General features: G+C 35.8%; 42 protein-coding genes (2 of these 42 running past the window's edge). 15 read left to right on the top strand and 27 right to left on the bottom strand.

The genetic code is table 11. The features are described 5' to 3' along the window. The 4 genes from P178_RS0117270 to P178_RS0117250 form a co-directional block, all read right to left on the bottom strand. On the bottom strand, window positions 1-67 hold the 5' end (the start) of the coding sequence (locus P178_RS0117270; RefSeq protein WP_027067410.1) for a DUF2490 domain-containing protein. 659 nt of this gene lie to the left of the window's left edge; 67 of the gene's 726 nt are visible here — the first part of the coding sequence; its start codon is at window positions 65-67; its stop codon lies off the left edge, out of view. A gap of 30 nt (window positions 68-97) precedes the next feature. After that, window positions 98-2,032 (bottom strand): alpha/beta hydrolase family protein, encoded by a 1,935-nt coding sequence (locus P178_RS0117265; RefSeq protein WP_027067409.1) that lies wholly within the window; start codon window positions 2,030-2,032, stop codon window positions 98-100. A 33-nt stretch (window positions 2,033-2,065) separates the two neighbouring features. Beyond that, the gene (locus P178_RS0117260; protein WP_027067408.1) at window positions 2,066-5,290 is read right to left on the bottom strand and encodes a VPS10 domain-containing protein; all 3,225 of its coding nucleotides are present in this window, start codon (window positions 5,288-5,290) and stop codon (window positions 2,066-2,068) included. A 300-nt stretch (window positions 5,291-5,590) separates the two neighbouring features. Further along, window positions 5,591-6,184 (bottom strand): class I SAM-dependent methyltransferase, encoded by a 594-nt coding sequence (locus tag P178_RS0117250; protein WP_036147069.1) that lies wholly within the window; start codon window positions 6,182-6,184, stop codon window positions 5,591-5,593. Between the two features lie 248 nt (window positions 6,185-6,432). Here P178_RS0117250 and P178_RS0117245 point away from each other — a divergent pair, with 248 nt between their 5' ends. The 3 genes from P178_RS0117245 to P178_RS0117235 all read left to right on the top strand — a co-directional run bounded on the left by P178_RS0117245 (window position 6,433) and on the right by P178_RS0117235 (window position 10,995). Then, entirely contained in the window at window positions 6,433-9,663 is a 3,231-nt protein-coding gene (locus P178_RS0117245) for a S41 family peptidase (protein ID WP_027067405.1), read from the top strand. A 98-nt stretch (window positions 9,664-9,761) separates the two neighbouring features. Beyond that, window positions 9,762-10,316 carry a hypothetical protein gene (locus tag P178_RS0117240; RefSeq protein WP_051638341.1) on the top strand — a complete coding sequence of 185 codons (555 nt, stop codon included), beginning with the start codon at window positions 9,762-9,764 and terminating at the stop codon, window positions 10,314-10,316. 223 nt (window positions 10,317-10,539) lie between these two features. Next, the gene (locus P178_RS0117235) at window positions 10,540-10,995 is read left to right on the top strand and encodes a GNAT family N-acetyltransferase (RefSeq protein ID WP_027067403.1); all 456 of its coding nucleotides are present in this window, start codon (window positions 10,540-10,542) and stop codon (window positions 10,993-10,995) included. An 89-nt stretch (window positions 10,996-11,084) separates the two neighbouring features. On the opposite strand, the gene P178_RS22265 is transcribed toward P178_RS0117235, so the two are convergent. After that, entirely contained in the window at window positions 11,085-12,656 is a 1,572-nt protein-coding gene (locus tag P178_RS22265) for an IS1182 family transposase (protein WP_036145646.1), read from the bottom strand. Window positions 12,657-12,924: 268 nt separating this feature from the next. Between P178_RS22265 and P178_RS0117225 the strand changes: the two genes are divergently transcribed. The 5 genes from P178_RS0117225 to P178_RS0117205 all read left to right on the top strand — a co-directional run bounded on the left by P178_RS0117225 (window position 12,925) and on the right by P178_RS0117205 (window position 16,462). After that, the gene (locus P178_RS0117225) at window positions 12,925-13,464 is read left to right on the top strand and encodes a DUF4269 domain-containing protein (protein ID WP_027067402.1); all 540 of its coding nucleotides are present in this window, start codon (window positions 12,925-12,927) and stop codon (window positions 13,462-13,464) included. Window positions 13,465-13,558: 94 nt separating this feature from the next. Beyond that, complete coding sequence (locus P178_RS0117220) at window positions 13,559-14,191, top strand: hypothetical protein (protein ID WP_027067401.1); 633 nt, start codon at window positions 13,559-13,561, stop codon at window positions 14,189-14,191. A gap of 250 nt (window positions 14,192-14,441) precedes the next feature. After that, window positions 14,442-15,041 (top strand): GNAT family N-acetyltransferase, encoded by a 600-nt coding sequence (locus P178_RS0117215; RefSeq protein ID WP_027067400.1) that lies wholly within the window; start codon window positions 14,442-14,444, stop codon window positions 15,039-15,041. A 337-nt stretch (window positions 15,042-15,378) separates the two neighbouring features. Next, window positions 15,379-15,864, top strand: coding sequence for a hypothetical protein (locus P178_RS0117210; RefSeq protein ID WP_027067399.1), 486 nt, complete (start codon window positions 15,379-15,381; stop codon window positions 15,862-15,864). A gap of 52 nt (window positions 15,865-15,916) precedes the next feature. Beyond that, window positions 15,917-16,462, top strand: a complete 546-nt coding sequence (locus P178_RS0117205; protein WP_027067398.1) for a pyridoxamine 5'-phosphate oxidase family protein — start codon at window positions 15,917-15,919, stop codon at window positions 16,460-16,462. 78 nt (window positions 16,463-16,540) lie between these two features. Here the strand turns inward: P178_RS0117205 and can are convergent, their stop codons facing one another. The 3 genes from can to P178_RS0117190 form a co-directional block, all read right to left on the bottom strand. Further along, window positions 16,541-17,182 carry a carbonate dehydratase gene (can, locus tag P178_RS0117200; protein WP_027067397.1) on the bottom strand — a complete coding sequence of 214 codons (642 nt, stop codon included), beginning with the start codon at window positions 17,180-17,182 and terminating at the stop codon, window positions 16,541-16,543. A gap of 13 nt (window positions 17,183-17,195) precedes the next feature. Beyond that, on the bottom strand, window positions 17,196-18,755 hold the full coding sequence (locus P178_RS0117195) for a SulP family inorganic anion transporter (RefSeq protein WP_027067396.1): 1,560 nt from the start codon (window positions 18,753-18,755) through the stop codon (window positions 17,196-17,198). A gap of 127 nt (window positions 18,756-18,882) precedes the next feature. Continuing rightward, on the bottom strand, window positions 18,883-19,197 hold the full coding sequence (locus tag P178_RS0117190) for a hypothetical protein (protein ID WP_027067395.1): 315 nt from the start codon (window positions 19,195-19,197) through the stop codon (window positions 18,883-18,885). A gap of 243 nt (window positions 19,198-19,440) precedes the next feature. Between P178_RS0117190 and P178_RS0117185 the strand changes: the two genes are divergently transcribed. From P178_RS0117185 to P178_RS0117170, 4 genes are all read left to right on the top strand, one after another. Beyond that, a complete protein-coding gene (locus P178_RS0117185) occupies window positions 19,441-19,839 on the top strand; it encodes a VOC family protein (protein WP_027067394.1) in 399 nt (132 codons plus the stop codon). A 25-nt stretch (window positions 19,840-19,864) separates the two neighbouring features. Continuing rightward, on the top strand, window positions 19,865-20,497 hold the full coding sequence (locus P178_RS0117180; RefSeq protein ID WP_027067393.1) for a hypothetical protein: 633 nt from the start codon (window positions 19,865-19,867) through the stop codon (window positions 20,495-20,497). 95 nt (window positions 20,498-20,592) lie between these two features. Then, window positions 20,593-21,492: a sterol desaturase family protein gene (locus P178_RS0117175; RefSeq protein ID WP_027067392.1), complete on the top strand. Its 900-nt coding sequence runs from the start codon at window positions 20,593-20,595 to the stop codon at window positions 21,490-21,492. A gap of 57 nt (window positions 21,493-21,549) precedes the next feature. After that, complete coding sequence (locus P178_RS0117170) at window positions 21,550-22,188, top strand: DUF998 domain-containing protein (protein WP_027067391.1); 639 nt, start codon at window positions 21,550-21,552, stop codon at window positions 22,186-22,188. Window positions 22,189-22,209: 21 nt separating this feature from the next. On the opposite strand, the gene P178_RS0117165 is transcribed toward P178_RS0117170, so the two are convergent. The 4 genes from P178_RS0117165 to P178_RS0117155 form a co-directional block, all read right to left on the bottom strand. Then, entirely contained in the window at window positions 22,210-23,454 is a 1,245-nt protein-coding gene (locus P178_RS0117165) for a metal-dependent hydrolase family protein (protein WP_027067390.1), read from the bottom strand. Between the two features lie 13 nt (window positions 23,455-23,467). Then, window positions 23,468-24,559 carry an amidohydrolase family protein gene (locus P178_RS22260; protein WP_231500562.1) on the bottom strand — a complete coding sequence of 364 codons (1,092 nt, stop codon included), beginning with the start codon at window positions 24,557-24,559 and terminating at the stop codon, window positions 23,468-23,470. A 6-nt stretch (window positions 24,560-24,565) separates the two neighbouring features. After that, entirely contained in the window at window positions 24,566-24,892 is a 327-nt protein-coding gene (locus P178_RS23595) for a hypothetical protein (protein WP_231500561.1), read from the bottom strand. Window positions 24,893-25,034: 142 nt separating this feature from the next. After that, the gene (locus P178_RS0117155) at window positions 25,035-25,631 is read right to left on the bottom strand and encodes a YdeI/OmpD-associated family protein (RefSeq protein ID WP_027067389.1); all 597 of its coding nucleotides are present in this window, start codon (window positions 25,629-25,631) and stop codon (window positions 25,035-25,037) included. 126 nt (window positions 25,632-25,757) lie between these two features. Here P178_RS0117155 and P178_RS0117150 point away from each other — a divergent pair, with 126 nt between their 5' ends. Next, window positions 25,758-29,153, top strand: a complete 3,396-nt coding sequence (locus P178_RS0117150; RefSeq protein ID WP_027067388.1) for a ThuA domain-containing protein — start codon at window positions 25,758-25,760, stop codon at window positions 29,151-29,153. Window positions 29,154-29,230: 77 nt separating this feature from the next. On the opposite strand, the gene P178_RS0117145 is transcribed toward P178_RS0117150, so the two are convergent. The 8 genes from P178_RS0117145 to P178_RS0117110 all read right to left on the bottom strand — a co-directional run bounded on the left by P178_RS0117145 (window position 29,231) and on the right by P178_RS0117110 (window position 39,833). Next, complete coding sequence (locus P178_RS0117145; protein ID WP_027067387.1) at window positions 29,231-29,698, bottom strand: GAF domain-containing protein; 468 nt, start codon at window positions 29,696-29,698, stop codon at window positions 29,231-29,233. 96 nt (window positions 29,699-29,794) lie between these two features. Then, window positions 29,795-30,400: a YkgJ family cysteine cluster protein gene (locus P178_RS0117140; RefSeq protein WP_027067386.1), complete on the bottom strand. Its 606-nt coding sequence runs from the start codon at window positions 30,398-30,400 to the stop codon at window positions 29,795-29,797. Window positions 30,401-30,544: 144 nt separating this feature from the next. Beyond that, window positions 30,545-31,660, bottom strand: coding sequence for a DUF2914 domain-containing protein (locus tag P178_RS0117135; protein ID WP_027067385.1), 1,116 nt, complete (start codon window positions 31,658-31,660; stop codon window positions 30,545-30,547). Window positions 31,661-31,764: 104 nt separating this feature from the next. Continuing rightward, the gene (locus P178_RS0117130; RefSeq protein WP_027067384.1) at window positions 31,765-33,372 is read right to left on the bottom strand and encodes a M1 family metallopeptidase; all 1,608 of its coding nucleotides are present in this window, start codon (window positions 33,370-33,372) and stop codon (window positions 31,765-31,767) included. Window positions 33,373-33,389: 17 nt separating this feature from the next. Then, window positions 33,390-34,721, bottom strand: coding sequence for a M28 family metallopeptidase (locus tag P178_RS0117125; RefSeq protein ID WP_027067383.1), 1,332 nt, complete (start codon window positions 34,719-34,721; stop codon window positions 33,390-33,392). 179 nt (window positions 34,722-34,900) lie between these two features. Then, complete coding sequence (locus P178_RS0117120; RefSeq protein ID WP_027067382.1) at window positions 34,901-36,067, bottom strand: MFS transporter; 1,167 nt, start codon at window positions 36,065-36,067, stop codon at window positions 34,901-34,903. A 4-nt stretch (window positions 36,068-36,071) separates the two neighbouring features. Further along, a complete protein-coding gene (locus P178_RS23300; RefSeq protein ID WP_027067381.1) occupies window positions 36,072-37,595 on the bottom strand; it encodes a nuclear transport factor 2 family protein in 1,524 nt (507 codons plus the stop codon). 24 nt (window positions 37,596-37,619) lie between these two features. Further along, on the bottom strand, window positions 37,620-39,833 hold the full coding sequence (locus P178_RS0117110) for a bifunctional alpha,alpha-trehalose-phosphate synthase (UDP-forming)/trehalose-phosphatase (protein WP_027067380.1): 2,214 nt from the start codon (window positions 39,831-39,833) through the stop codon (window positions 37,620-37,622). 103 nt (window positions 39,834-39,936) lie between these two features. Here P178_RS0117110 and P178_RS0117105 point away from each other — a divergent pair, with 103 nt between their 5' ends. Continuing rightward, window positions 39,937-41,739: a glycoside hydrolase family 15 protein gene (locus tag P178_RS0117105; RefSeq protein ID WP_027067379.1), complete on the top strand. Its 1,803-nt coding sequence runs from the start codon at window positions 39,937-39,939 to the stop codon at window positions 41,737-41,739. Here the strand turns inward: P178_RS0117105 and P178_RS0117100 are convergent, their stop codons facing one another. The 6 genes from P178_RS0117100 to P178_RS0117075 form a co-directional block, all read right to left on the bottom strand. Next, the gene (locus tag P178_RS0117100) at window positions 41,740-43,164 is read right to left on the bottom strand and encodes a pyridoxal phosphate-dependent decarboxylase family protein (RefSeq protein ID WP_027067378.1); all 1,425 of its coding nucleotides are present in this window, start codon (window positions 43,162-43,164) and stop codon (window positions 41,740-41,742) included. 102 nt (window positions 43,165-43,266) lie between these two features. After that, entirely contained in the window at window positions 43,267-45,078 is a 1,812-nt protein-coding gene (locus P178_RS0117095) for an acyl-CoA dehydrogenase family protein (RefSeq protein WP_027067377.1), read from the bottom strand. 72 nt (window positions 45,079-45,150) lie between these two features. After that, window positions 45,151-46,341, bottom strand: a complete 1,191-nt coding sequence (locus P178_RS0117090) for an acetyl-CoA C-acyltransferase (protein WP_027067376.1) — start codon at window positions 46,339-46,341, stop codon at window positions 45,151-45,153. 96 nt (window positions 46,342-46,437) lie between these two features. After that, entirely contained in the window at window positions 46,438-48,843 is a 2,406-nt protein-coding gene (locus P178_RS0117085; protein ID WP_027067375.1) for a 3-hydroxyacyl-CoA dehydrogenase/enoyl-CoA hydratase family protein, read from the bottom strand. A 33-nt stretch (window positions 48,844-48,876) separates the two neighbouring features. Continuing rightward, window positions 48,877-49,308, bottom strand: coding sequence for a MarR family winged helix-turn-helix transcriptional regulator (locus tag P178_RS0117080; protein ID WP_027067374.1), 432 nt, complete (start codon window positions 49,306-49,308; stop codon window positions 48,877-48,879). A 318-nt stretch (window positions 49,309-49,626) separates the two neighbouring features. Beyond that, on the bottom strand, window positions 49,627-51,399 hold the full coding sequence (locus tag P178_RS0117075) for an AMP-dependent synthetase/ligase (protein ID WP_027067373.1): 1,773 nt from the start codon (window positions 51,397-51,399) through the stop codon (window positions 49,627-49,629). Window positions 51,400-51,656: 257 nt separating this feature from the next. On the opposite strand from P178_RS0117075, the gene P178_RS0117070 reads away from it, so the two are divergent. Further along, window positions 51,657-54,254 carry a DUF6923 family protein gene (locus tag P178_RS0117070; RefSeq protein ID WP_027067372.1) on the top strand — a complete coding sequence of 866 codons (2,598 nt, stop codon included), beginning with the start codon at window positions 51,657-51,659 and terminating at the stop codon, window positions 54,252-54,254. 80 nt (window positions 54,255-54,334) lie between these two features. Here P178_RS0117070 and purL read toward each other — a convergent pair whose 3' ends face one another. Then, on the bottom strand, window positions 54,335-57,671 hold the 3' portion of the coding sequence (gene purL / locus P178_RS0117065; protein ID WP_027067371.1) for a phosphoribosylformylglycinamidine synthase. 386 nt of this gene lie beyond the right edge of the window; the window shows 3,337 of its 3,723 coding nt (coding positions 387-3,723); its start codon lies off the right edge, out of view — the gene reads right to left on this strand; it ends in the stop codon at window positions 54,335-54,337.

Raw genomic sequence — 57,671 nt, 5'->3', positions numbered from 1 at the left:
TTTCACTTTGAGCATTTGTACTAAAAATCGTTGTTGTTAATAATAGTAACGTAATAACTTTCCTCATTCTTCGTCTTCTTAATTTTCAATTTAATAATTATGGCTTACCCTTTATAGGTGTGTCATCTTCAATAGCTGTTCCTTTATCTTTTTTTAGATATACATCTAAAAATTGTAGAACTCTACTATAGGCTTCAATTTGATTTTCCTTTTTAACGAAACCATGTCCCTCATCTTCAAACAGCACATACTCTACAGGTACACCGTTCTTTTTTACTCCGGCAACAATCTCATCAGATTCTACTTGTAGTACTCTAGGGTCTTGTGATCCTTGCAGCACAATTAAGGGCTTGGTAACTTTATCTGTATGGAAAAGGGGTGATATCTCCTTTAAACGTACAGAATCTGCACTATAAGGATCACCTAACTCTAAGTAAAGCGCATCTTTAAAAGACTCCCACCATGGTGGAATACTCTTTAATGTTCTGATCCAATTGGTAACGCCAAAAAGATTTACTCCAACGGCAAACTCTTCTGGGGTGTAGGTCAATGCAGCCATGGTCATATACCCACCGTAAGAGCCTCCTATAATCCCTATTTTTTCTGCATCTATTTCTGGTTGAGAAGCAAGCCAATTTTTACCTTCTACACAGTCTTTCAAATCTTTGTCGCCATGGTTTAGGTCATCCATTTGATAAAAAGTTTTACCATAACCGCTACTACCTCTATTGTTCACGGCAAGTACAGCATACCCATGGTTGATTAAGTACTGTATAAAAGAACTGAAATTTTGACGACTCTGACCACCTGGCCCGCCATGAACCCAAACCAACGCAGGTACTTTGGTGTCCGCACTTGCTTGGTGAGGTTTGTAATAAATGGCAGGAATTTCAACCCCATCAAAAGACTTGTAACGAATTAACTCTGCATTCACCAAGTCTTCGCCGTTTATTTCGCTATTTAAAACATTGGTCAACTGAGTCTGTTCTTTGGTTTCTAAATTATAAACGAACAAATTAGAAGGGGTGTGTGACCCACCGGCGTAAAAACGCATTAGTTTTTCATCATCTGAGAAATCTACACTGGTTACGTCCAAACCATCTAAGGAAGGAAGAGCAACATTTTCACCGGTGTTAACATTCTTTATTTCGATGACATTCTTGGCATCTTCGTTAATATAGGTCACTTGATAGGTACCATTTTCTGTAAAATAGGCACCCCATATATCCCAATTTTTCTGCATCACCTTTTCTCTGTTGCCAGTGGCGATATCGTACTTCATTAAATAAGAGAATTCCTCGCCATCATCTGTTGTATAATACAAAGAAGAACCATCATTAGAAAATCCAGAACTACTGTTGGCGCTTTGATTTTCATTGATTTTGGTAAGCTTTTTATCCGATACGGTATAAATAAACAAGTCGGAATCATTGGTATTTATCGGCTTGCCCAAGGTTATATATTTCTTGTCTTCAGAAATTCCGTCAATACTATAACCTTCCGTATTTTCATAGATTAGGGTAGGCTGTAAAGTTTCTAGGTCCAATTCATAGATATCATCATTTCTAGGATTTCTCTCGTTAGAAGTATAGTAGAAACTCATATCATCTTCTGCCCATCCGTAGAACGATGCGCGGGCACCTTCTGCTGGTGTAAGGTCGGTCTGGGTACCGTCTAGATCTCTTAAGTAAATATGGAAAATCTCATCACCATTTCCATCCATTCTAAACAACATACGGTCATCTTTTGGAAAATAGGATATTGCAAATACAGAGGCACTGTCAGACATGGTAACGGGAGTCAATTCACCGCCACTCGTAGGCACTGTGTACATGTTATAAATACCAGATCTATTACTTGAGATAAGTAATTTAGAATTATCAGGGGAAAAACTACCGCCACCAATGGCTTCGTTATCCATCATTTGTTTGATGGTATAAGTCTTCATCGTTTCTGCAATAGAAGGTTTTTTAGGTTCTTCTTTACAGCTTAATATAAGCGTAAACACAAAGCAAGCCATTAGGTACTTCATAGTAGTAGTTTTTGATTGTTAGACTTTTACATATTAATTTAATTTATATACTTCTGTTTTTTTAAAAGGGGATAAATCTAAACTTTTCATATTATTCTGGTAATCTACCCATTCTTTGGCGAAGAAAGCATTTGTTTTTTGTAGTGCGCTCTGCAGATCATCTTTGGCAAATTGCATTAATTGTTTTTCCGTAGCTGTCATACCTGCTTTACGGGAACCAACATAACGACGTGCAATTTGTAAACGTTGCATTACCGTCATCTCTTTACTTCGAGTAATACCTTGTCGCTTATCTACCTTACCTAAATATATGGCGGTAACAGAATCTATTTGTTTAATGATATCTTTTGAGGAATCGATCTGCTCTTTATACTTTTTGTCATCATCCTTTTTCAAATCATTTTGAAACTGTTCTGCAGTTGCTTTGCTTTGTGCCAATTGCTGAACGGCATCTGCGGCTTTTTGCATGTAAGATTCTAACACTTTACCATTGGTATAAGCTTCAGTTATAGCTACTGCTGAAACATCTAAACGTGGGTCGGAAGCTACCGTAATTGTAGTTTCTTCTTCCATTTCACCATAAAGCATTTTTATAGTGTAAGTTCCGGGTTTAACATCTAATCCTCCAGATTCCTTTTTCTTGCTAATTACTTTTCTAGAGGGTCTATCAGCCCCTTTTTCATCCATTCCCCAGTAAATTCTGTGGAATCCGGCTTTTTCTGGAGTCTTATATTTTAAGGTACGAATTAATCTGTCGCCATCATAAAAATCGAACTGAACAGAATCTTTCTTTTGTACGCCAGTTAATTCAACTGCTTCTGATTTTTCCTCAGAATCACCCTCTTTTTCTTTTGAAGAAGGTTTCTCTTTTTTGGCTTCTTTTTTACCTTCTTTTAAATAATAGGTAATCATTGCGCCAGACTTTCTGTTTTCACCTTGGTAAAGGCCATCACCACCAAAACGACTTCCTGTTGGTTGTTGATATGAAGCTTGATATGCCGTTGGCGGAGTAAATATTTCTATTTCTTGGTTCAGGATAGATGTATCTGAAGCCAATGCACGCAAAGGACGAATATCATCTAATACCCATGCAGCACGACCAAAAGTACCTATAACCAAATCATGTTCTCTTGGGTGAATGGCTAAATCTTTAGTGGAAACCGTAGGGAAACCTTCGGTCCATTTTTGCCATTTATCTCCCGCATTGAAAGAAACATACAATCCATCATCGGTACCTAAAAACAGCAAGTTAGGATTCTCTGGATCTTCGATAATAGATAGCGCATAGCTTTCTACATCAGTAGCGTCCACAATTCTTGTCCAAGATTTACCGTAATCTTTTGTGCGGTATGCATATGGTGTGTAGTTGAATCTTCTGTAATCATTCGCAATTAATAGCGCTTCACCTTTATTTCGTGTAGATGCTTTTATTTGCGGAATCCAGCTTCCTTTAGGTAAGCCTTTTATATTGGCGGTAACATCGTTCCATGTCTCGCCACCATTTTGAGTGTAATGTACACGACCATCATCAGAACCTACCCAAAGCATATCTTTTTCAACTGTAGAAGGTTCAATAACCAATATGGTGGTGTGGTTTTCAGCACCGGTAGCATCCATTGACAATCCGCCACTTTCACTTTGCTTTTGTTTTTCTGGGTCGTTCGTAGTTAAATCTGGAGAAATCACCTTCCAGGTCAATGCCTTATCCGTACTCTTATGTACAAACTGACTACCAAAATAAACTGTACTGTTATCAAAAGGATCTTGGCTAATTGCCGAGTTCCAGTTAAAACGAAGTTCTGTTGTAGCATCTGGTGGAGTAGGGCGCACTATGTAATTATCTCCCGTAACATGATCAAAACGCTGTACGTTACCTTGCTGACTCATGGTATAGCCATATCTAGAATCTACAGGGTCGGGAACGACGTCAAACCCATCGCCAAAGCTAATTTCTTGCCAGTAGCTATTACGAATTCCTTGAGCTTTCCAAACATAAGCAGGACCTCTCCAAGAACCGTTGTCTTGCATACCACCGTATACATTATACGGATACTCGTTATCCGTTGCAATATGATAAAATTGCGCTACAGGTAGGTTACCTACAAAGCGCCAAGTTTTTCCTCCGTCTTTAGAAATATTTAATCCACCGTCATTACCATCCATCATAAACTGTCCGTTATCTGGGTGAATCCAAAATGCGTGGTGATCAGGATGTACTCCGTTATCTGCACGATATGCCGGCATTAATTGTTCAAAGTTTTTTCCACCGTCTTGTGAAACGTTCACGTAGGTAAATACTGAAAACACTCTATTTTCATTTTCAGGATCTACATAAATTTCAGAATAATAAAAAGGTCTATTTCCAATATCATCTTTTTCATTGATTTTTTTCCACTTAAATCCGCCATCCTCAGATTTGTATAGCGCATTCTTTTTAGCTTCTACCAAGGCATAAATAACATCTGGTTTGCCAGGAGCAATAGCCACACCTATTCTACCTAGGTCACCAGCAGGCAAACCATCTTCTTCAGATAATTTTTTCCAATTCTTACCACCATCATGTGTTATGTACAAGCCACTACCAGAACCACCAGAGTTAAAGAACCAAGGATCGCGCTTGTGTTCCCACATTGCGGCAATTAATTTGTTAGGGTTGGTTGGGTCCATAATTAGGTCTGCAACCCCTGTTTTATTATTTACAAAAAGAACTTTCTCCCAAGTTTCGCCACCATCTGTAGTTTTAAAAACACCACGTTCTGGGTGTTCGCCCCAAGGAGATCCAATAGCACCTACATATACGGTATTAGGGTTCATTGGGTCAATCTTAATTCTATGAATGTGTCTTGTTTTTTCAAGACCCATAGATTTCCAAGTTTTTCCGCCGTCTAGAGATTTGTATACACCGTACCCACCATTTAAACTATTTCTAGGATTACCTTCACCTGTACCTGCCCAAATAACAGACGGATTACTTTGTTGAATAGCAACTGCACCAATAGAGGCAGTAACCTCTTTATCAAAAATAGGATCCCACTTTATGCCGCCAGATGTAGATTTCCATAAGCCACCAGAAGCGGTACCTACATACATAATATCAGGATTTGAGTTGACAACATCAATGCTAGTAACACGACCGCTCATACCACCCGGACCGATGTTACGGGGTTTCATGTCCTGTACCAGGTCCATTTTAAATTCTTGAGCTGTAACGAAAAAAGATGCAAAAAGCATCAACAGGGAGAGTAATCTTCTTGTCATTGTAGTGGTTTGTTAGTTATGTGCCTAAAAATAAATGAAAAGAAAGGGAAGTATTCTTAAAAGGATGTTAACAGTGGTTGGTTTTGTATAATCGGTAATTAATTAACATTTGATGGATTCAGTTTTCAGTTTTCAGTTGGCAGTAACAGTTTTCAGTAGCCAGTTTTTTATTCGTCTTTGCGAGGAGCTTTTCGCTACGTGGCAATCTGTTGAATTTATGTTCCTTAGTTCTCGATTGCGCTCGAAAAGACAAATTGATGCATGGTCACTGAGCGAAGCCGAAGTGAAAACCAACAACCATCAACGAACTTGAAAAATCCCAAACAATTCATTACCCTGTCTTGGTGGAATAGAATTATAGCACTGATCGAAAGTGATCGTTTTAAAATATGGTGATAAGTATTTGGTATACAGTTCTTTGTTTCCTCCAAAAGGGCGTTTAATCATATCGCCAGTTAATGGAATATCAAACCAAAGTCCCACTAATTTTCCATTCGGTTGTAATAGGCTTGCCATGTGCTTAGCATATTGTTTTCTATTGGTATCTGTAGGTACAAAAGAGCAGAAAAAAGTTTGTTCTATTATTAAATCGTACTGACCTTTAAACTCGAAGAAATCCGCTTGGTGCATATTCGAATCTGGGAAATCGGGATTCCTTTTTTTGAATGCCTTCAATGGAACTTCAGAAATATCTAAAATATGTACATTTTTAAATCCTGCTTTCCAAAGGTATTCGGCTTCATAGGCATTTCCGGCACCAGGTATCAAGATTTGTAACGCCTTATTTTGTAGTTGGTCAACATAAGTTTTTATTGGAGTAGAAGGGTAGCCAATATCCCAACCCGTCTTTTTTTCTACGTAGCGTTCTGTCCAATAATTTTCTTCTTCTTTCAAGATAATTGCGTGTTTTGTACTCTAGTAAATACCCCGGCGTAAGTCCGCGAGACATTGAATTGAAAATATAATTTAAATTTCGACGCAAGCGTCGGAGCATTTAAATCTCGATTATCGAGTAAAATTAAACAGATTTGGTGAGTTTTTGCAAAGTATGTAGAATTCAATACCATTGATCACTCATGGATTGCCGTAAACAAATCAAATCCCTATCTTTCTAACCGACTAAACACCAACTAGAAATACGTATGAAATATTCTTTTTTAACTGCAGTGGCGGTATGTCTAACTTATGTGTGTTCAGCACAAACAAATCCGAAATGGGCACGTTACCCTGCCATTTCACCAGATGGAAATACCATTGCATTTACTTATAAAGGAAACTTGTTTACTGTACCTGCAGTTGGAGGTGTGGCAAAGCAATTAACCTACCATTCGGCACACGATTATGCGCCTGTTTGGAGTAAAAGTGGGGAGAAAATCGCTTTTTCATCTAACCGATATGGCAATTTTGATGTCTATGTGATGGATGGCCAAGGTGGAGAGGCAACACGATTAACATATCACAGTAACGATGAAAAACCATTTAGTTTTTCTGCCGATGATTCAGATGTACTATTTGGTGCAGACCGATTAGATATTGCCCAGCATCGACAGTATCCAACTGATGATCAACCAGAGGTATATAGCGTACCTGTAATTGGTGGGCGTGTAGGTCAATTGCTGACAGTCCCTGCAGAAGACGTACAAGTAAATGCAGATGGAACCAAGATGGTGTATCACGATAAAAAGGGATATGAAGACGAATTTAGAAAGCATCATAAATCTGCCGTTACAAGAGATATTTGGTCGTATGAGCCGGCAACAGGTAAACATATTAAATTAACCAGTTTTAAGGGAGAAGACCGTAATCCGGTATTTTCAAAAGATGGCAACGCTATTTACTATTTAAGCGAGCAAGAAGGCTCTTTTAATGTCTTTTCAATGTCATTGACGGGTGAACCTGAAATAGCAGCACATACTAGTTTTAAGACACACCCAGTACGCTCATTAAGTATTGGGAACAATACTTTGGCATTTGGTTATGATGGCGAAATTTATACGCTAAAAGCAGGTGAAGAGGCTAAGAAAGTAGAAATTATAGTTAGATCACAAGAAGATAGCAATCCTATTACCTATAAATCTGTTAATGGTGGTGTGCAAGAAATGGATGTAGCTCCAAATGGTAAAGAAATCGCCTTTATTTGTAGAGGAGAGGTATTTGTTACATCTGTAGATGGATCCTTGACCAAACGTTTAACCAATACACCAGAGCAAGAGCGTTTTGTAAAGTTTATGCCAGATGGTAAAGCCGTTGCCTATGCCAGTGAAAGAAATGGTAAGTGGAGTATTTTTAAGTCTTCAAAAGTACGGTCAGAAGAACCTTATTTCTTTGCTGCCACGATATTTAAAGAAGATACTTTAGTAACGGCAAAAGAAGATATATACTTACCTGAATTTTCACCAGACAGTACATACATAGCTTATGTGGAAGGTAGAAGAACCTTAAAAGTCAAAAACTTAAAGACAAAAGAGATTACCACCATAATGACTCCAAAAGATGTCATTCACATGCAAGACGGTGATCAATATTTTCAATGGAGTCCAGATAGTAAGTGGCTGCTGGTAGATTGGAAAGTATCGTTGAATAATGTTGAAGTCTTATTAATTTCTAAGGATGGAAAACAACGTAAAAATCTGACCCAAAGCGGTTATTACGATTTTACACCAAAATGGGTGAACGATGGTAGTCAGATAATGTATTTCACCAATCGTGACGGACTTAAGAGTTATGCCACAAGTGGTTCTTTTGAAACCGATGTCTATAGCATGTTTTTAAATCAAGAATCATGGGATAAGTTCAACAATACAAAAGAAGAATATGATTTGTTGAAAATGATAGAAGAAGCTGCTAAAGAAAAAAAGGATGAAGCCAAAACAGACGATAAAAAGAAGAAAGACGATAAAAAGGAAGAGGCTACAGTAAAAGCCCTGAAGTTTGATTTGGAAAATGTGGAAAGAAGAAAATCTAGATTAACCATACATTCTTCTACACTTGCAGATGCCGTACTATCTAAAGACGGAGAGAAGCTATATTATCTTACCAAGTTTGAAAAGAACCTAAATCTTTGGGAAACCGAAATACGTACCAAGAGCACTAAAATGTTGATAGCTCTTGATGCCAAAAGAGGAAGCCTGCAGTGGGATGCCAAAAAGGAGAACCTATTTCTATTGGCAGATGGAAGTATATCTAAAGTTGATGTAGCGGGTAGCAATACAGAACCTGTAAAATTAAATGCTGAAATGGTATTAGATGCCGATGCGGAACGCCGTTATATGTTCGATCATATTTGGCTGCGAACAAATGGAGTTTTCTATACTTCAAATTTTCACGGAATAGACTGGACAGCCATGCGTACGGAATACGAAAAGTATTTGCCACATATTGGTAATGACTTTGAATTTGCAGAAATGATTTCTGAAATGCTGGGAGAGCTAAATGTGAGTCACGCTGGAGGTCGTTTTTCAGATGGTATCGCTAACGGAGATGAAACTGCTTCGCTAGGTATCTTTATGGATTACAATTATAAAGGAGACGGAATTAAAATTACAGAAGTTATTAAAGGCGGACCATTAGATAAATCTGGCTTCGATATAAAACCGGGTACGGTAATCGAAAAAATAAACGGTGAAACTATTGGTACGTCTATGGATGCAGCCTATTATTTAAACCGTTTAGAAGGTAATTTTACCTTGTTAGATGTGTTGGATGATAAGGGTAAAAGAAAGCAAATTACCGTGAAGCCTATTTCTTTAAGTACAGAAGGTGGGTTGTTATATGAGCGTTGGGTGAAGAACAATGAAAAAGAAGTACTGGAAAAGAGTAATGGTACTTTGGGCTATGTACATATACCAGGAATGAGCGACGGACCTTACCGTACTATTTACGAGGAAATGCTAGGTAAGTTCAATGATAAGAAAGGAGTTATTGTAGATACCCGGTTTAATGGCGGTGGAGACTTGGTAGCAGATTTGGCAATGTTCTTTACAGGAGTGTCTTTTTTATCTTATGAGACCGAAGATAGGGTAGTAGGTGGCGAACCAACTTCTAGGTGGACGAAGCCAACCTTGGCAATGTTCAACGAATCTATGTACAGTGATGGTTCTTGCTTCGCAAGCGGCTATGTAGATCTAAAGATCGGAAAAACCGTAGGTATGCCTGTACCAGGTACTTGTAGTTGGGCAGGTTGGGAGCGTTTACCTAATGGCGGCGTTTGGGGTGTTGTGCCTGTAAGTGCTAAAAATAAGCAAGGCGAATGGATGGAAAACAATGAAACCAACCCAGAAATTCTTATTAAAAATCAGCCTGAAGTAATTGCAAAAGGTACTGATGAGCAATTAGAAAAGTCTATTGAAGTGTTAATGAAAGAGGTGGAGTAGTTCCTGAGCTACTTCAGTATTCTTAAAGTATTTATAAAAAGAAAATATACGTACCATGGTATGTATATTCAAATGTTGTAGCCAATAAAACCAAACATATGAAAAAATCAATAGTTACTCTGATAACCATTATCCTATTTGTGCTTCCACAAATAGTTTTATCTCAAAACAAAACATTTGTACCTGCAGATTTTATAGTACCTGATACACTTGAGAATCAATATTTCAGAATTAGAATGCTAACCGTGAACGACGTTGTAAAAGATTATGACGCGGTTATGACAAGTCTTAGCCATTTACAAGAAATGTTCCTGCCAATATGGGAATGGCCAACAGAGGATCTGTCATTCGAACAGGATTTGATTGATTTAGGTTGGCATCAAAAAGAGTTCCAAATGCGAAGTTCGTTCGCATATACTGTTGTAAGTTTAGATGAAAGTCAAGTACTTGGATGTTTGTATATTGAACCTTCCAAAAAGGCTGATTTTGATGCTGAAATATATATGTGGGTCCGACAAAGTGAGGTTGCAAACGGACTTGACTCAATTCTGTTTAAAACGGTAAAAAAATGGATTGAGAATGAATGGACTTTTAAGAACCCTGCATATCCCATTAGGGAAATAAATTTTGAGAAATGGAAGTCCATGAAATAAATAATTACTGGCTACAACAACACCAATAATTAATGCGGACTTTGGTGATTACGCCAAGGTCTGTGTATATTTATGAGGTCGCTAAATCTTATGGGTTTAGCTTTGGAATAGTAAAAATAAATCAAAACAATAAGCTTTAGCGTAGTGCGTAGACGGAAACGAAAAGTTTCCTTACTTCCGCACTACGCTTAGCTCAAACGTTGATATAAATTACGAAGCTGAAATGAAAATTAGAGAAGCTCATAGAAATGAATATACCATTTCAACCGACAAGGATAAATTAGATATTTTGAGCATTCACAAATTCCTTGCAAACGAAACGGATTGGGCTAACGGAATTCCAATCAATACTTTGAAAACATCAATTGAAAACTCATTGAACTTTGGGCTTTATTACGAAAATAACCAAATTGGCTTTGCTAGAATAATTTCAGACTATTCAACTATTGCGTACTTAGGAGATGTTTATGTTTTAAAAGAATATAGAGGAAAGGGATTGAGTAAATGGATGATAAATGAAATAATGGAGCATCCAAATCTACAAGGATTAAGACGCTGGATTTTACTAACTGATACCGCAGAATGGCTTTATAAAAAGTTTGGTTTTACAGAATTACCAAATCCTAAGTTTTATATGGAGAAACATAACCCAAATGTATATAACGGAATAAAAAACTAATGCCAATAAAAGTAACCGTTGCACTAGCCTATAATTAGAAATAATTACTATCGATATAAGCCTCTTCAAGGGGCTTTTTTTATGCTAAGCTAGAAGTTGAGCGTGAATTTTCGGTGCGCCGGAGAAGTGCTTTTCAGGTAATGAACCATGCTTTTTACGAAAACCGTAAAAGCAAGCCTTCCCGCCCCACTTTTGGAGCGTTTCTTTTCAAATTTCAGGTACTTTTTGAGGTTGTAGGCGATCGCCGAGAGGTGCATCACCTTGTTCGCCTGTGCGAGCCCGACGGTATTTATCTTCCTCAGTCCCATGAACTGGGTCAGGGTACCAAAAACGGGCTCTACCGTACTCTGTCGCTTGCCCTTCATATACCGCCCCAGTGGGCTCTCCACCCGTGCGATGTTACGAAAATATTCCGCCCGGTAATAGGTAACGCCGAACTTCTTCTCCTGTGCGCTTTTGCCCAGACAGCTACTGCGTATCGGGCACCCGGTGCAGATATGCTTTCTTGCCCGGTATTCCTTCTTTCTTGTTCCCGTGCGGTAATCCCTGAACTCCTTGGTGAACGGTATCGTTTTCCCTTGGGGACAGCGGTAGCTGTCCGTCCCCTGGTCATAAACGAAACCATCGGGACCTCCCTTGAACGTTCCGTGGGCGGGTATGAAGCTCTTCAGCCCCCTGCTTTCCAAAAAGGCATAGTTCTCGCCACTGCTATAGCCCGTATCGGCCACGCAGTTCTCAAAAACGAAGCCCTGCTGCCATAGGCGCCGCTGTAGGCGCTTTACGATATCCTGTAACTGCTGGTTGTCCTTGCCATCGGCATGGTACGCCCTGATATCGGTAATTACATGATGGGCGGTATCCACGCTCAACTGACTGAGGTAGTTCAGCTTTCTTGCCTTGCCCGGCTTTACGCTTATTCTGGCATCGGGGTCGGTAGGACTGTAATGGGTCTTGTTGCTCGTATACTTCGCTCCCTTGTTTCCGGCGCCAGGTCTTTGATCCTGGTCCTTCGCCCATTTTTTGTTCCTGCCCTTTATAGCACCAAGTTCCTTAGTGTTGGCACTGATGCTACGCTGCCCCTTATCCGACCTGTCGCCCTTGCTCTTGCGGTGTGGCACTTCCTTGTCCATGGCGCTGATAGCACGTACCTTCCGTAAATGCTCGTCAAGTTCCTCTTCGGGCACCTTCAGCTCCAATGTATCCATACTCGCATTAGCCTTTACCGGGGCAGAATCTATTGCTTGAGTATGACCGGAAACCATCCCTTTTTCTACACACATACTCAAGACATTGGTGAATACTTCTTCAAATACCGATTCAGGAAAAAGTTGACGGGTACGGCTTATGGTACTGTGCCAGGGAAGTTCCTCGTCAATGTCATAGCCTACGAAAAAAAGAATATCCAAGCGCATCGAACAATGGGCGATAAGCTTACGGTCGCTGATGATGTTCTCCAGGTAGCCCACAAGGCAAAGCTTGAAGAAGACCACGGGGTCTATGCTCTTTTGACCACTCTCACCGTAATAGCCTTTGGTCAGATTATAGAGTAAATCCAAGTCCAGAACCTCTTTTAAACGCCTGTAGAAATTGTTCTTAGGTATACGCTCGCTCAATTGGAAACGGGCGAACAATTTTTCCTGGTAATCCTTTTTTCCCTGCATAGCTAAAGTTAAGCAAAAACAGTATTTTTATCAAGGACTTGTGCAACAGGCACAAAACCTAAACGTAATGCGGACTTTAGAGCTTAATCGAAAGGTCTGTATATTTATAAAGTCGCTAAATCTAATGTTAAGTAATTTAGAAAAAGAAATTTAAAAAATAGAGTCTAAAGAAAAGCAATTAATAGAGGTTGCCTCATAAAATGAAAACAAAATAACCGAGATACAATACTGTAGCCAATATGTTGTAAACCATTAGAAAAAACTAGGTTTGATTGAAAATTTTAGAAATATCGAATATTTAAAATATGGGAACGAGAGGCAAAAGTGTGCTTTTTCTGAAATTAAAAAACATAGAATTTTTGAGAAACTAGAAAAGTATAATCCTATTTTGACAGGAACAATTCCTATCGGAATTGATATACCTGAAAGTGATTTAGATATTATTTGCGAATGCGAAAACCATTCTGAATTTTCTAAACACCTACTTCAGGAGTTTTCGGACAATAAAGATTTTAAAATTTACTCAACCGAACAAAACGAAATAGAATCAACTATAGCGGAGTTTAAAACGGATAATTTTTTCTTTGAGATTTTTGGGCAAAATATTTCAACCGAAAAACAAAACGCTTATCGGCATATGATTATTGAAAGTAGAATATTAAAAGAAAAAGGAATTGATTTTAAAGAAAAGATAATAAAGTTAAAATCTAGCGGAATAAAAACTGAACCTGCATTTGCTAAATTATTAGAGTTAAATGGAAATCCATACGTTGAATTATTAAAACTATATAGTAAAGAAGGTGTATAGTTAATTCCTTTCTCAAGAAAAGTTGTTTATACCAACTAAATACTGTTCTTATATTAAATCAATCGTCACTATTTAAACCAACTCAAATCTGAATATGATTCAACTTTTTTTAAAAGCCAAACATTGGCAACTTTTTATAATCATGTTAGGGATTCCATTAATTTCCCAGTTTTATTTTTTGACTAGAATATTTAGAATTCAAACTCCTATAGAGCAATTGTCTGGAAGTGAAGGGTATACGGAAGTTGTAAGCGAGAAATTCATTCTATTCGATTTTTTCCCATTCATAACTATTTTTTTCATTCTTATCTTTTTTGGTTGGTTTTGGTCAATAGCCATTGGACTTCAAAAAAGCAATCCTAATGGTATTAAAATGAAGGTTAGAAAATTCAAAATTCTATTTTTTATACCACTTGTTTATATCGTGCTTATGATGGTCTTTATGAGCAGATTTTCACCTGAAATATTACCAAGTGGATTCTCTATTAGCGGTTACATTTTTGCTATTATTTTACCGCTTCATTTGTTGTCTATGTTTTGTATTTTCTATTCTATGTATTTTGCCGCAAAAACATTTAAAACTGCTGAACTACAAAGGAAAGTTGAATTTGGAGATTTTGCTGGGGAATTTTTTCTGTTGTGGTTTTATTTTATTGGCATTTGGATTATTCAGCCTAAAGTGAATAAACTATATGAAAATGAAAAGACTACTTCCTACATTGAATAAATCTTACATAGAGTTTAGGATAATGTAGGAGGGAATATGTATGGTTGTATAACCACGGAGTTATAAACTCGCTAAACTTGTTGATTTTGATAAATTAAAAAGAAAACTAAAGTCGCCCGAACGCATCTTTTCGGTATGGGCAGACAAAAAGCTTTAGCTTCGTGCACGGACAGCAATGAAATAATTTCTTGATTCTGCATAAGGCTTGGACCAAACGTTGGTAACAAGCTTAAAAAGTGAAAATAAAAAAATGAAAGTAAAAATTCTTAAATCCAATATTCAGTTAGAAAACGACAGGGTTTTACTTGTCCCTTTTGATAATGAAAGAAATGAGGAGCTCAAAGAAATAATCTTTGATAAAGAAATTTGGAAATTTATGGGAATGAGCATAAATAACGAACAGGGCTTAAAAAACTATATTGCAAAAACGATTAAGGACAAAAATAATCGCTTGTGTTATCCCTTCTTAATTATCGATAAAGAAACTGATAGAGTGGCAGGTTGTACGAGATATGGAAATGTAAATACCGAAAATCAAAAATGTGAAATTGGCTGGACCTGGTACGGTACAGAATTTCAAGGCACAGGATTAAACAAAGCTTGTAAATACGAATTATTGAATTTTGGTTTTGAAAATATTGGATTTAGAAGAATACAGTTTAGTGTTGATAAAGCAAACTTAAGGTCTCAAAAAGCCGTTGAAAAATTAGGTGCGCAGAAAGAGGGCGTTTTCAGAAATAACTATATCGCTGCTAGTGGAGAAAGTAGAACCGATGTTTATTATAGTATTATAAAAGAGGAGTGGAGTTCACTCAAATCTGAACTTTTTTCTGAATTTATAGTCTATTAAAAGCTAAGTAGAACGTGAATATTTGTTGCCACTAAAACCTTATAATAATCCAGACTAATGCCAAAAGTTTGTATACTTTTATTAGGTCGCAAAATTTTTAAGATTTTGCTTTGGACAAGAAAAAATAAAACCCAACAATAAGCTTAAGCTTCGTGCGCAGACGGAAACGAAAAATTTCCTTGCAACCGCATTATGGTTTGCTAATTCATTGTAATATGGTCCTTATAATTTTACTTATTAACTACTAGATGTAAAGCGGGTTTTAAGTTGAATATGAGAGGAGGTAAATACCTACAATTCAACATATGCTATACCTTTAATTATATATTTTAAAGAAATGAATATAACTCTAGACTGGAGAAAAATAAGAACACATTTCAATAAGAGTTTCAGTTCTAATTTTCATATTTCCATTGCATCTGTAGATTCAGATAATAACCCGACTGTTACACCAATAGGATCGTTATTTCTTAATGATGACCAAACAGGTTTTTATTTTGAAAAGTTCCCAAAAAAATTACCGCTACACGCAACAACGAATAAGAATGTATGCCTTCTTGGGGTAAACAGTAGTAGGGTCTTTTGGCTTAGGGCATTATTTAAAGAAAGATTTTCTGACCATCCTGCAATAAAATTATATGGAGAGCTTGATGAAAGAAGATTGGCGACCGAGCAAGAAACAAAACGACTTAACCGTAGAATGAGAATGACTAAAGGTCTAAAAGGAAACACGTATTTATGGGGTAAAATGGAATATGTACGTGATATAAAATTTACTAAAGCCGAGAAGATTAATTTAGGAAAAATGACAGCCAGTTTATGATAACCTTTTTAAGGGTAATAAATTAGGTCGATCATCAATCAAACAAGAAACCATGGGAAAGAAATTAGATGCTATCACTCCCGCATTACAAGAATTCATAGAAAACCAGAAGATATTTTTTGTGGGTACAGCTGCTGCTGAAGGCAATGTAAATGTATCGCCAAAAGGTACAGATTCTTTTAGAGTGATCAATCAGAATAAAATTGTTTGGTTAAACCTTACGGGTAGTGGTAATGAAACTGCAGCTCATTTGTTGAAGAATAATAGAATGACCATCATGTTCTGTGCTTTTGAAGGTAAGCCCATGATTTTAAGATTATATGGCGAAGCCAAAATTTATCATAAACGTGACAGTATTTTTAATGACTTTTCTCAACTGTTTCCTGAGAATGTAGGGGCAAGGCAAATAATTGAAATGAATGTAGATTTAGTGCAGACTTCTTGCGGTTTTGCTGTTCCGTTTATGGATTTTAAAGAAGAACGGACAACACTGAATAATTGGGCAGAAAAACAAGGGGCGGAAAAAATTGAAGCGTATTGGAGAAATAAAAACACTAAAAGTATTGATGGCTTTAATACCCACATTTTTAAAGATTAATAATTCTAATTGAAAAAAATACAATAGGCAATTACATAAAACCCCTCCATTGATTTTATGTACAACAAAAAGTTATAACTAAAGGATTCCAAGTTTATAAAATTCTTCTAATTGAGAGTTGCAGCTAAAATTAACATCTAAATCTTTTACGATTCCTGTACCAACACCATATACCCAACCGTGTAAATAAAGATCTTGACCTCTTTCCCAAGCATTTTGTACAATAGACGTTTTTGCGAGATTATAGACCTGTTCAACAGCATTGAATTCAACAAAACGGTCAAAGAGCTTAGTTTCTTCTTTAATCTCTCCTAGCTCTAGTTGGTGCTGCCTATAGACATCTCTAATGTGGCGTATCCAATTATCGGCTAACCCGTAAGATTTGCTTCCCATGGCCGCTTTTACACCACCACAGCCATAATGGCCGCACACGATAATATGTTTTATTTTAAGCACATTTACCGCGTAGTCTAAAACACTTAACATGTTCATGTCTGAGTGCACTACCATATTCGCTATGTTTCTATGTACAAAGACCTCACCTGGTTTAGCCCCAATTATCTCGTTGGCAGGTACACGACTATCGGAACAACCGATCCATAAAAGTGGTGGTTGTTGTCCTTTCTCTAGTTTCTTGAAAAAATCTGGGTCATCATCTAATTTAGATTCGACCCATTTTTTATTATTTTCAATCAAGCTTTTATAAAAATCTAATTTCATATTTTTTTAACTATTAATGCTCTAAATGGAATACTTGGTGTCCGAAATATTTTCTAAAACTTTCCGGATTATCTAAAGTTTCCTTTTCTGCAATCATTTTAATATCGATATTGTTATTCTTCGCCTTAATAGAAAATTCATCTAAATATTCAAGAATATCATAGTCTAGTACTTTTGTTTTTCTAAAATCCAATTCCAGATAAGAATCATTTTTCAAGGCATCTAGCTCTTTCATGATAGGACCTTTATTAATAAAGGTAACCTCTTCGGCAAAATTAATGTGAAATACATTCCTTTTACCGTTATCCTCCTTTACTAGCAGTTGGTGAGAGTTGTAATAAGACTTTAAAAGAACTACGATTAAACCCACGGTTAAACCTATTAAAATACCCTTTAATAAATCTGTAGTTACAATACCGATTACCGTTATAATAAATGGAATAAACTGCGCTTTACCCAATTTATACATTTGAATAAAAGATTTAGGGCTAGCAAGCTTATAACCTATTACCAAAAGAACACTAGCTAAAACAGCTTGTGGTATTAGATTCAATAGTGTAGGGATTGCAATTACACTTATAAGGATTAGTATACCATGCAAAATTGCAGAAAGTTTTGTCATGGCTCCGCTCATTACATTTGCAGAACTGCGAACTACAACTTGCGTTATAGGTATACCGCCAATTAAACCAGAAACACTATTTCCAATGCCTTGGGCAATCAACTCTCTATTGGTGGGGGTTTGTCTTTTTAAGGGGTCAAGTTTATCTGAAGCCTCAACACTCAATAAAGTTTCTAAACTTGCCACAATGGCTATGGTAAACGCTGTTATATATACCTTTTTATCAGCTAATGCAGAAAAATCAGGCAGTGTAAATTGTCCCATAAAGGAAGCTACATCATTTGGTATTGGAACACTTACAAGCTGACTTTCATGTAGTTCTAGGAAACCAGATTTTCCAAAAGTGATGTAAATTACTATTCCCGCAATTACCGCTATTAAAGGAGCAGGAACGAGCTTAAAAATTTTATTTTTTTTTGCAAGTATACCATCCCAAATTAATAATATACTTAAAGAAATTATTGTAATTAATATGGCTCCAGGGGTAATTTGGTCATGCAAACCGCTTAAATCAATTCTGTCGGTATTGACATCACCGCTAAAGCCAAATGCTAGAGGAATCTGTTGAACGAAAATCATAATTCCTATAGCACATAACATTCCCTTTATTACCGCAGAGGGAAAGTAATACCCAATTACTCCCGCACGAAATATACCTAGTAGAATTTGAATGATACCAGCTAAAATTACAGCGGTAAGAAAAAGCTCGTAACTTCCTAAATCAGCAATAGCATTAAAAACAATAACGACTAAACCTGCAGCCGGACCACTGACCCCAATTGACGAGCCAGATAGATAGCCAACTAAAACACCACCAATTAAACCAGCTATTAGTCCTGCAAAAGGAGGTGCTCCACTGGCTAAAGCTACGCCTAAGCATAATGGTAATGCGACAAAGAATACAACAAGACTAGCAGGTAAGTCTTTTTTCCAATGTTTTAATAACTTCATGAAAATTTTAAATTTGAATATATAAGATATTGTCCCATTAAGATGTAAATAATCTTTAGGAGACCTTTTTTTATAATTAATGTGGAATACTTACGGCATACAGTATGCGATAAGTGTAAATGAATTATTACCCTATATATTGAGGTGGAGGTGTAGGTTGGGAGATTTCAATAATTTTGAAAGCCAAGTTTAGCTTTATATTGATAGTAAAATTATTGGAGCTTAAATAAGCTAGTAAAAGATGCTTTTCTCGGTGAGGAATATCTATGTCTATAATCTCTTCGTCAACGTCAGATTCAGATTCATCATGATTATCATTTTGTTCCGTATCAAAAACCACAGTATGGTCTTCAGAATACTTTGATAATAACTCATTAGCTAACCCTAGAGTAAAAACCAGCAATAGAATATTAGATAAAATATATTTATGGAAGGTTTTCAATTATTAAATTGTTTAATAAAGTAGTTGTTGAATTATTCTTGCTAAAAGTAGAATTGTGTTATTAATATTTCATTAAAATTATGTTAAACAATAGTGTTAATTAAATTATTTATGAAATTAAGCTAGTTTGTTGCGAATATGGCAATTATGGAAGTTATGGATATCTGTTTGTTCAATAGAAGTGTCTTATGGTAACAACTAATTAATAAACGGTATTTTTATTATGTATTAAATAAACACATTTTGAAACAATCAATAGCACGAATAGCGTTAGTAGTAGATGACTATGATAAAGCCATAGAGTTTTATACTAAAAAATTAGATTTTTTACTTTTAGAAGACACTAATTTAGGAGATGGTAAAAGATGGGTAATAGTTTCACCAAAAGGAGCTAATGAATGTTCTCTAGTGTTAGCGAAAGCAGATGACGAGGAACAAGAGTCACGAGTTGGAAACCAAACAGGTGGCAGGGTATTTCTATTTTTATATACTGATGATTTTTGGAGAGATTATTATAAGATGGTTGAAAAAGGGGTGAAATTTTTTAGAGAACCAGAAAAGATGCCTTATGGTATGGTTGCTGTCTTTAAAGATTTATATGGAAATATGTGGGATTTATTAGAGCCTGTTGCAGAGAAATAGCTTTTACGTTTATAGAGCATTAAGAATGATCAATTATCTTAAAAACATATTCAGTTTCAATAGCTCTAAACCTTTAACGGGCGTTAGTGTTTCCAAGAATGCTTTTAGTTTAAAAAGACTGCTTTGCGGTATCGGTAAATCTGAAGTTAGAGAAAATGAAATAGAAATAACCGATTATCCTTTTGAACCTTCTATTGTATATCCGACAGGAATAATTTTAGCAAGTGATATTGATGCGATGTCTATAGAATTTGGAGTATGTAAAATCTATGTCAAAAATGATATTGTCTTTATTACATCAGAAAAAAAAGAAGTGTTAAAGCAATTTTCAGAAGTCCATAATATAGAAATAATTCCACATAGCTGGAACTGGGATTGGCTGTTAGAACCCTATTTAGATACCGAATTTACTAAAGAGAATGAAGAACGTTGCTTGGTACAATTAATTAATAACGACTTTACAAAAGAAGAAGTAAATGCCATACGTAAAGAGATAGAAAAGCAAATGTATGCTTACAATTTTGATACAATGTTATGGGATTGGAGTAGCTTAAGTCTGTCTGACGTTCTTTCTGCAATGAGGGCAAAATATAATAAAGAAGATTTCAGGAAATTTTATAAACGAGCCCTTGAAATAGAAAAGCGAACAAAACAATAACTTGGGAGCTCACAGATTTAATTAGTGCTCTTGTAAGTGATAAACTGCTCTATTTATAATTAATCTTTATCTTTAAAGAAGACTAATTAGAAACCATGCAAGTTCCGGAAATCCCCAACTTAATACACTACGCCATTCCTTTTTTTGCGGCAACTGTAATACTTGAAGTGATTCTTACGGTAAAAATTAAGCTTGAAGATTATGAGTTTAAAGATGCGGGCACCTCTATACTTATGGGTTTAGGGAACGTTGCTATTGGTTTGGTCACCAAAGGCATAGCGTTAGGTTTGTTTTACTTGCTATATAATTTTTACCATGTCTTTGAAATCCCTTTTGCTTGGTGGTCTTGGTTAATCTTACTTTTTGCAGAAGATTTTTGCTATTACTGGTTTCATAGAATTAGTCATGAGAGCAGATTTTTTTGGGCTAGCCATGTAGTGCATCATTCCTCTAAACACTATAATTTAAGCACGGCATTACGGCAATCATGGTCTGGTGGATTTTACACATTTATCTTCTGGATTCCATTGATTATTATTGGTTTTCACCCAGTAATGGTTTTAGTTCAGATGTCCGTTAGTTTAATCTATCAGTATTGGATACATACCGAAATGATTAAGAAGATGCCCAAGTGGTTTGAGGGTATTTTTAATTCACCAAGCCACCATAGGGTACACCATGCAACTAATCCTCAGTATTTAGATAGAAATCATGCAGGAATTTTTATCATTTGGGATAGATTTTTTGGCACTTTTGAACCCGAAGTAGAAAAACCGGTTTACGGATTGGTAACTAATATAGATACCTATAACCCACTAAAAATTGCCTTCGCAGAATGGTTTAAAATGTTAAGCGATTTCTTTACATCAAAAACATCTATCAAAAATAGATTTAGATACTTAATGAAACCACCAGGTTGGCGTCATGATGGTAGTAGTATATTGTCTTCTGATCTTCGAAAAGAATGGGAAGAATCGAACAAAGTAGATATGTAGCGTAACAAAATTTGCTTTCTATCGTCAAACAAGCATACAACCAACCCATAGATTCAAATGAGTAATAAATTAGTAGCGTACATCGGAATTTTAGGAGTAGGCTTATTTGCTATTGCAGCCATAATTGGTCCGTTATTAATAGAAGATTATAGTATCGTAAGTCAATATATTAGCGAATCATTTGCATCAAATACACAGTATGGTAGATATTTACAGTATTTAGGCTACGTTCCTAGTGGAATTTTAACTGCAATTTTTTGTTTTAGTGCACCAAAGTATTTACAAAACTCAAGATGGATTAAAGCAGGATTTATTGGACTCGCTATTTTCTATGGTCTAGGAACAATATTAGTGGGCTTATTTCCTTGTGATGCCGGATGCCCAACTAATATTATGATGTCTAGTGACTCTCAGTTAATACATAATGCGGCAGCTTCCTTAACCTATATTTTTCTTCCTTTTTGTATGCTGGCTATAGGTCTAGGTTTAAAGAAATTTAAGGTTCATCACCGTTTATCCCAAATTACCTTTGCTACGGCAATTGTTAGCGGCATATTTATTTTTGTATTAATATCTAATCCAGAATCTGGTTATCGTGGTTTGTTACAGCGCATAATTGAGACTTCATTTATTACATTTATGGTTTCAAGTGCGTTAGAAATCAAGAATAGTACTAAAAGCGTTTTAGGTAGCTAACTTAAACAAATTACCTAGAAACTACTCTTTATAAACAACACCGTCTTTCATTACAAATGAGACATTTTTCATAGTAGTGATGTCTTTAACGGGATTGCCTTTCACAGCAATAATATCCGCTAGAAAGCCTTTTTGTAGCTGACCAAGTTGCTTTAGGTGAAACATAGAAGCGTTACCGGAAGTAGCAGATTTTAATACGTCTATTGGTTTCATGCCATAGTCTACCATCAACTCCATTTCACGATAATTTTCACCATGGGTAAAAACACCTACATCGCCACCAAAAACAATTTGTACACCAGATTCTAGAGCTGTTTTAAAAGATTTACGTTTCTGTTGAATGCGTTCCGGTTCTGGGTCGGTAGCTTTTTTCCATCCTCGGTATTGTGTAATGGCATCTCCAGCGGCAAGGGTAGGGCATAAGCCTATTCCTTTTTCTTTCATCATCTTAAAAATTTCTAAGGTGCCACCATCTCCATGCTCAATAGTTTCAACTCCACCTTGTATTGCTCTTCTCATACCTTCTGGGGTGCCTGCGTGTGCAACAACATATTTACCCGCGCTTTTTGCCGTAGCGACCATGGCATCAATTTCTTCTTGTAGAAAAGTAGGTTGAGAATCCGCACCTGGCGTCCAACGGTAATCGGCATAAATTTTAATAAAATCAGCACCATTTCCCATTTGTCTGCGTACGGTTTCAATGCATTGGTCCACGCCGCTAGCAGGTTCAGCACCTAAGGGCACCGTAACTCCATCATGAAAACCTTTTGGTCCGTATGCACCTGTGGCTACAATTGCAGGTCCGGCAACTAATAATCTTGGTCCGTCAATAATACCGTTATCAATGGTTTTCTTTAAATAAACATCTGTATATCCAGCACCTTCAGCACCTAAATCACGCATAGTGGTTACTCCTGCTAAAAGTGAATTTTTCACATGAACCGTGCCTCTAACAGCACGTTCTACTGGTGATTCTTTTAGAACTTGATCATTCCAATCGGTTTCGTTATAAGGGTGTAACAACACATGCGAGTGGCCTTCAATAATACCTGGCATTAAAGTGGTGCCCGGTAGATCAACCTCAGTAGTGTTATTGGGTAATGTTACACTGTTTGCTTTACCAGTGTATATCACCATATTTCCTTCTACCAATACCACCCAATTATCGTGCATTTCATTGCCATCAAAAACACGGTCTGGTTTTAAGAGTGTTTGACTAAAACATATGGAAGTAGTGAAAAGAAAAATAAAAAATATTGATTTCATTGTGGTAGTTGGTTTAGTTGACAATGGCAGAATTTAAAAGATGGTTTAAATCAGATTTGCTGTGTTGATTTCCGTTAGACAACACCATAAAAATGTCTTGGGTATTCTTAATATCCTCTAACGGATTACGGTTTAATAAAACAATATCTGCAATTTTACCTTCAGAAATAGTTCCGTAATCTGCATCTTGTTTTAAAAATTTAGCTCCGTTATATGCAGAAGTTTTAAGTGCGTTCAATGGTGACATTCCTATATTCACCATAGCTTCCAATTCTTTGTGTAACGAAATACCAGGATAAGTGTAACTGTTGTAAGCACCACTATCAGAACCTGCCAAAAGTGAAACTCCGTTTTCACTTAATTTATAGGCAAGTTTGCCAAAAAATTGGTCTAAAGCTTTACGGTCGGCAACTTGCTTGTCCGTTGCATTCTTAACACGGTCAATTCTACCCTTGTAGGTTTGTTGAATTCCGGTGGACATATATTTTAGGTAATCGTCTTTAGAATGGTCAACTTCATCTAAATAGCTTAAAACCCTGCCAATATGAAGTGTAGGTACCACAAAGACATTATGCTCTTTTAAATTGGTAAATGTAGCCAGAGCCGTGGAATCTGAATAAGATGATTGAAGTAGGGGCATGGCATCCCAAAATCCGATTTCCTTTTTTATCAATTGTTGGGTAATCTCTTTTTCATTCGCAGAACTCCCTTTCATGATATAATATAAATGCTCTACAGCATCAATACCGGCGTCTATTGTTTCATTTAGTTCAACAGTAAAAGGCATATGACCAGAGGTAATCAAATTTCTTTTTTCTGCCTCCTCAATTGTTTTTATATAATTAGCTCCAGAAATACGGCTATCATAAATTTTCACGAAATCTGATGGTATGGCTTCTAAAGAATCTAACGCATTGGTGATATCTTCTTCATTATCAACATCTAAAGAGCCTGCCCATGTACCATTGGGACCATCAATTTTTGGTCCTGATGTAAAAATTTTAGGACCTACCAATTCATTGTTAGCAATTGCTTTTCGCCATTCCAAAACGGAAGAGGTAAGGTCTCCACCTGCATCACGAACAGTTGTAATTCCGTTCGCCATAAAAAGTTATAAAAAATTCTTATTCACATCAATTAAAGAATCACCACCTCTAAAATGCGTGTGGTTGTCCCAGAAGCCCGGTACTATATATTTCCCAGTAGCATCTATAGTGGCTTTTGCTTCAACATCACTTAACGAGGCATCAGTAGTTATTTTAGTAATTCTATTGTTGTTGATGAAGATGTTTGATACAGAGATAGTGCCATCCTCTAAATTAATTACGCTTCCGTTTTTAATAAGTACATCAAATAAAACTGGCTTTTTTTCATTACAACTAACAAGTGCAATAAATAAAGTAAGAGCGACGATTTTCCCTTTAATTGGTAATCTCATAATAGTAAAGAAATTTAGCAATGGGAAGTTAAAAAGAATAAGTGGAAATTTTTTGATTCAGTTTTGATATCATTTAGGAATTAGTGCATAGACAATGATTCATTCTTCAATTTAAAGAATGCTTACTAATGCAGTATTAAATTCATTTTTTGGCAGATTGCCAACCACCACCATTTCTGTATTTAATATTTTCAGCCGAGTGATGAATGATTTCTTTAACCCTTTTAATACGCGTTTCTTGACGTTTTGCTTGATTAAGCCAATAAAGATAGCTTTTGCGTTGGCTATGTGTAAAATTTGTAAAGTTGGAATACGCAACCGGATTTTTGTCGAAAGCGATTTGCAATTCTTCTGGAATCACTCCGTTTTCAACATCGTCTAAAAAGCTCCACGAACCATTTTGTTTAGCAATTTTAATAGCAGCTAAACCTGCAGCATGCATTTTATTAGTTGCTTTTAGTTCTTTTATATAGTCCTTGTTAACTCTACTCCAAACGCTTTTGGGTTTCCGTTTGCAAAAATATTGTCTTCGTTTACCATCACCCAAACTTTTAACCGTACTATCTATCCATCCATAACAGAGGGCTACTTGTACAGCTTCTTCCCAGCGCATGCTTTCATTTTCATGTGCTACAGAATAGAAAATTAGATGAATACCTGTATCCAAATAATGATTATTATGTAACCAATCTTTAAATTCAATATCATTTTTGAAATATAACTCGGGTATTTCTAACATAATTCTTTAAAATAGCTATTAATTTATCATAAAAATACAATCTTTAGGGCATAAAGTATTGGTAAATACAGATGCACGCCCTATTTTTATCAATTCTTAAATCAACTAAACAACAACAAATAACGTATGAAAAAAATCTTCAATGCGCTGCTTTTGGGCTTTGCGCTTATTATTGTCTCATGTGGTGGCAATAAAAGAGAAGGAGAAGCTAAAGTTTTAGTTTTCTCTAAAACCATGGCTTTTAAGCATGCATCTATACCGGCAGGTATTGCAGCAATACAAAAGTTAGGTAGTGAAAACGGTTTTGCCGTAGATACGACAAAGAACGCAGAATTATTTACCGATGAAAATCTTAAAGAATATTCTGCTGTAATTTTCTTGAGTACAACAGGTAATATCTTAGATCAATACCAAGAAGCTGCTTTTGAGCGCTACATTCAAGCTGGTGGTGGTTATGTAGGTATACATGCTGCAGCAGATACTGAATATGATTGGGGTTGGTACAATGACCTAGCGGGAGCTCAGTTTTTAAGTCACCCAAGCGGTACACCAACAGCAGATTTCATAATTAAAGACAAAAACTTTAAAGCAACTGAATTCTTTACGGATACTATTTGGAACAGAACAGATGAATTATACAATTACAAGAACATCAATCCAGATGTAAATGTGGTTATGACCTTAGATGAGAAATCATATGAAGGTGGTGAGAATGGAGATTTTCATCCAATAGCTTGGTATCATGATTTTGATGGCGGACGTGCATTTTATACTGGTGGCGGACATACTGATGAGAGTTTTTCTGAAGACTTATTTTTAAAGCACCTTTTAGGAGGAATTGAATATGCCATTGGCGAAAACTTAAACTTAGATTATTCTAAAGTAGCATCTCAAATTCCACCAGATGCTGATCGTTTTGCAAAAGTTACGTTAAGCGAAGGTCAGTTTTTTGAACCTACGGAAATGGCGGTACTTCCAAACGGAGATGTTATAGTAGCTCAACGTAGGGGAGAGGTAATGCTATATAATAACGAGTCAAAAGAACTTACTGAAGTTCTAAAACTTGATGTGTATGCAAAAACCCTTAATACACCAGGTGTAAATGCGGAGGAAGGATTAATGGGATTACAAAAAGATCCTGATTTTGCAAATAATCATTGGATATACTTGTACTATGCGCCAACAGGAGATAAATGGGTAAACCGTTTATCTAGATTTAAATTTACAGATGGCAAATTCGATGTAGCATCTGAACAAGTTATTTTAGATGTAGATAGTCAACGCGAAATTTGTTGTCATACAGGTGGTTCAATTGCTTTTGGACCAGATAATTTGCTTTATTTATCTACGGGAGATAACTCAACTCCGTTTAATGAGAAAGATGCAAAGTATGTAAATAATGGTTTTGCACCATTGAACGATACTCCAGGTCATGAGCAGTACGATGCTAGACGTTCTTCTGGTAATACCAATGACCTTCGTGGTAAGATTTTAAGAATAAAAGTGAAGGAAGATGGAACGTACGATATTCCTGAAGGAAATTTATTTGCAGTAGGTACAGACAAAACTAGACCTGAGATTTATACCATGGGTCATAGAAATCCATATAGAATATCTGTTGATATGAAAAGAGGATATGTGTATTGGGGAGATGTTGGTCCAGATGCAAGAGCAGATAGTTTAAGTACTAGGGGTCCAAAAGGATATGATGAAATGAACCAAGCAAAAAAGGCAGGTAATTTTGGTTGGCCTTTGTTTATTGGTGACAATTTTGCTTATAAAGCATATAATTATGAAACTGGAGAAAGCGGACCAGCTTTTGATCCGGAAAAACCAATGAATACTTCTAGAAATAATACGGGGTTAACAGAACTACCACCGGCTATGCCAGCGTATGTTTATTACCCGTATGATGAATCACAAGCTTTTCCACAAACAGCTACAGGTGGTAGAAATGCTATGGCAGGACCTACTTACTATTCAGATGTGTTTGAAGGTGATGAAAAGCTACCAAGCTATTATGATGGTAAGGTTATTATATATGATTGGATGCGTGGATGGATGTTCGCGGTACATTTAGATAAGAATGGAGATTTCAATAAAATGGAACCATTTGCTCCTAATGTTAAGGTCAATAACTTAATTGATATGGAGGTTGGACCTAACGGAAAAATCTATCTATTGGAATACGGTAGTGGTTGGTTCTCGCAAAATGCAAATTCTGCTTTGGGTTATATTAAATTTAACGGTGGTAATAGACCTCCATTAATTAATTCCATTACTGTGGATAAAACTGCTGGGAAAACACCTTTAGCCGTAAATGCACAAATTGATGCAAATGACCGTGAAGACGATGCCATTAAATATATGTGGGATTTTGGTAATGGAGATACTAAAGAAACAACAGAGCCTAATGTTAGCTATACGTATGCAGATGCTGGGGTTTATAAATTAAAAGTTACCATTTCTGATGATAAAGGTGCAGAAGCAATTAGCGAAAGTACAAGTATTGTAACAGGTAATTCAAGACCAGAAGTTGCTATATCTCTAGGAGGAAGTACCCCGGCGTTTTATTTGCCAGGTCAGAAAATTGCATACGATGTTTCGGTTACTGATCCAGACGGTACGGAAGTAGATCCAAGCAATATTTTTGTAAGTGTAGATTATTTAGAAGGTATGGATAAGGTTGCCATGAATATGGGGCATCAACAAGTTTCTGCAGCTGTAACAGGTAAAGCTTTGACACAGGCCATGGATTGTAAAACTTGTCATAAAGAGGCAGAAGCATCTATTGGACCTAATTATAAGGATGTGGCAGCTAAATATAAAGAGCGTCGTGATGCTTTAAAGTATCTACAAGGTAAGATTAAAACTGGTGGTAATGGAGTTTGGGGAGAAGTGACTATGCCAGCTCACCCTAATATAACATCAGATGAATCTAGACAGATTGCTTTATATATTCTTTCTTTGAACGGAGACGGTAAGGAAGAAAAATCATTACCAGCAAAAGGTACTATAACGGCAGAATCGTCTGCGCCAGGTAACATGTTGGTAATTACAGCTAGTTATACAGATGCAGGTGCTGAAGGAACTATTCCTTTAACAGGTTCTAAATCTATTGCAATACCTAGCAGTACGGTAAAGTTTAATGATCAAGTTAAAGTGGACGGAATGCAAGCAATGCAATTTGGTGGTATGGACCTTTTATTGATTGGTAAATCATCTGGATGGTTTATGTTAGAGAATATGTCATTGAAAAACGTAAAGTCTGTTTCGTTAACTGCAGGATGGCAAGCGCCACCAACGATGTATTTTGATTTTGAAATTCACGAAAATACAGTAGATGGCCCTGTAGTAGGTAAAGGCAGATTAACAGCTCAGCCAGAAGGTTCGCAAGGTACAATGTTTACTTTACCAATAACTGGTACAGTTTCTAGTGACGGACCTTATTACATCACTTTTAAAGGAGAAGAAGGTAAAGAGCTTTCTCCAGTTGCATTAACAAGTGCTATTTTTAAATAATAGACTAGTATATTATATTGAATTGAAAAGCCCGCTATTTAGCGGGCTTTTTATTTATATGAAGTTAATGTAAACTTCTAGCTTAATTTTTTACTGATGAGCTCACCAATTTGCAATAGTAAATTCATCTCAGCTTCAGTAAAATCGTAAGGTATGGGTTTCGCAATACCTATGGTTCCAAATAATGTGTCATTTAACAACAAAGGTGCGGCTAATGAACCTTCTACTTTGGTATCTTTTGCAGATGGTCTAGCTACGCCAGAATCATCTGTTTGCAAGTTGCACATTTCAACTGGTTTTTTACGTTCAGCAGCAATACCGGCCATGCCTTTACCAATAGGAATTGTAGATAACTTCGGAATCAAAAATTCTGGAATTCCCACTTGTGATTGTAGTTGTAGTATAGAATTATCATCTAAAAAATGTAAAGTTCCTGTAGAGCATGAAAAATGCGCTAACGTTATTTTTAGGATGCTGTTCCAGTCTGGAGAATCTTTGGTTAATTCTGTATTAATTGTCGTTAATATTTGTTTAGAATCGCTCATTTTAATCATTATATAACATACCAAAAAATAAATTTATGGTATTAAATTCATCTAATGATAAAGGTACGTTTTATCTCTTTTTGATAATAATTATAGCTAAACGACTTTCTTTTTTCTTGGCGGTTTGCGGTAAGCATAGTATCCTAATACGGTTTGAATAGCTTTTTCAATGGCAACTCTAATAGGAAATAATTCCTCTCCTAAATTTTCATCAATAGAACGCAATTGCATGTAGTAGTTACTAATTAATGGGTAATTACTTTTAGAAGCAATGTGAGCCTCTGCATTCGCAACAGCTTCAGGTTTATTTTCTTTAATAGGTTTACACGTAACCAATTTTGGTTTATTGTTCTTATGTAACATTGCAGAGAAGCCAAAAAGTCTACAGATGAGCCCGCGATGCGCGTAATCTGAACAGAAGCCTATAGAACCTGGAGCAATTACCTTGTTTAAAACAGGGCATAGTTTATCGGAAGTATTGTTTTGTAGAAGATCAAGCCATTCTTCAGCTTCTCCATTTTTGAAAAGATGATATGCTAACGGTAAAAATTCTAATGCGGTAGCATTGATGTCCGGTTTTAGACAGCAGTTTCCACAATTAGCTACACAGCCAAGTCCTGTAGATTTTTGAAAGGAGCCCAACTCCTTGTCCAATTGGTTGAAAATACGGTCTACCGCTTGGACTTTTAAGTATATCGACACTATAGGGTTTAAAGTTAGGCGAAGGTAGACTATGTTTGAATGCGGAAAACAATTAAGAAAAATTATAATGTTAAACTTAGATAAGCGGCAAATGAGTTAAGGTAATGTATTAATGTTTAGTAAATTGAAATCAAGTATTGCAGCCTAAAACTTAGAGGTCTTAAGTCTAAGCGGTTCTTGATTTTTTCTAAGATTGATATTAAATCCAATGACACCAAGAATCTGTTCTTCTTCTGTCAATACTTGAACCTCCCATTCTCCTGGGGTTACGTTAGTTTTATAAGTATAGCCTCTAAAACCACCATCTCTACCACCGGTAATGTCATAACCTATATCTTCTACATTTTCCCATTCTTCAGTTTTGTTATTATACCTTCTCCATCTGTGAAAAATGGATTTTTTTAAATCGGTTGGAGCAAAAATTGAGGAAAAGATATAAACACGTTGGTCTGGAGAGTAGCTGTAATTCAAATTATGTTTACGCCAAAAAACAAAAGATTTCTCTGCCTCATAGGTTACTTCATAATTACCATTGTTTAAAACAATTTCATGAGCTACAATTCCTTTATCTAATGCCAAAGGAACAGGCGGTATCAATCTTAAGAAATAAAACAGATTGATAATACCGTATATGGTTAAGATTATAGTAATCATTTTACCCAGCTTAATTTCTTTTCTTGTACTAGGACTTTTGCTATAGATAAAAATGAGTAGAATTAAGGTACTAACTAAACTTACGGCTCCGGAGATTAAGAATACGGTGGTATTTAATTCTTTAAGAAACACAGGTATCATGAAAGTGAAGAATGTGAAACTTATAAAATAGTATACACCAAATTGAAGGTATTTATTAGAAATCCTCTTTTTAAGAAATTCATTGGCAATTAGTAATAGCACTAGAATGATAAAAAAAGAGGCAGATTTTGATAGTGATACACTTCTAGAAAAATAAATAACATATGCGCTTGATAGTCCCCCAAAAAAGAACTGAATAGCGAGTGGTAAATACTCTTCATAACGCTCTAAAAATGTGTTTTTCCATTTGCCATCGTCTACTAAATTGTATAGATATAGGGTAATGGATAATGAGGTCATATGCATACATAAAACCGTCAAATCATACGTACGATCAATACGACCTAAGGTAAGGGTATCAAATATAAATCCACCAATAAAAAATAATATTGGAGCATATTTAGAATGTTTTCGAACAAAATTTCTTAAAGCACTATTTCTATATCTGACAAGTACTTTTTTCATGTTGGTTGGAGTAATTGCGATAAAGTTACCATTATTAAAAAAAGAAAATTAATCTTATTTAATTTATGATGAATGCTAAAGGTTACTCAGAAATGAAATACATTTTAGTTCTTAGTTTCAATATAGAAATTTGGGTCGACCTGTAACATTTTTAAATTGCCATGTAACTTCTGTGTCTGCCAATCCGTAGTGGGTTCTAGCCATATAGGTTTGTCATCAATATATACTCTAATAGGAATGGTGAAATTATCAACAGTGTTTGTAAAACGGTATGTTACTTTTTTACCTTTTATTTTGTATTCGAAAACAGGAATATTTACAGTTCTCAAATACTGATCGAAAAAAGGTTTTAAATCTCGGTTTAGTCCTAATCCAATTACATTTTCAATTTCGTTTGTAGTAACGGTTTTATGATAGAATTCTGAATTTAGACCACGTAAGATGGTTCTCCATTTTCTGTCGTCATTTACGATTTGGCGTAGGGTATGAAGAATGTTTGACCCTTTGTAATACATGTCTCCACTACCTTCATGGTTTACATTATAGATGCCAATAATAGGTTCGTCATTTCTAATATTGTTTCTAATTCCCTGTACATATGCATTTGCAGCTTCAGTACCATAATGATAATCTAAGAATAGGCTTTCAGAGTAACACGTAAACCCCTCATGAATCCACATATCTGCAACATCTTTATAGGTGATGTTATTGGCAAACCATTCATGACCGGCTTCATGTATAATGATAAAATCGAATTTTAGTCCCCAACCGGAACCTGATAAATCTTTACCTAAATATCCTTTTAAATACTGATTGCCGTACGTAACTGAACTTTGGTGTTCCATACCTAAATATGGTACTTCTACCAATTTAAAAGAATCTTCATAAAAAGGGTAGGGACCAAACCAATGTTCAAAAGCTGCCATCATTTTAGGAGCATCCTTAAAATGCTCTTTTGCTTTTTCTAAATTATCTTTTAACACATAGTAATCCATATCAAGCGCTCCTTTTTCTCCTTGATATATTTCATTGAAATGTGCATAGTCACCAATATTTACATTAACGCCATAATTATTAATGGGATTAGACACAAACCAGTTGTACGTATTCGTTTCTTTATCTACACTTCTAAGTCGCCCATTAGAAACGTTCATGAGACCTTTAGGTGCTTTTACACTGATTAACATACTATCTACCTCGTCGTACATATGGTCTTTATTGGGCCACCACACACTGGCTCCTAATCCTTGGCAAGAAGTGGCGACGAAATCTTTACCATTTGCATCTTTTTTCCATGAGAACCCTCCGTCCCAGGGAGCTCTGACAGCTTCTTTTGGATGACCGGAATAGGTAACAATAATTTCATTGAACTCACCCTTTATCTGGGGTTTTATCAATTGAACAAAATGTGCATTTACGTTATGCACCACCTCAAGCTCTTTTCCGTCTTGCGTAACCTTTTCAATAGTCAAAGGTGGTTGTAAATCAACTTGTAAAATTTGATGAGGTTCTAACACTTTATAACGAATAGTATTGGTTCCGCCTATAAATTTATCGGTAGGGTTCACATCAATATTTAGATGGTAATAATTTAAGTCCCACCAGACACGTTCCGGAGTAATACTACCTCTAAGCGTATCTTGTTCCGTAAAAGTTTGGGCCTGTGAGAATGAAAAAATCCCAAGGGTCAAGGCAACTAATAATTTTTTCATGTACAATAGATTTATGCTTATCTAAATATTCCATTAGGAAAAACAACAGGACTTTCAAATCCGTTTTCACCGACTGCAGAGACACCAAAGAAGAAATTATCGATAACAATACCTTCTAAAGTAAATTCTGTAACATCACCAACATATCTGCTATAATCCCAAGTTGGGGAGGTGGTATCTCTCCAATAAATTTTATATCCTTTAACACCATCAACCTTACTCCACTGAAATTTGGCTGACGGCTTAACAATTCCGCCAATTTTAACGGTTTTTGGAGCAGGAGGAGCCCAAGCAATAGAAGCTAGGTTTATGGCGTTTACGGCCGTTAATTTAGCTGCATACTTAAAATTAACATGCTCTAGAACATCACCATAAGCTATACCGTCTTCAACACGAATATCTTGATGTTGTTGGGTGTAGTTTTCGTGAGCTTCCATAATACGAATACCAGGAAAACCGGCATCATTAAATGGTCTGTGGTGACCACCGCGACCAAAACGATCTAAACGATAAATCATCATCGGGTTCATTTCTGGCATATACTGCTTCACATTTTTATGAACGTAACGTGCTAGTTGTCTTGATATTCCATCAACTTCACCACCATAAAAACGACGCGCTTTACGTTGCTCTTCAGTTTCGGTAGGTGGTACAGGTTCAGAGAATATTCTAAAATCCACATTACTGACAACTCCGTCTACGCCTGTAATATTACCAATCATATCATTATTGAAAATACCAATAACTTCCCAACCTTTATCCTTAGCGTATTGTGCAATTCCACCACCGCCAAAAAGACCTTGCTCTTCACCTGAAAGTCCCATATAAATGATACTATTCTCAAATGTATATTTAGAAAGTACACGAGCGGCTTCTAATGTACCGGCCATACCACTAGCGTTATCATTTGCGCCTGGTGAATCATCTGTAAAATTGGTAGGGTCACTTACTCGAGAATCGATATCTCCGCTCATTATAATATAGCGATTAGGATATTTCGTCCCTTTTTGAATAGCAAGTACATTAACAACTTCTACATCTTTAATAATACGGTCATTAGCACCTTTTTTTATTAAATCCTTTTGAAAGAAAACGTTTAGACAGCCCTTGCATTCGGCAGATGTTTTTTCGAATTCACCTTTGATCCATCTTCTTGCCGCACCAATACCTCTAGTTGTAGAAATGGTATCACTTAAGGTATGTCTAGTTCCAAAATTTGCAAGTTTGGTTACATCTTTTTCAATACGCTCAGCAGATACGGCGTTGATAATATCATAGATACGTTGATCCGTTTGCGCTGTTAATGTTATAGCTGATGTTAAAAAAGTAAGCAGTAAAAATTTTTTCATATTCAATTTTATTAAGAGGTAAAGTTAGTGAGGTAATCGGTTTCTAAATTTAAGTAAAATAAAGGGCTGACCATAATTTGATATGCAAAACTACATTTAATACAAAACTTTTTTTTGAATTGGATAGTATTATGATTGACCGTAAAATATAGAGCTATTGGAGAAATTAGGTTTTGAGTTTACTTCGTTTTTTTATTTACTAAATAATAAATCCCAATTAACGGACCAATGGCTAAAGGAATAAATATAAGATCAATAGTGATGATCGATTGAAGCGATCCTAGAAGCTGTATACTGATTATTGTAATGGCAAAGCCGATACAATTCACTAGCGTTAGAGCTGTACCTTTTAATTCTGGAGCTACCGCTGAGGCAACCAAATTTGAGAATTGTGGAGAATCTGCAGTTACGGCAATTCCCCAAATGCACCAACCTGCTAAGAATAGATACAAGGGAAGTGAAAATAGGAGAGGAGATATAATACAAAGAAATCCTGATATGGTCAATGCCATTAATGCCACCTTTTTACTTCCAATTCTTTGAGATAGAATGCCCCCAAATGCACAAGATATACCACCTAGTGCAATAACAATTCCGGACCATAAAGCGACTGAAATAGTACTGTTAGTTTGTGTGGCAAACCATTGTATGGCAACTGGGGTAAATGCCCAAAATGCATATAATTCCCACATATGTCCAAAATAGCCGAATGCAGCTTTTCTAAATTTATAATTTTTAAAGAGCTTAGGCCCAGCATCTAATTTTAGTTTAGAACTTGCAACTCTAAATGGACCGTGAGGAACTAGAATAAATAGCAATACACCACCTATAGCCGTAATTATAGAAGTTAGCATAATAACATTATTAGGGTTATTTACCCAAGGCGTTCCTTTAATTAAAAAAGGAAAGGCAGTACCAAGAACTAATGCGCCCACTAAAAAACCTAAAGCTTTACCCAGTCCTTTTTCATAATAGTCCGCGGCTATTTTCATTCCCACAGGATAGATTCCCGCTAAAAAAAAACCTGTACTGAACCTGGCGAGTAGTAAAGAAGATACAGTTAGTTGTGGTAGGATTAATACTAGATTAGAGATAGCTGCGAGCAAAGCGCAAACCATAAATACTTTTGAAGGTGAAAATCGATCCGCAATCATAAGAATGCCGAATAGCAAGGTACCGATGATAAATCCGAATTGTACCGATGAAATAACGTAGCTAATAATTTCAGAACCAAAATCTAGTTTTTTGGTCAAGGATTCTAAAATAGCATTACCTGCAAACCAAGTAGAAGTACACGCAAATTGAGATAGAATTATTATGGGGAGTATATGTGATTTTTGCTTCAATATATCATTGTAAAAAAGTGACCCTTGCTATTTTACCGTTTTCTATTTCATATATGCCAATAGCACTAAAAGATTCGCCATTGGCAGTTATATTTTCTTCATCAATAACCTTGTTACCAATTACAATTCTATTTTTTACCGAACAATGTAAATCTTTTGTTGTTTCAAAAAAGTCGCTATAACCTTTTCTCATTTCTTCAATACCTTGGGTTCTTAGTTCGACATTAGCTCCATAAACTTTCACATTTTCAGCAAATGGATGTAAAAATGCATTTATATCTCTTGCGTTATATCCATCAAGTTGTTCTTGAACAATAATTTCTGGATCAATTTTTGTTGCAGTATCTTTTATAAAAGTCATGCTTTCAATGAAGTTGTCAACTTCATAAATGGCAACTTGATGATGCTGATTTCCGTTTATTGTAATCACCTCTTGATCTATGACCGTTTGCCCTACATGTATTCTAGATGCCACCTTAGCCTCTATAGCAGGTGTTCTTTTGTAGAAAGCTTCATAATTAACTTTTAGTTGCTGTCTACCCATGTATAAAGTATCCATTGGAAAATTCTTGACAACGACATCTTTTGAAAAGCAGTTCGCAAATGCATTAATATCACGTGCGTTAAAAGTTTCTACTTGCCTGTCTACAATTATTTTAGGAGAATCTTTAGATACAAAACTCAAGTGATTTCTAAGCGGATTTACTGCCAGGCGTGAAATACCGTTCACGTCTTGATCTTTAATCTTAAATTCAAATTTCCATTCTTTATCTGAAGCTGGATTAAAAGATAAAATAGAGGTGTCGTATGCTGTAATTAAATCTCCATTTTCAGTCCAACACACATCTTCAGAACCTTCCATTGTAGCGATTAATTCTTCAGATTTTAAGGTAATAGGATCTAATGATCTAATAGTAACAGAATCATCTGTTTTTGAAATGTAGCTTACCAAATTACTATTCGGAATTTTATGCAACGACCTACCTACATTTTTCTGAACGGTATAGTTGGTATTAGCTTTAAGGTTGGAAATTACCAAATCCATTCGATTTTCAATTAAAACTGTGCACACAATAATATCACTTGAAAACCAAACGTGATAACCCACTTTTAAATCTGGTAATATAACTTCTGATTCGCCAGTATTTACGTCGTATTCATAAAGTCTTTGCAATCCATCTTTATCTAATCGGATAGCCGAAATTGCATTTTTACTGGGAATTCTTAACGGTGAATATTCACTCCCATTTGGTGTGTTGGTAAGCCATATTGTACTACTGTCCTTTATATTGTAGAGCGCAACATCTGTTTGATTATTTCTTGTAGATGAAAATAGTATATTATCATTATCAAAAAATGAGGGCTGATTATCATAGCCCTCATTTTTTGAAATATTTATTACAGAATCAATTTTTAAAAAATCATTTTCCTGCTTTAATTCTGCTAAATACACTTCTGTACTTTGCTGAGCAAAGACATTTAGACAGCAACAAAAACTTAAAAAGATGGTAAAATGATTCTGTTTCATGTCTAATTGTTTAGGGCTGTTTAACTAGCGTTTCTCGGCAAATCTCTTTAAGATTTCACGAACGTTCTTTGTGTTGTCAACAAAGTATTTTGCTTGAGTTTTTTGACGACCAACCTTTACAGTTACCGAATCTTCTGGTAATTCTTGAAACATAAACTCATCTGTCCAATCATCACCAATAGCGAAAACAAAATCATATTCTTGCTCCGTATAAACACGCATAGATGCACGGCCTTTGTTTACATTACTACTTTTAATTTCCATAACCTTATTACCATTCAGAATACTTAGATCATCGTTGGCAATTAAACTCGTTAGCACCGTGTTTAGTTCAACTGATCTTTTCTTTCCGAAATCTGGATCCGTTTTTCTGTAATGCCAAGCTAAAGAATAATTTTTCTCTTCAATGAAACTACCAGGCGTACGATCAACAAACGATTCTAGCACTGGTAAAATTTTCTCCATCCAATCTTTCTTAACGGTTTCAAGCATTCTAAACTCTTCTCCTCCTTGAGAAATCCATACACCGTGTTCAACGATCATGTTATACTTTTTAGGTAAGAACCACTTAGTGAATGTTTCCTTGTCCCTTCCGCTTATTAAATACATATCTGTATTTTCTTGCGAAGAAATCTGGTCTAGTAATTCATATAATGCTTCGTCTGGAGCAGCTTTTTGTGGGTCATTATGAAAACCTGCCAACGTACCATCGTAGTCTAAAAATACCAGTCTTCTTTTAGCTTTTTCATAATCAGTCATTACTGTATTCAAGAAATCTACAGATAATTTCCTGGTTTTAGAAGTCTGATCTTTTTCTTTTTGTCCAACCAAAGAATTCATAAAGTCATTTGCCCATTTCTCAACATTATAACGCTCCAATCTCTTTTGCAACAAAGTGTTTCTAGCTATTTGTTCTTCTTTAGGCATATTAATAGCTTCATTTAAAGAATCTGCTATTTGTTCAAAATTATTAGGATTAATAAGAAGCGATTCATTCATTTCATTGGCAGAACCCGCCATTTCACTTAGAATTAAAACTCCTGTTTTATCGGTTCTTGTGGCAATGTATTCTTTAGCGACCAAGTTCATACCATCCCTAATAGGAGTTAACCAAGCAATATCAGAAGAAGTGTAAAGATCTATTAAGTTTTCAAAAGGCATAGATCGGTAGAAGTACCAAATAGGTGTCCAACTAACAGTAGATAACTCTCCGTTAATACGACCTACTAGCTCATCAATTTCACGTTTTAATAATTGGTATTGTGGAACATTAGATCGAGAAGGTACAGCAAGTATGATAAGGCGCACTTTTTCTTTGTATTGCGGGTACTTGTTTAAGAAATATTCAAAAGCTTTAAGTCTTTTTGCAATACCCTTGGTATAGTCTAAGCGGTCAATAGATAGAAAGAACTTTGCATCTGGTGCAGATTTTTTATGTGTATCTAAGCGCTTCTGTAAGTCAGATTTTTCATTTTCACTGCGTAGTGAATGTTCCTTGGCCGCGTCACTGAATTTTTTATAATCAATCCCCATCGGAAAAGAGTCTACTTTAATAACCCTATCCTCTAAATAAATATCATTAAAACTAACCTCTAAACCTAATAACCTGCGTACAGAGCTTAAAAAGTGACGTTCGTAATCATAAGTGTGGAAACCTATTAAATCTGAGCCTAAAAGTCCTAATAACACCTCACGCCTCCATGGAAGTGTCCTAAATATCTCATAAGAGGGAAATGGAATATGTAAAAAGAAACCAATTGATATATCTGGTCTTTCTGCTCTTACCATTTGTGGAACTAGCATTAACTGATAATCATGTATCCAAATAGTATCTTCATTATCTGCATTTTCAAGAATGGCATCGGCAAATTTCTGATTTACCGCTTTGTAAATCTCCCAGCTTTCTAATTCAAATTCAGAATATTCTAAGAAGTAATGGAACAAGGGCCATATGGTTCTGTTACTGAATCCATAATAAAAACCGTCCACTTCTTTTTCCGTAAGATTTACTTTAGAAGAGCCGTGTTCAGCAAGGGCAGTATCAATTTTAGGAATCAATTCTTCGGGTATTTCTTCATCTGTCAATCCGCTCCAACCAATCCAAAGGCTATCTCCGCCAGAGTGCACAGATTTCATTCCGGTAGCCAAACCACCTACACTTGGTACTGCGGTAATGCTTCCGTTGCTAATTTGTAATTGTACAGGTAGTCTATTTGAGATAATGATAGTTTTAGCCATAAAAGAGTATTTTTTGCTACTTCTTGATAATTATTTCTCTAAATTTCGGCAAAAAGGAGGGTAATACCAATTGAAAACTCATATGAATTAAGATTTTTATTGAATGGATAATTTAGACTACGGAATAATAGGGAATTGCAGAAGTGCAGCATTAATTTCAAAGACAGGAAGTATCGACTGGTGTTGTTTGCCAGAATTCGATAGTCCGTCGGTTTTCGCTAAACTATTAGACGAAGAAATTGGCGGTAGTTTTGAAATAAATGTTGATGATAGCTACACAATCACTCAAAAATACCAGCAGTATACAAATATATTAATCACATCTTTCAAATCTGGGGAAGACCATTTTGAAATACATGATTTTATGCCAAGGCATCGTAAAGAGGGGAATACTTATCATTCACCACCAGAACTGATACGTTATTTTAAACATATATCGGGTAAACCTTCGTTATCTGTTTTGTATGATCCAAAGCTTGAATATGCCATGGGTACGACCGAAACTTTTATTAAAAAAGATTTTATAGCTAGTCTTACACATGATGTAAAATTTGATACGGTATTTTTATATACTTCATTTGATAAAGAGTCCGTTGTAAATAGAAGTACGTTAGAACTTACGCAAGATGAGTATATGCTGATGGGCTACAATGAAAAATTGTTGTTGCCAACCACAGAAAGGGCTTATTTAGATTTACAGAACACTAAAGTATACTGGTTGAACTGGTCTAACTTGACACCTACTTATAAAAAGTTCAATGAAGAGATTTCAAGAAGCGCATTAACCCTAAAGTTATTAAGTTATGATAAAACAGGAGCTGTTTTAGCTGCTGCAACTACTTCATTACCAGAAACAATTGGTGAGGTACGTAACTGGGATTATCGTTTCTGTTGGATTCGTGATGCATCAATGGTAATAAAAGTAGTATCAGAATTAGGCCATAAGAATGTAGCTAGAAGATATCTACAGTTTATTATTGATTTGATACCTGATAAAGCAGAGAAGCTGCAGATTATGTACGGCATCAATAAGGAGAAGAAATTAACCGAAGAAACGTTAGAACATTTATCTGGTTACAAAGGTTCAAAGCCTGTACGTATTGGTAACGCAGCATATCATCAAAAACAAAATGACATTTATGGTATTCTAATGGATGTTATTTATGAGCAAATGGTGAAATTTAGTGTCGATATTGATAATGGTGAGGATTTATGGGCGATAACAAAGGGAATCGTTTGGATCGTAAGCAATAATTGGAAAGATGCCGATAAAGGTATTTGGGAGTTCCGAACAGAAGACAGACATTTCACGTTCTCAAAAGTACTATGTTGGACAGCTTTAGACCGTGCTATTAAGGTAGCGGAAATGTTAGGCAAACAGCATAAAATTGACAAATGGGGACCAATTAGAGAAGAAATCTGGAAAGATATTTACGATAATGCATGGAACGAAGAAGTAGGAGCATACACACAATCTTATGGTTCTAAGGAACTAGATGCTTCTGTATTATTAATGGAATCTTACGGATGTGTTGATGCGAAAGATGAGCGTTACATAAAAACCGTAAATGCTATTGGAACCGAATTAAGTAATGATGGTTTACTTTATCGTTACAAGAACGAAGATGACTTTGGATTACCATCATCATCATTTACAGTATGTACATTTTGGTACATAAACAGCCTTTTTAAAATAGGAGAACGCAAAAAAGCATTGGAGTATTTTGAGCGATTATTAAGTTATAGTAATCATTTAGGTCTCTTCAGCGAAGATATTGATTTTAAGACTAAAAGATTGCTTGGTAACTTCCCTCAGGCATACTCACATTTAGCATTGATTGAGTGTGCTATTAATTTCTCTAAAAAAGAGAGTGAAGATGAAATGATGGAGTCGTTAAGAGAATAATTAGTTGCTAATATAAGCCTTTATTTTATTGATTAAGGCTCTAAAATGTACCTCTGTTGTAAATGGGTTCATTACAGTAATACGCATGTAAAACCTGTCTTTGAGCTTTGTTTGAACGATATAAAATTCGCCATCTTCCAAAAGAAGTTGGCGAATTTTTGCATTTAATATATTGGTGTCTTCTGAACTCATACTTGGTAGACAGTATCTAAAACAAACAATATTCGACATTGGTTTTAATGCCAATTCAAAATTTGGTTCTTCTTCAATTAATCTTGCAAAAAGTGCTCCCATGTCATAGAGATGCGTAACATTTGCATCAAATACCTCTTCACCATAAAGTTTTAAAAGTGTAAACCAATGAATACTCATCATGTTCTTGGTACATTCAAAAGTACGTTTACCTGAATTATACCAATCTTCATGCTCAGAATCTGAAAGTAAATAATCCGCTTTTTGAGTAAAAGTGGTTTTAGCATTTATTTCTTCTTTATAAAGTAGGGCAGTAGTAAGGGCGGGCATCATCATCATCTTGTGTCCGTCAATAACAACAGAATCTGCTTGGTCAATCCCCTTTAAGGTGTGTTTGTATTTATTAGAGAATACTCCGGCCCCACCATGAGCTCCATCTGCATGAAACCATATATTATGTTTTTTAGCAAAAGCACCAATGACCTCAAGATTGTCAAATATCCCTGTGGCTGTAGAAGGAGCGCTACCAACTATTGCAAATATTTCAATACCCTTGTCTTTTGCTTGCTTAAATTTAGACTCCAATAAATCGGTATTCATACTAAACTCTTTGGTGACAGGAATTTTAATAATTCCTTGTTCTCCTAATCCCATTATCCTAGCAGCGCGGTCTACACAATAGTGAGCTTCTTCGCTGACCATGATACCTAATTGGTTTTGGTTACCATCATTCCAAATATCTCTTTTTGTTATAGCTTTTCGGGCACTTAATAGAGCGGTTAGATTTGCTAAGGTTCCACCAGAAGTTAGAAATCCACCGGAAGTATTGTTATAACCTATTTTATTACATACCGTTTCAATGACCAACCTTTCAATTGCATTAGAAGACATACCCATTTCATATACAGCGGTGCCATTGTTAAGTAATGCACTTATTAATCCTGTTAATGCGGTGATAGGAGCAGGCGGACTCACTTGATGCCCCATATAATGAGGGTGATGCACGTAAGTGGTTCGTTTTATAATTTCCTGGAACATGTCTTTACTATCACCATCTGATAAGAATGCTTTCCAGAACTGTAATTCCTTTTCCGGTTCGTTCCAATTGATGGCATTTCGTGAAGTATCGTTCAGCTTATTCTCTAAATGAGAAGTCAATTGGTCTATAAGACTGTGACCATTCGTATTAAAATCTGAAGTATTATAAACCTGTTCCAGTAATTCTTTATGCATGGTCTAAAAATAGTCGCAATAACTATGTTTACCAAACAAAAAAACCGCCCCAATTGGGGCGGCTTAGTATTCAAGTTACCAAACAACAAAAGGTAATCTGAATTAGTCAAAGGTGTACCCGTTGTCAGCTGAAACCTTATCGGCAATTTGTGTGCGCAATGCAACAACATTAGGGTAATTAGTATATTTTGTGAAACGTTTAAGTCCCATTAACATCATTCTTTGCTCATCACCTTCGGCAAAAGAAACGATTGCTTCTTTACCTCTTCTGATGATAGTTTCTGTAGCATTGAATAAGTATAATCTTGACATAGCAATTTGCGTAGCCTGTGCTTCTTCGCCAAAACGTTTAGCATTTTTCTCTGTACGTAACAAAGCAGATTCTGCCATGTATACTTCAATAAGAATATCTGAAGCTGCTAACATTAATTGTTGATGATTTTCTAACTCAGGACCAAATTTCTGAACTGCAGAACCGGCAACCATCAAGAAAACCTTCTTAAGTCTTTTTAAGATGTCTTTCTCCTCTGCAAATAATTCTGAAAAATCAGGAGCGTCAAAAGAAGGAATACCCATTAATTCTTCGCCAACAGCAGTTGCAGGGCCTAAAAGATCCACATGACCTTTCATTGCTTTTTTAACTAGCATACCTACTGCTAACATTCTATTGATTTCGTTAGTACCTTCATAAATACGGGCAATTCTTGAATCTCTCCAAGCAGATTCCATAGGTGTATCTGCACTAAAGCCCATTCCACCGAAAATCTGAATACCTTCATCAGTAGTATTTTGGCAATCTTCTGATACGGCAACCTTAAGAATAGAACATTCTATAGCGTATTCCTCAACACCTTTTAATTCAGCTTCCTGATGAGTATTACCTTCAGCTTCACGAATAGCGATGCGGTCTTCTATATTTTTGGCGGCACGGTAACTTGCAGATTCATCAACATAAACACTAGTGGCCATTTCTGCAATTTTAGACTTAATTGCACCAAAATTAATTATAGGAGTTTTGAACTGAATACGTTCATTGGCATATTTAGTTGCCTCGCCAATAACTCTTCTCTGTGCATCTAAACAAGCAGCAGCTAATTTAATACGACCCACATTTAAGGCGTTCATTGCAATCTTGAATCCGTTTCCTCTTGTAGAAAGCATATTTTCTACAGAAACTTTAGTTTCGTTAAAGAAAACCTGACGAGTAGAAGAGGAATGGATACCTAATTTCTTTTCTTCATCACCTAAAGTTATGCCATTGCTAGGGTCGTTTTCAACTATGAAACCTGTAATGTTCTTGTCATCTTCAATACGGGCAAAAACGATAAACAAATTACAGAATCCTGCATTTGAAATCCACATTTTCTGTCCTGTAATATTATAAGATTTACCATCTTCAGAAAGAACGGCTTTAGTTTTTCCTGAATTTGCATCAGAACCAGCACCTGGCTCAGTAAGGCAGTAAGCGCCAAACCATTCTCCAGAAGCTAATTTTGGAACATATTTTTGTTTTTGTTCTTCAGTACCATAAAGTGTAATTGGCATAGTTCCAATTCCTGTATGTGCACCAAAAGCAGTACTGAAAGAACCAGTAGCACCAGAAATATAATCACATACCAACATAGTAGAAACAAAACCCATTCCCATACCTCCATAAGATTCCGGTACGGCAACACTTAATAGACCTAATTCACCAGCTTTACGCATGGTTTCTTCGGTAAAAGCATAGTCTTTCTTTTCAAAACGTTCCCAATGTGCCCAAAGTTCTCTATCAACGAATTCCTTGGTGCTTTCACGCATCATACGTTGTTCTTCATTTAAATCTTCTAGTGTGAAAACATCTTCACAATTGGTTTCTTTAACAAGGAATTGACCTCCTCTAAGAATATCTTTATTTGCAGCTTCTGTACTCATGTTGTTAATAGTGTTTAGTATAAAATGTTCGGTATAAAGCATTTAGATAATACTAAATACCAACTAATAATGTTATTTTAAAAATTCAAATATTCCGGCAGCACCTTGTCCAGTACCTACACACATGGTTACCATACCGTATTGTCCTTGCATGTTTCTCTTTCTCATTTCATCAAATAGCTGAACAGATAATTTAGCACCTGTACAACCTAATGGGTGACCTAAAGCAATTGCGCCACCATTTACGTTAACGATATCTTGGTTAAGATTTAATTCTCTCATAACGGCCAATGATTGAGAAGCAAATGCTTCATTTAATTCAATCAAATTGATGTCATCTTGTTTTAAACCAGCTTGTTTTAAAGCTTTTGGAATTGCAGCAACCGGACCGATACCCATAATTCTTGGCGGTACACCGGCAGCGGCATAATTTACTAAACGAGCAATAGGTTCAAGATTTAATTCTTTCACCATGTCTTCGCTCATTACCATTACAAAAGCAGCACCATCACTCATTTGTGATGAATTACCTGCTGTTACACTACCACCAGCAGCAAATACAGGTCTAAGCTTATTTAAAATGGCTGTTGAAGTTCCTGCTCTTGGACCTTCATCTTTATTAACAGTATATTTTTTAGTCGCTTTTTTACCATCTGCACCAACGTAGGTTTCTTCAACTTCAATAGGTACTATTTGATCTTGAAAACGATTTTCAGCTTGTGCACGAAGTGCTTTCATATGAGAATTATAAGCGAACTCATCTTGATCCTCACGAGAAACATTAAATTCATTTGCTACAGCTTCTGCCGTATTTCCCATTCCCCAATAGTAATCTTCATGACCGGCTTTAACTACATCATAGTTCAATTCCGTTTTATAACCTGTCATAGGAACAGAACTCATACTTTCAGCACCACCTGCAATAATACAATCTGCCATTCCCGACTGAATTTTTGCTGTTGCGATACCAATTGTTTCTATACCCGAAGAACAGAATCTATTTACTGTTACACCGGGAACATCAACAATATCAAGTCCCATTAAAGAGATTAGACGTGCCATGTTCAAACCTTGTGAACCTTCTGGCATTGCGTTACCCACAATTACATCATCAATTCGTTTTTTGTCCAAATTCGGCAACTCCTTCATCATGTATTGAATGGTTTCCGCTGCCAACTCATCGGTACGCTTAAATCTAAAGACCCCTTTCGGAGCTTTCCCTACCGCTGTTCTATATGCTTTAACTATATATGCTGTTTTCATTTTTAATCTTGCTTTTGGCTTTCAGCTTTTGGCTGCTAGCATTTAATTGTTGTTAAGTTAAGACTGCCATTAACTATGGGCTTATAGCTTCGTAAATTAATTACGTAACGGTTTTCCGGTTTTCAACATATGTTGAATTCTTTCTAAGGTCTTTCTTTCTGTACAAAGTGAAAGGAAGGCTTCTCTCTCTAAATCCAACAAGTATTGTTCGTTTACTAATGTTGGTTCAGATAAATCACCACCGGCCATTACATAGGCAAGTTTATTAGCAATTTTCTTATCATGTTCACTTATGTAATGACTAGCTTCCATAGAGTCTGTACCTACTAAGAACATACCCAACGCTTGCTTACCTAAAACTTTAATGTCTGAACGTTTAACTGGTTGAGTGTAACCTTGCTTTGCCATTAATTTTGCATAAGCTTTGGCAGTAGCTATTTGACGGTCTTTGTTAACAACAACGACATCTTTACCATGTTGTAAAATACCTAAATCAAATGCTTCATAAGCCGAAGTAGATACTTTTGCCATACCAATGGTTAAAAAGTATTCTTGCAAGACATTTAATTCTACATCATTCTTTTTGAAAGTGTCTTGAGCGCGAACGGCAAATTCTTTAGAACCACCACCGCCAGGAATAACCCCAACGCCAAATTCAACAAGACCAATGTACGTTTCAGCAGCGGCAACCACCATATCTGCATGTAAGGACAATTCACATCCACCACCCAGTGTCATGCCGTGTGGGGCAGAAACAGTTGGAATAGAAGAATAACGCATACGCATCATTGTATCCTGAAACATTTTAATAGCCATATTAAGCTCATCATATTCCTGCTCAACCGCCATCATAAAAATCATACCGATGTTTGCTCCAACAGAGAAGTTCGCGGCTTGATTACCAACAACCAATCCTTGAAAATCTTTTTCGGCCATATCGATAGCCTTATTTAATCCTGCTAAAACATCACCACCGATAGTGTTCATTTTAGACTGGAACTCCACATTTAAAATACCATCGCCTAAATCTTCAACAACAACACCGCTGTTTTTAAATACTTCTTTAGATTTTCTAATGTTATCTAAAATGATAAATGAATCTTGCCCAGGAATTTTTTCAATGGATTTCGATGGAATATCGTAGAAATATGTGCTTCCTTCTTTTACGGTATAAAAAGAATCTTTACCACTGGCTTTCATATCTTGAACCCAAGCAGCAACTTCTAATCCTTCTGCCTTGATAAATTCAAGACCTTTTTCTAAACCAACGGAATCCCATATCTGGAAAGGGCCATGTTCCCAGCCAAAACCGGCTTTCATGGCATCGTCAATTTTATAAAGCTCATCTGTAATTTCAGGTATTCTATGAGAAACGTAAGCGAACAATTGTCCGAAACTCTTACGGTAGAATTCACCAGCTTTATCTTTTCCGCCAACTAAAACAGAAAAACGATCAACAACCTTATCAATTGTTTTCGTTAACTCTAAAGTGGCAAATTTCGCACTCTTTTTAGAACGATAATCCATCGTATCTAAATCAAGTGTCAATATTTCTGTTTTACCTTTATCGTCCTTAGATTTTTTGTAAAATCCTTGTCCTGTTTTACTTCCTAACCATTTATTTTCCATCATAGTGTCGATGAAACCTGGTAGTTTAAACAAATCGTGACGCTCATCGTCAGAACAATTATCGTAGATGCCATTAGCAACATGTACTAAAGTATCTAAACCAACCACATCAACAGTTCTAAATGTAGCAGACTTAGGTCTTCCAATTACGGGACCAGTTAACTTGTCTACTTCTTCAACTGTCATATCCATATCCTTAACCATGTGGAAAAGGCTTTGAATACTGAATATTCCTATTCTATTACCAATAAAAGCTGGAGTATCTTTAGCAACTACAGATGTTTTTCCTAAATACTTTTCACCATATCCATTTAAAAAGCTCAAAACATCAGCATCCGTTTTAGGACCAGGAATGATTTCAAAAAGTTTTAAATAACGAGCTGGGTTAAAAAAGTGGGTACCACAAAAATGTTTTTGGAAATCTTCACTTCTTCCTTCAGACATGAATTTGATAGGAATACCTGAAGTGTTAGAGGTAATAAGTGTACCCGGAGTACGGTACTTTTCTAAGTTTTCAAAAACTTGTTTCTTGATATCTAAACGTTCAACAACAACCTCAATGATCCAATCTACTTTAGATACTTTAGAAATATCATCTTCCATATTACCAGTTGTAATACGGTTAGCAAATTTTTGGTGGTAAATAGGTGATGGTTTAGATTTTAACGCTGCCGATAAAGAATCATTAACCATTCTATTACGAACAACCTTGTCTTGTAAGGTTAGACCTTTTGCTTTTTCTTTGTCGTTAAGTTCTCTAGGAACAATATCTAACAATAAAACCTCTACGCCAATATTTGCAAAATGACAGGCTATACCGCTACCCATAATTCCTGAACCAATTACCGCTACTTTTTTAATGTGCTTGTTCATGTACTTTATGCTGTATTAATTTGATAAGTTGTATTAATATAATTTCTTGTCTGCAATTAATTTATTGATGGCATCTGTTACTTCAAAAAAGTTTGCTAATTTCTCTTCAGAAACCTCTTCTTTAACCGCCTCATTAAATCTTAGAACTGTATTTTTTGAATCGTTTCGTTTCTCTAATCCAAAATCAGTTAAATAAATAAGAACACCTCTGCCATCATTTGGATTCGGTTTTCTTAAAATTAAACCTTTCTGCTCCATGCTTTTCAAAATCCTAGAAAGACTAGTAGCTTCCATTCCCATTTTTGGACCTAATGAAGTTGAAGGTGTACCAGTTTTTGGATCAATGCTCAATAAAGTAAAGCCAACAGCCATAGTAGAATCAAAATTCTTTGCTTCTTCATTATACATTCTAGCTACCGCTTGCCATGTAGCTCTCAACGCATAATCTATCGTTGCTTCTTTCATACTAAATTAGTTGGATACCAAATATAAGAAAATTTATTATGCATGCATAATAAATTAATGTAATTTTTTAGTTATTCAGGTGTTACTAAATTAATTAAGGTAGGCTTCTTTTAAGTTCTTAGCTAAAGCTTATAATATTGTGTAGAAATATACTAGGGGTAGAATTTTATAAAATCCAAATGTTTGTATTATTCTGATTTTAAATATTTTAATGAATAAAGACCATTAAATAAAATAAGCACTGAATAAAATATCATTGCTGAAATTCTGTCCAGTGCTTGTAACTATTATCAAATATTTTAATTAAAACGAACAATTCTAATGTTCGTAAATATCATTATAAAGTGAAATATACTTTTCTTTAATAATTTTCCTTTTTAATTTTAAAGTAGGAGTAAGGTGACCACCTTCTATGCTCCAAGAATCTGGCGTAAGTCTAAACTGCTTCACTTTTTCCCATTTGGCAAATTTCTCGTTAGCTTCATCAATTTCTTGCTGGTATCTTGTTAATACCTGTTCGTTTCTAATTAATTGAGTATTATCAGAAATATTGATATTGTGTTTTGATGCCCATGCTTGTAGGAAATCAAAATCTGGCTGAATTAATGCGGCAGGCATTTTTTCACCTTCACCAACTACCATTATTTGCTCTATAAATCTAGATTGTTTAAAACGGTTCTCTAATAATTGAGGGGCAACATATTTACCGCCAGAGGTTTTAAACATTTCCTTTTTACGATCTGTGATTTTTAAGAATCCATCACTATCCAATTCTCCAATATCACCCGTTAGGAAATAGCCATCAACAATAACCTCCTTGGTTTTTGCTTCATCCTTATAATATCCCAACATAACTTGGGGTCCTTTAATACATATTTCTCCATCTGCAGCAATTTTCACCTCGGTTCTGTCAATAGGTTTACCAACACTACCTATTCTAAATCCGCCATCACGCATATCGTTTACAGAAATAACAGGAGATGTTTCAGATAAACCGTAGCCTTCCATTAATCCAAATTCAGCAGCATTGAAAATTCTTGATAGTCTTGGCTGTAATGCGGCACTACCAGAAGCTATTAGACTAAGATTTCCACCTAGTCCTTCTTTCCATTTACTAAAGATTAGTTTACGTGCTATGGATAATTGCGTTTCATACCACCAGCCGTTTTGACCGTATGGTTCGTATTTTAAGCCTATTTCAACAGCCCAAAAGAATAGCTTCTTTTTTATTCCCGTAAGTTCTGTTCCTTTAGCGTAAATTTTATCATATACTTTCTCTAAAAGTCTAGGAACCGCAGTCATTACATGCGGACTAGTTTCTTTTAGATTGTCGCTTATTTTTTCAAGAGATTCTGCATAGTATATTGTTACACCTCTAAATTGGTATAGATAGATTAACATACGCTCATACACATGGCATAAGGGTAAAAAACTTAATGCCTTTGTTTCTCCATCAACAATAGGAAAACGTTTAGAACTTTCAATTGCATTGCTTACCAAATTGGAATGAGATAGCATTACACCTTTAGGTCTGCCTGTGGTTCCCGAAGTGTAAATTAAGGTTGCTAAATCGTTAGGGTTAACCGCGTTCATTAACTCTTCAACTTCATGTTGGTTTGAAGTATCGGTACCTAATTCTAAAACTTTTTCCCAATTCTCACAATTAGATAATTCATCAAAAGAATAAACATTTTCTAAACTTTTTACTTGGTCTTTAATTGCAGTAACTTTTTCATATACCTCTCCACAAGAAACAAAGCAGAATTTAGCTTCAGAATGATTAAGAACATAGGCATAATCCTCTTCTGAAATAGTAGGGTATACTGGTACATTTTGTGCACCTAACTGTAGTATGCCGATATCCATAATATTCCACTCCGTTCTATTGGTAAGTGATATTACGGCAATCTTGTCATTTGGCTTTACACCAAGACGTAAAAGACCACGACTAATAGCGTTAGCCTTGTTTATATATTCTTGAGTGGAGGTACTTATCCACGATCCATTTTTTTTTGACACCAATGCCTTATCTAAGGCATGCTTTTCTAGCTGATAATATGGAAAGTCAAAAAGACGGGTTACTTTTTGCATACTTGATTTCTAATAAGTATTGCAAAATAGCGAAAGAACTCGATATTTTAAAATTGTATTGTTAAATAAAATGCCATCTCATTACAATATCCACAATTATAGGACAACAACTTGTAAGTCCGATATTTTAACCATTTGTCTACAATAAATTGTAATTGAACGTGTTATGTATACATCTCAATTGTTTGTAGGAAAATTCCTTATTCAATTTATTTAGGTTTGTATAAAGAATTTAAATCTCCCAAATCGTAGGAAATATGCAAAAAAACTACACGATTATTAATTATTTACGATCTATCGCACTTATGTATTTCACTTTTACAAGTTGGAACATGGATGCGCAATCAGAACCATTCAACTGCGATTTTAACGCTTATCTATTTCAATATAATGATATTTATGCGCTGGATTTAGCTTCTGGTAGTTCCTATCTTGTAGCTGAAAATATAACACCGGGCAATGTAAATGGTGTAGGGTATAATTCTACTGACGGTTTTCTATGGGGATATTTATCAACCCCATCAAGTACGATAGTGCGAATTGGAAACGATTATTCAGTTGAACAATATACTATTCCTGACTTGCCATCTGGTAACAAGTATGTTGGTGATATTTCAACAGATGGTGTTTATTATTTTAAAGCAGGTGGTTCTTCCTACTACAAAGTAGATATTAATCCAGAATCTGATACCTATTTAGAATACTTAGGAAAGTTTAGTTTAAGTCAAAGCTTATCTATTGCAGATTGGGCTTTTAACGCAGCCGATAATATGCTGTATACGGTAGAGGGCAAAACTAATACATTATATAAAATAGATCCAGAAACCGGGATTGTAAAGACCTTGGGGGTAGTTCCTATTCTTGAAGGATTAAGTTACACTTTTGGTGCCGTTTACTTTGATGTAGATGGTAATTTTTATATTTCTGCCAACCAAACTGGTTCTGTTTATAAGATTGATCAAGTTCAAAATATATCATTAGGTGTAATACAATCTAATATTTTTGCATTTGGTCCTGCAGCATCAAGTAATGATGGGGCACGTTGTCCTACGGCTCCTGTTCCTCAAGAAGATTGTTTAAATGGAGTTGACGATGATGGTGATGGGCTAGTAGATTGCGATGACCCTTCATGTTCTGGTGTTGCCGCTTGTCCTGTAATTGTAACTACTTCAAGTGCAAACAAAGGTGGTTTAGAGAGTAATGATAGATTAGCCAACTTAATAAGTAAGAGAAATTATAACAGAGCAAAAACGAACTATGTTTTTGATAAGTTAAATGCTAAAAAAATAGTAAAAAGCACTTTCTATGGATTAAGCGCTAAAACAGATGTCAATAATATTCCTTTAAATACACTGGTGCCTTTAGGTGTTGTTGGTGAAACAAGTACAATAGAATCATCTCCAAGCGATTTGTTAGATTTAACGAATGCTTCAGATATCTATTCTGTTGACTATTTAAATGGGACTGAAAATTTAGGGTCATTAATGGTTATTAAAACAGATAACAAGGTTTATGAGCATAGTAAGTTTATTTGTGATCGTTTTCTAGGAGCTCAATTGTTATCAGTTTCGAATATTCAATTACGAGAAAAAGATTTTATTAAATCAATTATTAAACAACCTGATGGTAGTCTTGAATTTGCATTGACATTTTCGGCAAGAGTAAATACAGAAGAGAATTTCACAATAGAATCTCATTGGAATATTGATGCGTATGCAAGTGATACGGGGTATTATAATTTTCAAGTATGGTCAAATTCGGTAGATGACCTTTTATTACTTGCCGATGAGATCTTAAATCTATTAGAGGTTAATTCAGAAATATCACAATACAATGGGTCTACACCACCGCCGGTATTTGTTAAGTCTGCCAGTTATAAGAACGGGGAAGTTTTGTTGAACCTAGTAAATAACAATAACTCTAAAAGTATAAATTTAGAAGGAGGTTTAAAACTTACGGAAACTAGTGGTACAGAAGTGTTAGGTGTGACTGCGGATATTGATGGTTATTTAGATTCTGTTGCCTTAAAAACGGGAACATTGTTCGATTTGGGCTTTAGAATTAGCGCAGGTTTGGGCACAACACCAGATGATTTATTTGTAGCCGATGCACCATGGGGCTTAGATGATTCTGCAGAAGAAACAACTGTAGCTACTTATGAGGTATTACCTGCAGACGGTCCGTATGTTGGTGATGGCTATCCTATAGAAAGAAATATAAAGTTACAAGGCTCTACCAGTAATTACTTGGGAGTATACCGTGCTTTGAATCCAAGATTTACAGCAGTTGATTTAAGTGATTATAATAAAATAAGCTTTGAGGCGAAAGGAACAGGTAGTTTAGATGTGCAACTTATAAAGGGTGACGGTTCAATCTATAAAACTACTATCAGTTTAGAAAGTGAAATGGATGAATACACATTATCTGATACAGATTTTAAAAATGATGTAGATGCGGGTACTGATTTCTCTGATATAAAAGTACTTTCTTTTAATCTTGTTGCGGAAAATGGATATTCTGAAGATAAATCAATGGATTTACAGAATATAGATTTTCATAATCGTGAACCAGGTCAGGCTTTTGTGGATACTAATTTAAATAAATCTGTAGTATATCCAAATCCAATGTTTGAGAGTACAAGTTTATATTTTTACGAAGAAAATGCAGATAGCTATCAATTGGATATTTACTCTTTGAGCGGTAGATTACTTGGAAACCACCATATGGAGGGTGAAAGTATAGTAGGACAGAATGAAATAATTATAGAAAGAAAAGATCTATCTCCTGGATTATACTTATACAAGCTACAAAACTCTAATGAGAAAACATGGAGCGGTAGATTGTTAGTTAGATAATACGTTTTGGTTGTAAAAAAAGCTGTGTACCCCAGACATGGGAATGCACAGCTTTTGTGTTTCTCTATAGTTTAAGGTGATTATTTCTGATTAACAATCCATTCTTTAGCATTTTTAAAAGCTTCTAACCATGGAGAAACTTCGTCGTTTCTGTCTGCTGGGTAATTTGCCCAGTTCCATGGAAAAATAGAACGTTCAATATGTGGCATAGTTACTAGATGGCGACCCGTTTTATCACAAAGCATAGCGGTATTGAAATCACTACCATTAGGGTTTGCCGGATAACCTTCGTAACCATATTTAGCTACAATATCATAATTCTCTTCAGATAGTGGTAAAGCAAATTTCCCTTCACCATGAGAAATCCACACGCCAAGTTTACTTCCTTCTAAAGATGAAAGCATAACTGAATTGTTCTTTTGTATTTCTACAGAAGTAAAATTACTCTCGTGTTTATGAGAATCATTATAGGTCATTTTTCCATGAGACTCGTGTTCCGGATTGATCAGGTCTAATTCCATGAACAATTGACAACCATTACAAATACCTACCGATAATGTGTCTGGTCTAGCAAAGAAGTTTTTAATAACTGTATTTGCTTTTTCATTGTACTTAATGGCACCTGCCCAGCCTTTTGCGCTACCAAGAACATCAGAGTTAGAGAACCCGCCAACGGCACCTAAAAATTGAATATCCTCTAGATTCTCACGACCAGAGATTAAATCGGTCATATGAACATCCTTAACATCAAACCCTGCTAAATACATGGCATTTGCCATTTCACGCTCAGAGTTACTTCCTTTCTCTCTAAGAATCGCGGCTTTTGGTCGCGTTCCGTTTGTTGTTTCAGAACGATTAGGTAAAATAATAGCTGCAGAATTCAAGAAATTGTACTGTAAAGGTTGAACCTTATAATTCTCGAATCTATCCTTCGCTAAGCCTTTTGCGGTCTGTTGATTATCTAGTAAATATGATGTTTTAAACCAAGTATCTCGTAAAGTTTCTATGTTAAGTCCCATTTCCATACCATTATTTCTAACAGTAAGTGTAGCTTCATTTATAACTGTACCTATTTTCTTAGCTTCAATATTTTTAGATGCAAAAATTGACTCAATGCTATCATCTTTCGCTTGCAACACGATACCTGCATTTTCAGAGAACAAAACTTTAATTGTATCAGCTTCACCTAAACTTGTTAAGTCAAGGTTTGCGCCTAAGTTAGTGTCAGCAAAACAAAGTTCTAATAAAGTAGTAATTAAACCGCCAGAAGCAACATCGTGTCCAGCAACAATTTTATCTTCTTTAATTAAATCTTGAATAGTATTGAATACCAGTTTAAAATATGCGGAGTCAGTAATTGTAGGAGTCTCGTTACCAATACTATTTCTAGTTTGAGAAAAAGATGAACCACCTAATTTGAAACTGTCTTTAGATAAATTGATATAATAAATTGACCCAGCATTTTTCTGTAAAACTGGCTCAACTACTTTAGTAATATCACTACAATTACCAGCAGCAGAAATAACAACGGTACCTGGAGATATAACATCCCCATCTTTATATTTTTGCTTCATGGAAAGCGAATCCTTTCCTGTAGGAACGTTAATTCCTAAATCGATAGCAAAATCTGAAACTGCTTGTACAGCTGTATATAAACGGGCATCCTCTCCTTCGTTTTTACATGGCCACATCCAGTTAGCAGATAGGGAAACAGACGCTAGTCCGTCCTTAAGTGGAGCCCATACAAGATTGGTCAAAGATTCTGCAATACTATTTTTACTACCTGCGGCAGGGTCAATTAAAGCAGAAATAGGGGAGTGTCCAATACTTGTGGCAATACCTTCTTTTCCTTTGAAGTCTAAAGCCATAACACCACAATTGTTCAGAGGTAATTGTAAGGGACCAACACATTGTTGTTTTGCAACACGTCCGCCCACACAACGGTCAACTTTGTTGGTAAGCCAATCTTTACTGGCTACGGCTTCCAATTGAAGAACGGCATCTAGATAATCATGGAAAAACTCTAAAGAATAATCTGCATTAGCATAGTTACGAGCTATTATGCTATCTGTCATTATAGTTTTTGGAGAGCTACCAAACATATCAGATAGCGCTAAGTCCATAGGTTTTGCACCATTAGTCTTAGATTCGAACGTAAAGCGGTCATCACCGGTAACATCACCAACTTCATACATAGGCGAGCGTTCACGGTCTGCAATTCGTTTTAATAAATCCACATTTTTTTTACCGATAACAAGACCCATGCGTTCTTGAGATTCGTTACCAATTATTTCTTTGGCAGATAGGGTAGGGTCACCAACAGGTAACTTGTCTAAATCTATTTTTCCTCCTGTTTCTTCTACTAGTTCAGACAAACAATTTAGGTGTCCGCCAGCACCATGATCATGTATAGAAACGATAGTATTTACATCACTTTCTACCATGCCACGAATAGCATTCGCAGCTCTTTTTTGCATTTCAGGATTTGAACGTTGAACAGCATTCAATTCTATTGCAGAACTAAATTCGCCTGTATCTGCACTAGAAACAGCAGCACCACCCATACCTATTCGGTAATTGTCGCCACCTAGAATTACAATTTTGTTACCAGATTCAGGTTTGTCTTTTATAGCTTGTTCAACTTTCCCATAACCAATACCACCAGCTTGCATGATTACTTTATCATAACCTAATCTTCGTTGACTGTGCGTAGCCGAAGTCTTATTTTCTTCTGATGAATCGAAGGGAGTTGAAGCTTCGTCATATTCAAACGTAAGTACAGAACCAGAAATTAATGGTTGACCGAATTTATTTCCAAAATCAGAAACACCGTTAGATGCTTTGATTAAAATATCCATCGGAGTCTGGTATAACCAATCCCTTTCTTTCATTCCTTTTTCCCAAGGTCTTTCTTTTTCTAAACGAGAATAGGCTGTCATGTAAACAGCTGTTCCTGCTAAAGGAAGAGAGCCTTTGCCACCAGCTAAACGATCACGGATTTCGCCACCTGCACCAGTTGCAGCACCATTGAAAGGCTCAACAGTAGTAGGGAAGTTATGTGTTTCCGCTTTTATGGAAATAACCGAATCAAACTCTTTTTCTTGATAAAAATCAGGTTTATCTGCTGTTTTAGGAGCAAATTGAACCACTTTTGGTCCTTTTACAAAAGCAACATTGTCTTTATATGCGGAAACTATATCGTTAGGAAACTCCTGTGATGTCTTTTTAATAAGTTTAAAAAGTGAGCTTGGCATTTCTTTACCATCAATGACAAAAGTGCCATTGAATATTTTGTGTCTACAATGTTCTGAGTTCACCTGACTAAAGCCGAATACTTCAGAGTCAGTTAATTTGCGACCTAATTTATTGCTGAGGTTTTCAAGGTAATCTACTTCCTCGTCATTTAGAGCTAATCCT

Source organism: Maribacter sp. Hel_I_7, assembly GCF_000688315.1.
GTDB lineage: Bacteria > Bacteroidota > Bacteroidia > Flavobacteriales > Flavobacteriaceae > Maribacter > Maribacter stanieri.
Note: the sequence above shows the minus strand (reverse complement) of the source record. Positions and strands in the feature narration are given on the sequence as shown.

Bases quoted from the DNA above. Each gene is read 5' to 3' on its own strand.
- P178_RS0117265 (WP_027067409.1), bottom strand. From the start codon at position 2,032: ATGAAGTACCTAATGGCTTGCTTTGTGTTTACGCTTATATTAAGCTGT.
- P178_RS0117260 (WP_027067408.1), bottom strand. From the start codon at position 5,290: ATGACAAGAAGATTACTCTCCCTGTTGATGCTTTTTGCATCTTTTTTC.
- P178_RS0117245 (WP_027067405.1), top strand. From the start codon at position 6,433: ATGAAATATTCTTTTTTAACTGCAGTGGCGGTATGTCTAACTTATGTG.
- P178_RS0117240 (WP_051638341.1), top strand. From the start codon at position 9,762: ATGAAAAAATCAATAGTTACTCTGATAACCATTATCCTATTTGTGCTT.
- P178_RS0117235 (WP_027067403.1), top strand. From the start codon at position 10,540: ATGAAAATTAGAGAAGCTCATAGAAATGAATATACCATTTCAACCGAC.
- P178_RS22265 (WP_036145646.1), bottom strand. From the start codon at position 12,656: ATGCAGGGAAAAAAGGATTACCAGGAAAAATTGTTCGCCCGTTTCCAA.
- P178_RS0117220 (WP_027067401.1), top strand. From the start codon at position 13,559: ATGATTCAACTTTTTTTAAAAGCCAAACATTGGCAACTTTTTATAATC.
- P178_RS0117215 (WP_027067400.1), top strand. From the start codon at position 14,442: ATGAAAGTAAAAATTCTTAAATCCAATATTCAGTTAGAAAACGACAGG.
- P178_RS0117210 (WP_027067399.1), top strand. From the start codon at position 15,379: ATGAATATAACTCTAGACTGGAGAAAAATAAGAACACATTTCAATAAG.
- P178_RS0117205 (WP_027067398.1), top strand. From the start codon at position 15,917: ATGGGAAAGAAATTAGATGCTATCACTCCCGCATTACAAGAATTCATA.
- can (WP_027067397.1), bottom strand. From the start codon at position 17,182: ATGAAATTAGATTTTTATAAAAGCTTGATTGAAAATAATAAAAAATGG.
- P178_RS0117195 (WP_027067396.1), bottom strand. From the start codon at position 18,755: ATGAAGTTATTAAAACATTGGAAAAAAGACTTACCTGCTAGTCTTGTT.
- P178_RS0117180 (WP_027067393.1), top strand. From the start codon at position 19,865: ATGATCAATTATCTTAAAAACATATTCAGTTTCAATAGCTCTAAACCT.
- P178_RS0117175 (WP_027067392.1), top strand. From the start codon at position 20,593: ATGCAAGTTCCGGAAATCCCCAACTTAATACACTACGCCATTCCTTTT.
- P178_RS0117170 (WP_027067391.1), top strand. From the start codon at position 21,550: ATGAGTAATAAATTAGTAGCGTACATCGGAATTTTAGGAGTAGGCTTA.
- P178_RS0117165 (WP_027067390.1), bottom strand. From the start codon at position 23,454: ATGAAATCAATATTTTTTATTTTTCTTTTCACTACTTCCATATGTTTT.
- P178_RS22260 (WP_231500562.1), bottom strand. From the start codon at position 24,559: ATGGCGAACGGAATTACAACTGTTCGTGATGCAGGTGGAGACCTTACC.
- P178_RS23595 (WP_231500561.1), bottom strand. From the start codon at position 24,892: ATGAGATTACCAATTAAAGGGAAAATCGTCGCTCTTACTTTATTTATT.
- P178_RS0117155 (WP_027067389.1), bottom strand. From the start codon at position 25,631: ATGTTAGAAATACCCGAGTTATATTTCAAAAATGATATTGAATTTAAA.
- P178_RS0117150 (WP_027067388.1), top strand. From the start codon at position 25,758: ATGAAAAAAATCTTCAATGCGCTGCTTTTGGGCTTTGCGCTTATTATT.
- P178_RS0117145 (WP_027067387.1), bottom strand. From the start codon at position 29,698: ATGAGCGATTCTAAACAAATATTAACGACAATTAATACAGAATTAACC.
- P178_RS0117135 (WP_027067385.1), bottom strand. From the start codon at position 31,660: ATGAAAAAAGTACTTGTCAGATATAGAAATAGTGCTTTAAGAAATTTT.
- P178_RS0117130 (WP_027067384.1), bottom strand. From the start codon at position 33,372: ATGAAAAAATTATTAGTTGCCTTGACCCTTGGGATTTTTTCATTCTCA.
- P178_RS0117125 (WP_027067383.1), bottom strand. From the start codon at position 34,721: ATGAAAAAATTTTTACTGCTTACTTTTTTAACATCAGCTATAACATTA.
- P178_RS23300 (WP_027067381.1), bottom strand. From the start codon at position 37,595: ATGAAACAGAATCATTTTACCATCTTTTTAAGTTTTTGTTGCTGTCTA.
- P178_RS0117110 (WP_027067380.1), bottom strand. From the start codon at position 39,833: ATGGCTAAAACTATCATTATCTCAAATAGACTACCTGTACAATTACAA.
- P178_RS0117105 (WP_027067379.1), top strand. From the start codon at position 39,937: ATGGATAATTTAGACTACGGAATAATAGGGAATTGCAGAAGTGCAGCA.
- P178_RS0117100 (WP_027067378.1), bottom strand. From the start codon at position 43,164: ATGCATAAAGAATTACTGGAACAGGTTTATAATACTTCAGATTTTAAT.
- P178_RS0117095 (WP_027067377.1), bottom strand. From the start codon at position 45,078: ATGAGTACAGAAGCTGCAAATAAAGATATTCTTAGAGGAGGTCAATTC.
- P178_RS0117090 (WP_027067376.1), bottom strand. From the start codon at position 46,341: ATGAAAACAGCATATATAGTTAAAGCATATAGAACAGCGGTAGGGAAA.
- P178_RS0117085 (WP_027067375.1), bottom strand. From the start codon at position 48,843: ATGAACAAGCACATTAAAAAAGTAGCGGTAATTGGTTCAGGAATTATG.
- P178_RS0117080 (WP_027067374.1), bottom strand. From the start codon at position 49,308: ATGAAAGAAGCAACGATAGATTATGCGTTGAGAGCTACATGGCAAGCG.
- P178_RS0117075 (WP_027067373.1), bottom strand. From the start codon at position 51,399: ATGCAAAAAGTAACCCGTCTTTTTGACTTTCCATATTATCAGCTAGAA.
- P178_RS0117070 (WP_027067372.1), top strand. From the start codon at position 51,657: ATGCAAAAAAACTACACGATTATTAATTATTTACGATCTATCGCACTT.